General features: G+C 72.3%; 51 protein-coding genes and 1 pseudogene (1 of these 52 running past the window's edge). 17 read left to right on the forward strand and 35 right to left on the reverse strand.

Going from position 1 to position 57,671, the window contains the following annotated elements:
* Window positions 1-111 precede the first annotated feature (111 nt).
* The 4 genes from T398_RS15995 to T398_RS16010 are packed head-to-tail and all read right to left on the reverse strand — an operon-like array spanning window position 112 to window position 4,707.
* Window positions 112-861 (reverse strand): TniQ family protein, encoded by a 750-nt coding sequence (locus T398_RS15995; protein ID WP_496447838.1) that lies wholly within the window; start codon window positions 859-861, stop codon window positions 112-114.
* Window positions 858-1,883 (reverse strand): TniB family NTP-binding protein, encoded by a 1,026-nt coding sequence (locus tag T398_RS16000; protein WP_496447840.1) that lies wholly within the window; start codon window positions 1,881-1,883, stop codon window positions 858-860. The genes T398_RS15995 and T398_RS16000 overlap by 4 nt, the downstream gene beginning before the upstream one ends.
* Window positions 1,877-3,946, reverse strand: a complete 2,070-nt coding sequence (locus T398_RS16005; RefSeq protein WP_496447842.1) for a transposase family protein — start codon at window positions 3,944-3,946, stop codon at window positions 1,877-1,879. The genes T398_RS16000 and T398_RS16005 overlap by 7 nt, the downstream gene beginning before the upstream one ends.
* Entirely contained in the window at window positions 3,943-4,707 is a 765-nt protein-coding gene (locus T398_RS16010) for a TnsA-like heteromeric transposase endonuclease subunit (RefSeq protein ID WP_496447843.1), read from the reverse strand. The genes T398_RS16005 and T398_RS16010 overlap by 4 nt, the downstream gene beginning before the upstream one ends.
* 267 nt (window positions 4,708-4,974) lie before the next feature.
* On the opposite strand from T398_RS16010, the gene T398_RS16015 reads away from it, so the two are divergent.
* Genes T398_RS16015 through T398_RS16035 form a run of 5 tightly spaced genes read left to right on the forward strand, consistent with a single transcriptional unit; the run spans window position 4,975 to window position 8,889 of the window.
* Window positions 4,975-5,892, forward strand: a complete 918-nt coding sequence (locus T398_RS16015) for a hypothetical protein (protein WP_496447845.1) — start codon at window positions 4,975-4,977, stop codon at window positions 5,890-5,892.
* Window positions 5,876-6,847: a TRM11 family SAM-dependent methyltransferase gene (locus tag T398_RS16020; protein WP_496447846.1), complete on the forward strand. Its 972-nt coding sequence runs from the start codon at window positions 5,876-5,878 to the stop codon at window positions 6,845-6,847. Before T398_RS16015 ends, T398_RS16020 begins: the two co-directional genes overlap by 17 nt.
* Window positions 6,844-7,710, forward strand: a complete 867-nt coding sequence (locus T398_RS16025; protein ID WP_496447847.1) for a hypothetical protein — start codon at window positions 6,844-6,846, stop codon at window positions 7,708-7,710. The genes T398_RS16020 and T398_RS16025 overlap by 4 nt, the downstream gene beginning before the upstream one ends.
* Complete coding sequence (locus T398_RS16030) at window positions 7,707-8,258, forward strand: DNA cytosine methyltransferase (protein WP_496447849.1); 552 nt, start codon at window positions 7,707-7,709, stop codon at window positions 8,256-8,258. The genes T398_RS16025 and T398_RS16030 overlap by 4 nt, the downstream gene beginning before the upstream one ends.
* Window positions 8,227-8,889 (forward strand): hypothetical protein, encoded by a 663-nt coding sequence (locus T398_RS16035; protein ID WP_496447850.1) that lies wholly within the window; start codon window positions 8,227-8,229, stop codon window positions 8,887-8,889. Before T398_RS16030 ends, T398_RS16035 begins: the two co-directional genes overlap by 32 nt.
* Window positions 8,890-8,930: 41 nt before the next feature.
* Here the strand turns inward: T398_RS16035 and T398_RS16040 are convergent, their stop codons facing one another.
* A complete protein-coding gene (locus tag T398_RS16040) occupies window positions 8,931-10,256 on the reverse strand; it encodes an NYN domain-containing protein (RefSeq protein ID WP_496447852.1) in 1,326 nt (441 codons plus the stop codon).
* Between the two features lie 155 nt (window positions 10,257-10,411).
* On the opposite strand from T398_RS16040, the gene T398_RS16045 reads away from it, so the two are divergent.
* The 3 genes from T398_RS16045 (at window position 10,412) to T398_RS16055 (ending at window position 12,612) form a co-directional block, all read left to right on the forward strand.
* Window positions 10,412-10,774 (forward strand): hypothetical protein, encoded by a 363-nt coding sequence (locus T398_RS16045; RefSeq protein ID WP_282263782.1) that lies wholly within the window; start codon window positions 10,412-10,414, stop codon window positions 10,772-10,774.
* Complete coding sequence (locus tag T398_RS16050; RefSeq protein ID WP_496447853.1) at window positions 10,771-12,246, forward strand: tyrosine-type recombinase/integrase; 1,476 nt, start codon at window positions 10,771-10,773, stop codon at window positions 12,244-12,246. Before T398_RS16045 ends, T398_RS16050 begins: the two co-directional genes overlap by 4 nt.
* Before the next feature lie 105 nt (window positions 12,247-12,351).
* Window positions 12,352-12,612 (forward strand): hypothetical protein, encoded by a 261-nt coding sequence (locus T398_RS16055; protein WP_496447855.1) that lies wholly within the window; start codon window positions 12,352-12,354, stop codon window positions 12,610-12,612.
* Window positions 12,613-12,750: 138 nt separating this feature from the next.
* Here the strand turns inward: T398_RS16055 and T398_RS16060 are convergent, their stop codons facing one another.
* Genes T398_RS16060 through T398_RS16105 form a run of 10 tightly spaced genes read right to left on the reverse strand, consistent with a single transcriptional unit; the run spans window position 12,751 to window position 22,621 of the window.
* Window positions 12,751-13,542 carry a class I SAM-dependent methyltransferase gene (locus tag T398_RS16060; protein ID WP_496447856.1) on the reverse strand — a complete coding sequence of 264 codons (792 nt, stop codon included), beginning with the start codon at window positions 13,540-13,542 and terminating at the stop codon, window positions 12,751-12,753.
* Window positions 13,539-14,492, reverse strand: coding sequence for a hypothetical protein (locus T398_RS16065; protein ID WP_496447858.1), 954 nt, complete (start codon window positions 14,490-14,492; stop codon window positions 13,539-13,541). Before T398_RS16065 ends, T398_RS16060 begins: the two co-directional genes overlap by 4 nt.
* Window positions 14,489-15,232 (reverse strand): ABC transporter ATP-binding protein, encoded by a 744-nt coding sequence (locus T398_RS16070; protein WP_496447905.1) that lies wholly within the window; start codon window positions 15,230-15,232, stop codon window positions 14,489-14,491. Before T398_RS16070 ends, T398_RS16065 begins: the two co-directional genes overlap by 4 nt.
* Entirely contained in the window at window positions 15,216-16,013 is a 798-nt protein-coding gene (locus T398_RS16075) for an ABC transporter ATP-binding protein (RefSeq protein WP_496447859.1), read from the reverse strand. Before T398_RS16075 ends, T398_RS16070 begins: the two co-directional genes overlap by 17 nt.
* On the reverse strand, window positions 16,010-17,077 hold the full coding sequence (locus T398_RS16080; RefSeq protein ID WP_496447861.1) for a branched-chain amino acid ABC transporter permease: 1,068 nt from the start codon (window positions 17,075-17,077) through the stop codon (window positions 16,010-16,012). The genes T398_RS16075 and T398_RS16080 overlap by 4 nt, the downstream gene beginning before the upstream one ends.
* Entirely contained in the window at window positions 17,074-17,943 is an 870-nt protein-coding gene (locus tag T398_RS16085) for an ABC transporter permease subunit (RefSeq protein WP_393518727.1), read from the reverse strand. Before T398_RS16085 ends, T398_RS16080 begins: the two co-directional genes overlap by 4 nt.
* 29 nt (window positions 17,944-17,972) lie before the next feature.
* Window positions 17,973-19,187 (reverse strand): ABC transporter substrate-binding protein, encoded by a 1,215-nt coding sequence (locus T398_RS16090; protein WP_496447863.1) that lies wholly within the window; start codon window positions 19,185-19,187, stop codon window positions 17,973-17,975.
* Window positions 19,188-19,233: 46 nt separating this feature from the next.
* Complete coding sequence (locus tag T398_RS16095; RefSeq protein WP_496447864.1) at window positions 19,234-19,833, reverse strand: GTP-binding protein; 600 nt, start codon at window positions 19,831-19,833, stop codon at window positions 19,234-19,236.
* Window positions 19,830-20,240 (reverse strand): roadblock/LC7 domain-containing protein, encoded by a 411-nt coding sequence (locus T398_RS16100; protein ID WP_496447865.1) that lies wholly within the window; start codon window positions 20,238-20,240, stop codon window positions 19,830-19,832. The genes T398_RS16095 and T398_RS16100 overlap by 4 nt, the downstream gene beginning before the upstream one ends.
* Window positions 20,237-22,621 carry a sensor histidine kinase gene (locus T398_RS16105; RefSeq protein WP_496447867.1) on the reverse strand — a complete coding sequence of 795 codons (2,385 nt, stop codon included), beginning with the start codon at window positions 22,619-22,621 and terminating at the stop codon, window positions 20,237-20,239. Before T398_RS16105 ends, T398_RS16100 begins: the two co-directional genes overlap by 4 nt.
* Window positions 22,622-23,071: 450 nt before the next feature.
* On the opposite strand from T398_RS16105, the gene T398_RS16110 reads away from it, so the two are divergent.
* A complete protein-coding gene (locus T398_RS16110) occupies window positions 23,072-23,683 on the forward strand; it encodes a hypothetical protein (RefSeq protein WP_357500122.1) in 612 nt (203 codons plus the stop codon).
* On the opposite strand, the gene T398_RS16115 is transcribed toward T398_RS16110, so the two are convergent.
* Window positions 23,673-24,119, reverse strand: a complete 447-nt coding sequence (locus T398_RS16115; RefSeq protein ID WP_047890447.1) for a hypothetical protein — start codon at window positions 24,117-24,119, stop codon at window positions 23,673-23,675. The genes T398_RS16110 and T398_RS16115 overlap by 11 nt on opposite strands.
* A 36-nt stretch (window positions 24,120-24,155) precedes the next feature.
* On the opposite strand from T398_RS16115, the gene T398_RS16120 reads away from it, so the two are divergent.
* Window positions 24,156-24,743: an HD domain-containing protein gene (locus tag T398_RS16120; protein WP_496447869.1), complete on the forward strand. Its 588-nt coding sequence runs from the start codon at window positions 24,156-24,158 to the stop codon at window positions 24,741-24,743.
* Between the two features lie 29 nt (window positions 24,744-24,772).
* Here T398_RS16120 and T398_RS16125 read toward each other — a convergent pair whose 3' ends face one another.
* The 5 genes from T398_RS16125 to T398_RS16145 all read right to left on the reverse strand — a co-directional run bounded on the left by T398_RS16125 (window position 24,773) and on the right by T398_RS16145 (window position 27,317).
* Window positions 24,773-24,976, reverse strand: a complete 204-nt coding sequence (locus T398_RS16125) for a hypothetical protein (RefSeq protein ID WP_496447871.1) — start codon at window positions 24,974-24,976, stop codon at window positions 24,773-24,775.
* A 626-nt stretch (window positions 24,977-25,602) separates the two neighbouring features.
* Window positions 25,603-26,220, reverse strand: coding sequence for a hypothetical protein (locus T398_RS16130; RefSeq protein ID WP_496447872.1), 618 nt, complete (start codon window positions 26,218-26,220; stop codon window positions 25,603-25,605).
* A gap of 34 nt (window positions 26,221-26,254) precedes the next feature.
* Window positions 26,255-26,560 (reverse strand): hypothetical protein, encoded by a 306-nt coding sequence (locus tag T398_RS16135; RefSeq protein WP_496447874.1) that lies wholly within the window; start codon window positions 26,558-26,560, stop codon window positions 26,255-26,257.
* Window positions 26,561-26,598: 38 nt separating this feature from the next.
* Entirely contained in the window at window positions 26,599-27,009 is a 411-nt protein-coding gene (locus tag T398_RS16140; protein ID WP_496447875.1) for a PH domain-containing protein, read from the reverse strand.
* Between the two features lie 68 nt (window positions 27,010-27,077).
* Entirely contained in the window at window positions 27,078-27,317 is a 240-nt protein-coding gene (locus tag T398_RS16145; protein WP_496447876.1) for a hypothetical protein, read from the reverse strand.
* A gap of 1,094 nt (window positions 27,318-28,411) precedes the next feature.
* On the opposite strand from T398_RS16145, the gene T398_RS16150 reads away from it, so the two are divergent.
* Window positions 28,412-28,861, forward strand: a complete 450-nt coding sequence (locus tag T398_RS16150; protein ID WP_358044717.1) for a hypothetical protein — start codon at window positions 28,412-28,414, stop codon at window positions 28,859-28,861.
* A 10-nt stretch (window positions 28,862-28,871) separates the two neighbouring features.
* Here the strand turns inward: T398_RS16150 and T398_RS16155 are convergent, their stop codons facing one another.
* The gene (locus T398_RS16155) at window positions 28,872-29,294 is read right to left on the reverse strand and encodes a cold shock domain-containing protein (RefSeq protein ID WP_496447878.1); all 423 of its coding nucleotides are present in this window, start codon (window positions 29,292-29,294) and stop codon (window positions 28,872-28,874) included.
* 148 nt (window positions 29,295-29,442) lie between these two features.
* On the opposite strand from T398_RS16155, the gene T398_RS16160 reads away from it, so the two are divergent.
* Window positions 29,443-31,443, forward strand: coding sequence for an acyl-CoA dehydrogenase family protein (locus T398_RS16160; protein WP_496447879.1), 2,001 nt, complete (start codon window positions 29,443-29,445; stop codon window positions 31,441-31,443).
* Between the two features lie 231 nt (window positions 31,444-31,674).
* A complete protein-coding gene (locus T398_RS16165) occupies window positions 31,675-32,118 on the forward strand; it encodes an OsmC family protein (RefSeq protein WP_358044729.1) in 444 nt (147 codons plus the stop codon).
* 498 nt (window positions 32,119-32,616) lie between these two features.
* On the opposite strand, the gene T398_RS16170 is transcribed toward T398_RS16165, so the two are convergent.
* The 3 genes and pseudogenes from T398_RS16170 to T398_RS16180 all read right to left on the reverse strand — a co-directional run bounded on the left by T398_RS16170 (window position 32,617) and on the right by T398_RS16180 (window position 36,298).
* Complete coding sequence (locus tag T398_RS16170; protein ID WP_496447881.1) at window positions 32,617-34,572, reverse strand: GTP-binding protein; 1,956 nt, start codon at window positions 34,570-34,572, stop codon at window positions 32,617-32,619.
* Between the two features lie 151 nt (window positions 34,573-34,723).
* A pseudogene (locus T398_RS16175) lies at window positions 34,724-35,032 on the reverse strand (glycosyl hydrolase 53 family protein); the annotation flags it as partial.
* A gap of 75 nt (window positions 35,033-35,107) precedes the next feature.
* The gene (locus T398_RS16180; RefSeq protein WP_496447883.1) at window positions 35,108-36,298 is read right to left on the reverse strand and encodes a cellulose binding domain-containing protein; all 1,191 of its coding nucleotides are present in this window, start codon (window positions 36,296-36,298) and stop codon (window positions 35,108-35,110) included.
* Between the two features lie 294 nt (window positions 36,299-36,592).
* Between T398_RS16180 and T398_RS16185 the strand changes: the two genes are divergently transcribed.
* The gene (locus tag T398_RS16185; RefSeq protein WP_358044737.1) at window positions 36,593-37,306 is read left to right on the forward strand and encodes a 4'-phosphopantetheinyl transferase family protein; all 714 of its coding nucleotides are present in this window, start codon (window positions 36,593-36,595) and stop codon (window positions 37,304-37,306) included.
* Window positions 37,307-37,370: 64 nt separating this feature from the next.
* Here T398_RS16185 and T398_RS16190 read toward each other — a convergent pair whose 3' ends face one another.
* The 3 genes from T398_RS16190 to T398_RS16200 form a co-directional block, all read right to left on the reverse strand.
* The gene (locus tag T398_RS16190) at window positions 37,371-40,175 is read right to left on the reverse strand and encodes a helix-turn-helix transcriptional regulator (protein ID WP_496447885.1); all 2,805 of its coding nucleotides are present in this window, start codon (window positions 40,173-40,175) and stop codon (window positions 37,371-37,373) included.
* 201 nt (window positions 40,176-40,376) lie between these two features.
* Window positions 40,377-42,101 carry a 2-isopropylmalate synthase gene (locus tag T398_RS16195; protein ID WP_358044742.1) on the reverse strand — a complete coding sequence of 575 codons (1,725 nt, stop codon included), beginning with the start codon at window positions 42,099-42,101 and terminating at the stop codon, window positions 40,377-40,379.
* Between the two features lie 30 nt (window positions 42,102-42,131).
* Entirely contained in the window at window positions 42,132-42,470 is a 339-nt protein-coding gene (locus tag T398_RS16200; RefSeq protein ID WP_496447887.1) for a hydroxyisourate hydrolase, read from the reverse strand.
* Window positions 42,471-42,693: 223 nt separating this feature from the next.
* Here T398_RS16200 and T398_RS16205 point away from each other — a divergent pair, with 223 nt between their 5' ends.
* The gene (locus T398_RS16205) at window positions 42,694-42,858 is read left to right on the forward strand and encodes a hypothetical protein (RefSeq protein WP_496447889.1); all 165 of its coding nucleotides are present in this window, start codon (window positions 42,694-42,696) and stop codon (window positions 42,856-42,858) included.
* 82 nt (window positions 42,859-42,940) lie between these two features.
* On the opposite strand, the gene T398_RS16210 is transcribed toward T398_RS16205, so the two are convergent.
* The 5 genes from T398_RS16210 to T398_RS16230 all read right to left on the reverse strand — a co-directional run bounded on the left by T398_RS16210 (window position 42,941) and on the right by T398_RS16230 (window position 51,716).
* The gene (locus T398_RS16210) at window positions 42,941-46,054 is read right to left on the reverse strand and encodes an AfsR/SARP family transcriptional regulator (RefSeq protein ID WP_496447890.1); all 3,114 of its coding nucleotides are present in this window, start codon (window positions 46,052-46,054) and stop codon (window positions 42,941-42,943) included.
* Window positions 46,055-46,410: 356 nt separating this feature from the next.
* Window positions 46,411-48,177, reverse strand: coding sequence for an ATP-binding protein (locus T398_RS16215; RefSeq protein WP_358044752.1), 1,767 nt, complete (start codon window positions 48,175-48,177; stop codon window positions 46,411-46,413).
* A gap of 26 nt (window positions 48,178-48,203) precedes the next feature.
* Window positions 48,204-49,175 carry a beta-ketoacyl-ACP synthase III gene (locus T398_RS16220; protein ID WP_358044754.1) on the reverse strand — a complete coding sequence of 324 codons (972 nt, stop codon included), beginning with the start codon at window positions 49,173-49,175 and terminating at the stop codon, window positions 48,204-48,206.
* A complete protein-coding gene (locus T398_RS16225; RefSeq protein WP_496447893.1) occupies window positions 49,172-50,911 on the reverse strand; it encodes a fatty acyl-AMP ligase in 1,740 nt (579 codons plus the stop codon). Before T398_RS16225 ends, T398_RS16220 begins: the two co-directional genes overlap by 4 nt.
* Before the next feature lie 34 nt (window positions 50,912-50,945).
* Entirely contained in the window at window positions 50,946-51,716 is a 771-nt protein-coding gene (locus T398_RS16230; RefSeq protein WP_496447895.1) for a thioesterase II family protein, read from the reverse strand.
* A 216-nt stretch (window positions 51,717-51,932) separates the two neighbouring features.
* Between T398_RS16230 and T398_RS16235 the strand changes: the two genes are divergently transcribed.
* Window positions 51,933-52,886, forward strand: a complete 954-nt coding sequence (locus tag T398_RS16235; RefSeq protein WP_358044763.1) for an ABC transporter ATP-binding protein — start codon at window positions 51,933-51,935, stop codon at window positions 52,884-52,886.
* A 16-nt stretch (window positions 52,887-52,902) separates the two neighbouring features.
* On the forward strand, window positions 52,903-53,658 hold the full coding sequence (locus tag T398_RS16240; protein WP_496447896.1) for an ABC transporter permease: 756 nt from the start codon (window positions 52,903-52,905) through the stop codon (window positions 53,656-53,658).
* 66 nt (window positions 53,659-53,724) lie between these two features.
* On the opposite strand, the gene T398_RS16245 is transcribed toward T398_RS16240, so the two are convergent.
* Window positions 53,725-55,311 carry an acyl-CoA carboxylase subunit beta gene (locus T398_RS16245; RefSeq protein WP_358044768.1) on the reverse strand — a complete coding sequence of 529 codons (1,587 nt, stop codon included), beginning with the start codon at window positions 55,309-55,311 and terminating at the stop codon, window positions 53,725-53,727.
* Between the two features lie 13 nt (window positions 55,312-55,324).
* A protein-coding gene (locus tag T398_RS16250) for an SDR family NAD(P)-dependent oxidoreductase (RefSeq protein ID WP_496447898.1) crosses the window boundary here: on the reverse strand, window positions 55,325-57,671 show its 3' portion. 8,234 nt of this gene lie beyond the right edge of the window; 2,347 of the gene's 10,581 nt are visible here — the last part of the coding sequence; its start codon lies beyond the right edge, outside the window; it ends in the stop codon at window positions 55,325-55,327.

A 57,671-nucleotide genomic window follows, 5' to 3' on the forward strand; every position in this document is an offset into this window, starting at 1 on the left:
TGTCCGTTCTCAATCAACCTGCTCCGGTCGCAGGGCGCTGACCTGGGCGGATCAGTTTGATTGAGAATACGGGTGGTCGGGTTTTCTCAGTTGATCTGCTCCGCGTTCGCGTTACGGGCTGGTTTTCTCAGCCTTTCTGCTCCTGGGGAGGCCTTCGTTGCGGATCTTGTTGGTGATGTATTGGCAGACCGAGCCGTAGGACAGCTCGGCGCCGTGCTCGTCGACGAGGCGCTCCCAGATCGCCCAGCGGGACAGGGGCGGCTTGTGGGCGAGGAGGTCGTCGATGATGTGGGCGTAGGCGTCGTAGACGCGGTTGCCGCGGGGTGGTGCGCGCCTGAACGCCATCGGGTTCGGGTCGGTGGTGAGGGCGAGCAGGACGGTGTCGGCCTGGACTCTGAACTTGCGGGTGATGGCCCGTAGTGATGGGTTGATCTTCGCCTCTTGGCGGATGGCGTCCAGGAGTTCACGGGCGCCTTGCTGGCCGCGGCGTTTGACCAGGTTGGCGATGCTGCGGGGCCGGCGTGGTGGGCTGTTGGGCTCGGCTTCGGGCTCACGCGGCGCGTCGTCGGATTCGGGGTTGAGTCGGTGGGGTCGGGCTTCGGTTTGCAGGGTGGAGAAGTGGCGGGTCAGGGCGTCGACGGTGCGGCCGGTGACCACGGCGAGTCGTGCGGCGCGTACAGATCCTTGGTAGGTGGGTGGGGCGCAGAGGTATTGGCGTAGGTAGCTGGGTCGTAGGTGGTTGGCGTGGGCGAGGCGGCGGATGTAGGTGCCGACGGTCTCGTCGCGGCGTGGGCGGGGTATGAGCGGCAGTGGTTGCGGCCGGTCGGTGAGCACGTCGCTGCTGGTGTCGGAACTGGTCATCGTCTTTTCCTGCGAGTGGTCTCGGCGGCGATGTCGACTTCGATGGCGTCGAGGCTTGTGCGGGTGACGGCTTCGGTGGTGTCGATGACGGCTTGGACGGCGGCGCTGCGGATCAGCCGTAGGAGGCTGCCGATCATGCCGGCGGTGCGTTGGTGCAGGTAGCGGTCGAGGTGGGCCAAGGTGCCGGGGGTGTGGTGGTGCAGGCGCAGGCTGGTCTCGAGGGCACTGACCAGGGCTGTCCAGTCGGGTCCGAGGGGGAACGGGCCGGTGGGGACCATGCCGAAGCGGCCGGCGATCTGCTCGCCTCGGGTGCCAGTGAGTAGGCCGTCGCGTTCGACGTTGATGCCCGCGTAGGCGAAAGTCGCGGGGATGCGTTCGGCGAAGTACTTGAGGGTGTCGGATACTTCGGCGCCGTTGCGGGTGGTCAGGCTGATGTTGTGGATCTCGTCGACGACGATGAGGCTGGTGCGGGCGTCGATGCAGACGCCGCAGACGGCTTCCATGACCTCGGTGATGTTGGATCTGCGCAGCAGTGGGATGCCGAGGAACCGGGCGAACTCGACGGCGATCATCCGGCCGGTCGCTGCGGGTGGGGCGGTGATGTAGACGACCGGGATGTCACCGCCGTTGTGGGGGTGACGCTGGCGGTGGATGACCTCGAGGGTCTTGGCCATCTGGATGATCGCGGTGGTCTTGCCGGTGCGGGCGGGGCCGGAGACGATCAGCCCGCAGCGTCCGGTCTCCGCGCGCCGGTTGAGGTAGGTCAACCGGCGGCCTTCGAGGGTCACCCGGCGGATGGTGGCGGTGGCGATGACCACGAGCTGGGCGTGGTGGGTGAGCCGGGCTTCGTCGTAGGCGAGGCGCTGGTCGGCGGTGAGGGTGGCCAGTCGGGCGTCGTCGAGCAGGTCGGGAACGTGCGGGGCGGTCTGCACGAACCGTCGCCATCCCGGCAGCGTGGTCAGCTGCAGGTGTTCCGCGTCGGCGTCGGGTTGGGCGGCGGGGGTGTGGGCCGCGGTCACCATCGTTTGGTTGCCTCCAGGTAGGGGTCGAACACGCCCAGCGGGACGACCTCGGCCAGTGCTTCACCGGAGTCGTCGTCGGGTGTGTCGGTGTGGGTGGGGCCGGTCTCGGGCTCCGGGGTGGCCTCCGGTTCGGGGCGTGGCCAGGCCGGTGGGGTGGTGGAGTGGGTGCGGGCGCGGACCCGCCGGTCCCGCTTGGACGCCGAAGCCGTCGGTTCAGGGCCGTGGTTGGCGCGGCGCAGCAGCGCCCGCACCGCCTCGGCAATCTCGGCTTCCGTGGCGTCGGGCAGCTTCGCGCGGACGTGGTCCCAGGCCAGTTCCCCGAATGGCAGCCCATCGCGGCGCAAATGGGTCCAGAACGCGGTGATCCAGCCGCCGGTGCCCGGGTCGCGTACCCAGATCCGGGACACGTCGTAGGGGTCGTGGTGGACCTGCCACAGGTTCTTGTGGGCCTTGTTTCCCGACGGCTGCCGGCGCAGCGGGTTGAGCTGTTCGGCGTCGTAGGTGCGGTGCCGGTGCCTGATGCCGTAGGCGTTGATCGCCTTCCAACAGGTCGGCAGCAGCGCGATGTAGTCCTCACCGGACAACGGGACCGGCAGGTAGCCGGTCGACTCGACCAACGCGGCGTACTTCTCGTTCGGGGTGAACATGCGCCCGGGCGTCGCCGGGTCACGCAGGCCGTCGTGGGGGCGGTTCTGCCAGCACGCCACGATCCACTCGTCGAGCAGCTCCTGCAGTTCCAGCATCGACCACAGCGCTTTGGCCTCCAGACCACGGCCCCGGCGTTCGGTGTTGGAGCCGGCGTAGCCAGACACGAACTGGGCGAACAGCGTCCCGACCGCCGACATCAGCTTCTCGACGTGCGGTTTCTCCGCCGGCGAGCCGGGATGGGTGGGCTGGAAGTTGATCCCCAGGAACGCGCAGGACGAGCGGAAGTTCCGCGACAGGAACACGCTGCCCTGGTCGACCACGATCGTCTCCGCAACGATGACCGGCCGAGCGGCGGCGTGTTCGAGCCGCTCGTCGATCTCGGTCAGCCGCTGGTGCGGCAGCACCGACCTCGACATCGCCAGCGCCTGCGTCCAGCCCGGCCGCATCGGCTCCGGCGTCAGGGTCCGGCCCAGCAGGATGCTGGCGTCGACCGACTTCGTGCTCGGGCGCAGCACCGCCGCGGTCACCGTCCTGGTCGCGACGTCGATCACCCCGGTCAGCTCCACCCGCCCCGGCGTGCCGTCATCCAGCAGGACCAACACGTCCAGCGGTGTGGAGTCCATCTCCATCAGCTCACCCGGAGCGAACACCCGAGGCCGGTGAAACGGCGCCGACGGGGCAGCCGCCACCGAGCGGCGGGTGCGGGCCGAACCGGTCGTGTGCAGGCCGACGGTCAACTTGTCCAGCAGCCGATACGACGTCGCCTTCGACGGCATTCCCACCAGGCCGTGGTGGCGCTCGTCGAGGATCTGCCGCGCCCGCCACAACACGTAACCACCTGTGCGGGTCGAGTCGTCGGTGGCCTCGGCGACCGCCGCCCGCACCGCCTCCACGACCCGCTCATCCACGCGGCCGAACCGCGAGGGCTGCCGCAGCAGCCGATGATCCACCAGCGCCGCGACCCCGCCGGACTCGTAACGCTGCCGCTGCCGCTTCACCGTCGCCCACGTCACGGCGTGTCCGGCCGCCCGCAACTCCGCGGCCTTGGTCTTCTCCCGGCTGGTCACCGTCGTGACCGCGGGGTCGAAGCCAGGCCGGGCCACCGCCCCGGCAGGGGCGTTCGGCGCCAACCCGTGGATGACCTCCACCACGTGCCGCTCCCACCACAACGCCTGCTCGGCCACGTCATCGGGCAGACGGTCCAGCGTCGCCGCGCCCACCGGCGCGGCAACGCCGCGCTGCCCGAGCACCGCGAAATCCGCCTCCGACAACAGGTGCGCCAACCGAACGCCCTCGGTCAAGCCGGCCTCATCGGTCAGCAGCACCAGCGTCCCGGACCAACCCACCACCGTCCGCACGATCCCGGCGGCCCGCACCCGGTCACCCGGACGCAGCCGCGGAAGCCGCCCGCTCACCACGGCGACCTCGACACGTGCACCACCGTCGCCGAGTCCAACAGCGCACCGGCCAGATCCGCCGAAAGGACCTGCCGCCAGAGCAGGTGGAACAGCACCGGCAGCACCAGCAGCCGATCCCCGGCCCGCTCAGCGCCCTCGAACAACGGCGCGGGCCGGTCGAACACCTCCACCAAACGGGCCACAACATCCTCGCGCCGGCCGCAGCGCGGATGCCGATACCGCGACAACCAGCGCACGTTCGCCGCGAACACCGACTCCACGACACCCACCCGACGGAACCGCCACCCCACCGCCGAGCAGGCCGCCGCCGTCACCGCGAACGCCTCCGCGTCACGAGCCTTGATCCGCTCGTCCGGGCGCACATCGATCACCAGCCCGGTGCCGTCCTCGACCCGGACGAAGTAGTCCGGCAGATGCCGGCGCACCCCGTCTCCCGCCGGCCAGGACAGCCAGAACGGCTGCGAAGAGATCCCCACCACCGCCGGATCGAAGTCCAGCAGCATCACATGATCCCGCTCCAACCACGACTCGTAGCCCACATGCGCAGCCATCGTCGATGACCACCAGCGGCCAGGGAAGTTCCGCTGACCCTTGAACATCGCAAACGACCGCGCCGGCGCGACGTCCTCGAACCGCACCGCAGCACAGCGCGTCAGCGGCTCACAGCGCAGCTCACCGCCCTCACCGACGAACTCGATCAAGAAATCGGCCGCGTCGACGACGCCGACAGCGGCGGCGGAATCCGAAGACGATCTCACGAAGCTGACAAACGAGCGTCAGCCCTGTGAGAAACCGCCTGACGGCCATCCACTCACAGGCAGCCGGAGCACCTTGGCTGAGAAAACCTGCCAGTCGGAGCAGAAACATTGAGAAAAGAGCAGGTCAACTGAGAAAGGACAGAGGCCAGCCGAGCGGACAGGAACCGGTTGTCAGACATTCGTGAGATCGCTAGGTGTTCGCCACAGCTCACAAACACCGGTTTGAGGGTGTCAGCGCACCACGGCGCGGCGCGGAGCCGACACCACATGAGCGAGCACACGCCGCAGCACCACAACCCGCAGCACGATCCCACCGTCGACACCGGCCTCCTGGCCGGGGTCGACCCGACACCGACCGACCTGGTCGCCGGCGACCCGCCGGTACCGCTCACCGTCTGGCGCACCGCCCGCACCCCGGGCGACGCCGGACGCAGCATCGGCACCCGGCTGGCCGACCGCCTCATCGCCGCCTACAGCCGCCCCGGCGAGGCGGTCGTCGACCTCACCACCGACCACGCCCTCACCTCCGCCTGCGCGGCCGGGGCCCGCCGGCACCACCCAGCGTGGTTCACCGACGCGTCCAGCCTGATCATCGGCCCGGCCACTCCCGTCCCGCTCGCCAGCGGGATCACCGGCGACGCGGACGAGGAGGAGGACCTGCCGGAGATGGGCGCCTGGTTCGGGGACGACCTCACCGACCCGGACCTGCACCCACCGGCCGACACGGGCGCCGGCCTGCCGTCCGGCGGCTCCCTGCAGCAGGCAACCAGTCTCGTGGTCGCCTGCTGGCCCCTCGACCCCAACGCGGCTACCAACCGGGTCCGGTTGGCGTGGCTGCTGGCCGCCTGCGCCCAGCTGCTGCAGCCGGGCGGCTGCCTGATCCTCGTCGTCACCGTCCCGGCCGGCACCACCGCCGGCCCGGAGGACTTCTCCGGCGTGGTCCAGGCCGCCGCTGGCGTCGGGCTGGGCTACCTGCAGCACCTTGTCGCGGTTACCGCCGACACCGACGGGGACGCGTTCGTCTACCACGTCACCGACGAGGAACTGCTCACCCTCACCACCGCCGTGAGCGACCGGTGGCGGGTGGCGCACCTGCGGGTCCACGCGGACCTGATGGTGTTCAGCCAGGCCCAGCGCCCGGCCCCGCGCCGGAACGGACGCGAGGGCGGTGGTCGCCGTGGCTAGGCACCGCGCACACACCCCCGAACCGTCCCACGAGCAGACCACGACCACTGCCGCCACGAGCCCCGACCCGATCGGACGCCACCGGGCTACTCCCGGCCCGGAGGGCCTGTCGGTGTGGGCGACCGCCCAGTCCACCGGCCCCGTCCAGCGCCGCGGCCGGTACGTCCGTGAGTCGGTGCAGCACCCGGCGCGGATGCTCCCCGCGATCGCCGCGCACGCCGTCACCGCCTACACCAAGCCCGGGGACCTGGTGCTGGACCCGATGTGTGGGATCGGCACCACCCTGGTCGAGGCCATCCACGCCGGCCGCGACGCGATCGGGGTGGAGTACGAGTCACGCTGGTCCGACATCGCCGACGCCAACATCAAGCACGCCCACACCCAGGGCGCGACCGGCCGCGCCGGCGTCATCCGCGGCGACGCCACCCGCATCCTGTCGCTCGTGCCCGGGGCCCTGGCCGGCCAGGTCGCCCTCGTCGTGACGTCGCCGCCGTACGGGCCGACCGTGCACGGCCTCGTCCGGCCCGGCGCCGACGGGGTCGCGAAGTTCGACAACGCCTACAACGACGGCACCGACAAGGGCAATCTCGCCTACCGCGACCTGACCGGGCTCGCCGACGGGTTCGCCCAGATCCTCGCCGGCTGCCACACCCTCCTCAAGCCTGGTGGGGTCGTCGTCGTGACCGCCCGACCGTGGCGCAAGCACGGGGAACTGGTCGACCTTCCGTCGGCTGTCATCGGTGCCGGCGTCCGCGCCGGCCTCACCCCTGTGGATCGGTGCGTGGCGCTGCTCGCCGCCGTCCGCGACGGCGGGCTCGTGGCCCGGCCGTCGTTCTTCCAACTCCAAGCCGTCCGTAAGGCGCGGGCCGCTGGCACCCCGATGCACCTGATCGCACACGAGGACGTCCTCGTGTTTGTCAAGAGCCAGGAGCTGGAAGCCGGGGTGGTGGCGTGACCGCACCTACCCACCGCTACCTGTCGCTGGGTGCCGGTGTGCAGAGCTCCACGCTCCTGCTGTTGGCCGCCCAGGGCAGGATCCCACCGTTCGACGCTGCCGTCTTCGCCGACACGTCGTGGGAGCCGGCCGCCGTCTATCAGCACCTGGACCGGCTGTCCGGGATCGCGGAGCGGGCCGGGATCGAGGTCGTGCGCGTCAGCGTCGGGGACATCCGCGCTGACGCGCTCGACCCGGCCCACCGCTTCGCCAGCATGCCCCTGTTCACCCTCGGGCCGGCCGGCGAGCGGGGCATGGCCCGCCGGCAGTGCACCGCCGAGTACAAGATCAAACCGATCAAGGCGGAGGTACGGCGCCGGCTCGGCTACCCGCACCCGAGGCGGGTGCCGGCCGACGTGTTCGCGGAGATGGCGATCGGGATCAGCCTGGACGAGATCGGCCGGGCACGCGACGCCGACGTCGCCTACATGCGGAACGTCTTCCCACTGCTGGACCTGGGGTGGCGGCGCGACGACTGCCTGCGGTACCTGCGCCGGCACGGTCTCGGGGACACCCCGAAGTCGTCGTGCGTGGGGTGCCCGTTCCACGACGACGGCTTCTGGGCCGCCCTGCGGGAGGACAGCCCGGCCGAGTGGGCGGACGCGGTCGCCTTCGACCGGGCGATCCGCCACGGCTCCGCCCGCGCGAACGCCGCCGGGCAGCCGCTACGCGGCCAGTTCTTCCTGCACCGACAGCGGGTGCCACTCGACGAGGTGGTACTGCGTCCACGCCCGCGGCAGGCGGACTCGCCGAGCTGCGGGCCGTGGCCCTGCCCCCACGACACTCCCGTGCCCGGCGGCGCTGACCGTGGGGAGGTGGCGTGACCATTGCCCACCCAACCTCCCCACGGATCGGATCGCTCTGCACCGGCTACGGCGGCCTCGACATGGCCGTCGAGCTGGTGCTCGGCGGCCACCTCACCTGGTACGCCGAAACCGACCGGCACGCCACCACCGTCCTGGCCCACCACTGGCCCCACGTGCCCAACCTCGGCGACATCCGCACCCTCGACTGGAGCAGCGTCGCACCCGTCGACATCCTCACCGCCGGATTCCCCTGCCAGGACATCAGCAACGCCGGTAAACGCGCCGGCATCACCGGAGAACACTCCAGCCTCTGGACCCACATCGCCACGGCCGTTCGCATACTTCGACCCCGGTTGCTCTTCGTGGAGAACGTCGCCGCGCTCCTGCGACGCGGGTTCGACGTCGTCCACGCCGACCTGGCCCAGATCGGGTACGACATGAGCTGGACATGCCTACGCGCATCCGACATCGGCGCAGCCCACCGCCGGGACAGGCTATTCCTGCTGGCCACACCCACCGTTCGGCTGGGAGGGGGTGCGGACGCTGCCGACACCGTGCGCCCGTGATGGGAAAGGGCCCGGTCACCAGTACGGGCTGCCTGACCTGATCGAGGCGTCCGGCTCCACCCGTGGCCTGCTGCCCACCCCGAGGGCCAGCGACACTGGTACTCCAGGACGGCGAGCGGGGGCCGGGTTCCGGCCCCCGCTGTCGCAGGTCCTGCTGCCCACCCCGCGGGCCACCGATGGAACGAAGGGCTGCCCCGGGCAGCGCGGCTCACACGGCGACCTGACACTGCCTTCGGCGGCTGTGCGGGTACCGGCCCGGACCCTGCCCACCCCGCGCGCGTCCGACGCGCGCGGGGCTGGCCAGCACGGCGACGGCGGTGCGGATCTACGCACCACCGTCGCCGGGCTCGGCCAGCCCGACGCAGGCCGGTGGGGCGTCTACGCCGCCGCTGTGGCCCGCTGGGAGCTGCTGCTCGGCCGGCCCGCGCCGGAACCCACCCAGCCGGGCCAGCACGGCAAGCCCGTCCTGGCGCCGCGGTTCGTGGAATGGCTCATGGGCCTCGACGAGCACTGGGTCACCGACCCCACTCTCGGGCTGCCGCGCACGGCCGCGCTACGGGTCCTCGGTAACGGTGTCGTCCCCCACCAGGCTGCCACCGCGTTGCGGCTCCTGCTGTGCCCCCTGCGGTGAGACGTGCCCGCGTGACCAGCGGTCGCCGTAGGTGGAACACCCTACGAAGAGTTCTCCGCCTGGCCTACCTGCTCGGTGCTGTTCTCAGGTGGTGCGCCCAGCCAGGTGCGGACCGTTGCGATCTCCTCGTCGGAGAACGTGATCTCGGCAGCGTCGGCGCGGTTGAGAACGTTGCCGACGAACGCTGCTGCGATCTCGTCGGCTGTCGGTGGGGGTTGGCGGTGCAGAGGGCAACCGCCGAACGATGTGCCCCGCACGACAAACCCGACGGCGTTGCGGCTGATAGGCAGACCCTGTTCGCGAAGCTGGTCACGGGCCCAGCTGGTGCATTGCGTCCAGTTGAACCGCTGGGATCGGGCGTATTCGGCGAGTGTCCGGTAGATCGCCGGCCACCAGGGTTGCGGCATTCGCGGCAGATCGAGCTGGTGGCCCAGGCGCTCGACGGGATCCGGCAGGGCGACGCGTTGCGGCGTCGCGGTGGCGGTCGTCGGAGCCCGGTGGCGGCGGGTGTCCCAGAGCAGATGCTGCGACATCCGCAGGTTCGGCAACGTCAGGCTCGCCACGGCCCGGGCGAAGCTGCCGAAGCCGAACCAGTTGCTGTCGCTCACCGAAGGACCGAGCTGCGTCCGCAGCCGGGAAGCGAGCGAAGCCATGTTCACTGGCTCGGTCGCTGCGGTGTACTCGTAGGTCACGATCGACCGGAAGGCCTCGTACGCCTCGCTCTGACCAGCGTCAGGGGTGTCACCGTCGGCGGGGTTCACATGCTCGTCGAACCCCTCCTCCACCTCGCTGTCGGCCTCGTCGTCGAGGTCGACCGACTCGCCCTGCACCAGTGCCAGCAGGTGCTGGCTGTCGAGAACCTGGTCGGCGATCGCGGTGAAGGCCTCGGCCGCGTCGGCCGGTGACACGATCATGGTTCGCCGGTCGGAGCGGCGTAGGCGTTGCAGCAGCGGGGTCATGTCGGAGTCGCCGGAAGCGATGACGAACTCCTCATAGCGGGTGTCGGCGGACAGCGCGTCAACGGCGTCGACAACGATCCTGATGTCGGCCGCGTTTTTGGTGCTGCTGTAGCGAGGGCAGTCGATCACATCGAAGCCGGCGCGGACGAACGACGGCCGGAACTTCGAGAAGTACAACCGCGTTTGCTCCCCATCCGGGTCTGCGCGGTACACCCAGCCCGCGGGGTTGAGGTAGCAGCGCAGGACCAACCAGCGTCGTACGCCATCCGTCGTGGCCGTTGTCGCTAGCCGGCGCAGCCATCCCCCCGGATCTTCGGCGAAGTGAACCGCCACGTCCGGGTCCAACTTGTAGAGGCCGCTGAACACGTTGTCGAAGTCGAGGTAGAGCGCCGCCCGAACGTGATCCACGAGCGCAACCTACCAACGCTGAGCAACGGCGCCATCACCCCGCCTTCACGGCAGTACATGTGATGGCGGGGTGATGGCGTGCTGCGAGCGAAGTCCGCACCTGCCCGACCAGACCTCACTCTCCTTTCCCCCTTCGAGACTCGGGAGTTATCGCCGTGACCACGCACGACATCGATCCCACAGAAACGTCCAGCACCCCCGCCAGCGGTGGCGGGGTGTGGACCGAGGAGCGCATCCGCGCGCTCGGCGCGATCACCGACCTGCCCACCGCCGGACGTGTCTTCGGCCTGGGACGCGCCCTGTCCTACGACCTCGCCCGCACCGGCGACTTCCCGGTGCCGGTCCTGCGGGTCGGCGCCCGATACAAGGTGCCCGTCGCCGGGATCCTCACCGCCCTGGGTCTGTCGCCGACGTCCGGCGACTTGACCCTGGGCGGGATGCGAAGCGTCGATCACCAGGACGAAATCAGCAGCATCGACCCGCCGCACACCGGCGGCGACAGGAAGAAGGAACCGTGACCCGCACCCGCAGCCCCGAAGGGGCCCTCACCAAACGCTGCACCTGCACCGACCCCGACACCGGCAAGCGGCTGGGGAGCCGGTGCCCGAGACTGCGCCGGCCGGGCGGCGGCTGGCACCCCACCCACGGGGTGTGGGGCTACCAACTCGAACTGCCCGTCCGACCCGCGCGGCCCCGCCGGCAGCTACGCCGGTCCGGCTTCGACAGCCGCGACACCGCCGCCGCCGAGTTGCGGCACGCCCGCGCGCTGCTCGATGTTGCCGACGGCGACACGCACGTCGCGGCGCAGATCGGAGACCTGCTGCACTCCTGCCAGCCCGGCACCCCGCTGCCCGACCGCGACGCGGTTGCCGCCCGTGTCCGCGCCGGCGTGCCCGCCTCCGTGCCGACCACCACCGGCGAGTACCTGAATGCGTGGCTGGACGGACGGCGGGGACTGGCGGAGAAGACGGTGCGCGGCTACTCCGACCACATCCGCCTCTACCTGATCCCCCACCTCGGTGCCATCCCGATCCAGAGCCTACGGACGGCCCACATCGAGGGCATGTTCACCGCCATCGCGGTCAAGCAGGACGAGATCCGCGCCGCCCGCGCAAGCAACGACCCCGAGATCCGGGCGAACGTGAAGGGCGTCCGGCCGATGGGCGCATCGAGCACACACCGGCTGTACGCCACGGTGCGCAAGGCACTCAACGACGCCGTCGTCCGCGCAAAGCTGATACCCACCAACCCCGCCCTCGGCGTCGAGTTGCCCACCGCGAAACGACCCAAGGCGCGGGTCTGGACCGCCAAGGCGGTCGAGCACTGGCAGTCCACCGGCAGGCGTCCCAGCCCAGTCATGGTGTGGATGCCGCAACAAGCCGGACAGTTCCTCGACCACGCGCAACGCCACGACATCGTCCTCTACGCGATGTTCCTGCTCATCCTGCACCGAGGCCTACGCCGCGGCGAGGCCTGCGGTCTCCGCGACCACGACGTCGACCTCGACGCCGGCTACCTCACCGTCGTAGAACAGATCACCACCGTCGGCTACACCCCCATCGTCCGGCCGGTGAAAAGCGACGCCGGCGACCGGGTCATCCCCCTCGGCCCGAAAACGATCACCGCCCTGCGCTCCTACCTCGACATGCGCCGCCGCTGGCAACAGGTCAACGAAATCGGATGGCCCGACAGCGGCCGATTCTTCGTCCGCCCCGACGGCAAAGCCTGGCACCCCCAGACAATCAGCGACCGCTTCGACCACCTCGTCGCCACCGCAGGCCTGCCACCCGTACGGCTGCATGACCTGCGGCACTGCGCCGCCACCTACCTGCGCCACGGCGGCGCCGACATGAAGGAGGTCCAGGAGACCCTCGGTCACTCCACCATCGGCCTGACCTCCGACACCTACACCACCGTCATCCTCGAACTCGAACGGGGCAGCGCCGACGCCGTCGCCGACCTCATCCCGCGCAGCGGCACGGCCGCATAGCGTGAGAGACGCACGTCCAGTACACCGACGCCCTACGAACTCGCCCGGTTGAGGGGCCTAGGCGGCTTCCTTGCCCGCCACCCCCCGGCCTGACAGCATCTGCGCATGGGCATCTTCGACTCCGTCGCACGCGGCATGGGTAGCCTCCGCCCGCTGACCGACGAGGAACTCGAAGACAAGCACGAAGCGCTACGACAGCGCTACGTGTCCAGCAACAATGTCGGCGAGGCGTCGAACCTCTACAACGAGCTGCACCGCTACGACGAAGAGATGACGCGCCGCGCCAACGAGGCCTACGAGCGCGACAACCCGGACGCGACCACCAGGCGCCGCGAACACGGCTGGTACCTGCCCAATGGCGACTAGCGATCGCCCTGCCGGGCCTCGGCTCCGTCGACCTCGGCCACTGGGGCTGTCTCGCTAACGGAGACCTCTCTGCTGCCAACGCCCTGACACAGAAAGGTGCCGTCAGATCCACACTCCCCGATCGCCCACCTGTCAGGTTCAGCGGGGCTTGCGGCCGGTAGTGGAGGCGAACTGGTAGCCACGCACCAGCACCGCCGGGTCGGCCATCAGCTCGGCGAACCGGTCCAGCTCGTCGTGGGACAGGTCCTCGGCGAGGAGCCGGTCGCGCAGCTGGGTGGCGTTGTCGGCGTACAGGCGGCAGCCGGCACTGCCCCCGGCCCAGGTCTCGGCGACCCAGCGGGTGTGGACCTGCTCGAAGCCGTTGGCGAGCAGGAAGGAGGGAACCTTGTCGCCCCAGTGCAGGCCGACCCCCCGGCCGGCGAGGACGTCGAGGATGGTGTGCACGACGCGGGTGACGAGGTCGTTGTCGCTGTCGGCGGGGGCGTGCGCGGACACGGGCGCGTAGACGATCTCTCCGAGGACGAGGTGCCCGCCGGGGCGCAGCGCGTTGATCATCTGGTGGAGCAGCAGGTGCCGGTTCGGTAGGTGTTCCAGGACGCAGCGGGCGGTGGCGACGTCGATGGTGCCGGGTTCGACCGGCAGCGGCTGGGTGCGCAGGTCGCGTTGGTAGACGTCGAGCACGCCGGTGGGGTTGAGCATGCTGGTGTCGATGTCGACGGCGATGACCTTTCCGGTGCGGCCGACGAGTTCGCACAGGTGCCGGGCGATGGAGCCGGCGCCGGCGCCAACGTCGAGGGCGGTGTGCCCGGGGTTGACTCCCAGGCGGGTCAGGTCGTCGAGAGTGACCGGGTCGAGCATCTCCTGCAGGGGGTGGAGCTGGTGAGGGCTGTTGCGGAACTGGTAGCGCTGCGTGGGTGCGGTGGCCGTCATGGAGTGACTCCTTGGGTCGTCGTAGTGAGGCAGGGCAGGGGCGTTGTCAGCGGCCAGTGCTGTTGCAGCCGCGGGTACAGCGGTAAGGACGGCGTGGCTGGCCGGGGACGGGCGGTGGGTTCCCACCAGCGGCGGGTGGCGTGGCTGTGGGCGAGGTAGACGAGGTAGGTCTGCGCTCGCCAGCCGAAGGGACCCAGGTGGGCGGATTCGTAGGCGAGGACTTCCCCGGTGTCTGGGTGCAGGACGAGCAGGGCGCGTCGGTCGCCGCTGGTGGCGGCGACCGCGATGCCTGGGCGGCCGGAACGGTCGACTACGCGCGGGTAGTAGGTGAGCGAGCTCAGCCCGGCCAGCAGATCGAGGGTGGCGGCGCGGCCGTCCCGGCGAGGGCTGTACCAGGTCGACAGGTACGCCAGGTTCGCCAGCACCTCAGTGGAATCGGCTGGTGAGGGCTCATCGATACGCAGGTCTTCCCGCAGCACGTCGGTGCGGGTGAAGGGGTCGATCAGCCCGACGCTGTAGAGGTCGCCGGGTTGCCACCAGTCGTGGGTGACCGGAACGACGCCGGTGGGGTGCTGGGTGGCGAGCTGGCCGCCGGAGCGGTCGTCGCCGCGCCAGCGGACCACCTCCCGCACCGCCGCCCCGGAGCGGGCGGGGTTGTTCCACTGCCGGTAATGCACGAGGTCATACCGGCCCGCGACGGTGTCGCACGCGCTGGCCCGCAGGCGTGCCGCCAGCGCCAGCAACGGAGCACGCGCCGGCTGCGGGTACGCCACCTGAGTTCCCTGGTAACCGGTGCCTCGACGCGCCGCTGCAAGCATGGGCTGCGGCGCCGCTGAGGTGGGACAGTGCACGGAACTGGGCTGGGCGGGGATCGGTGCTGGCGTCGTCACGGCGGGTATGGCGGTGGCGGCGAGCACTACCAGGGCCGCCATGGTCACGGTGGGGGTCACCGGTGTGCCTGCCCACGGTTGGGCAGAGCGGGTGAGACCAGGGCGAGGTGGTCGCGCAGCGCCTGCTCGGCCTGTCCGTCGCTGGTGGCGATGGGTCCGGTGAGGCGTCCGTCGGCGAGGACGTGGACGGTGTCACTGAGTGCGGCGGCGGCGCGGGCGTGCGGCACGGCGGCGAGGACGGTGACGCCGTGGCGGGGCAGTTCCCGCAGCGCGTGGGTGACGTGTGCGGCCACGGTGGGGGCGAGTCCTTCGGTGGGTTCGTCGCACAGCAGCAGCCGGGGCGCGGTGCGCAGGGCGCGGGCGATCGTGAGCATCTGCTGCTCCCCGCCGGAGAGCTCGTGGCCGCGGTGGCGCAGCCGGGCCGCCAGGGCCGGGAACATCTCCAGCAGTTCATCCACCGCCCAGGCCCGGCTGTCCGGGCGGCGAGCGGTCGGGCGGGCGACGGTGAGGTGCTCGGCAACGGTCAGCGACGGCCACAGCCGTCGTCCCTGCGGGGCGAGGGCGACCCCGGCGCGGGCGGCGCGGACGGGCGTCCAGCCGGTCACGTCGCGGCCGTCGAGCAGGACCCACCCGGTGGTGGGTCGCAGGTGTCCGGCGAGGGTGTGCAGCAGGGTGGTCTTCCCGGCGCCGTTGGGCCCGGCCACGGTGTGCACGGCGACGGCCGCCAGATCGACGGTGATGTGGTGCAGGACGGGGGTGTCGGGGCGGTAGCCGGCGGCGAGGTCACCGATGCGCAGCATCGTCACCCCCGGTGCCGAGGTAGAGGGCGGTGACGGCGGGGTCGGCGCGCACGGTGTCGGTGGGGCCGTCGGTGTGGCGGCGGCCGTGGTGCAGGACGGTGGTCCAGTCGGCAAGGGCGGCGACGACGTCCATGTGGTGCTCGACGAGCACGACCGCCATCCAGCCGGGTAGACGCCCGAGGATGTCGAGCAGGCGGGTGGTGTCGGTGTCGGTGAGGCCGGCGGCAGGCTCGTCGAGTAGCAGCACGCGGGGCTGCCCGGCCAGGGCGACGGCGAGGTCGAGCATGCGGCGGTGCCCGTGCGACAGCGCGGCGGCCGGGTAGTCGGCGTACCCGAGCAGGCCGACGAGGTCGAGGGCTTCCGGAGGCGTGCGTTCGGGTTGGTGGCGGTGGTGCCAGCCGCCCATGCGCACACAGTCCAGCAGGGTCAGGTTCGGGTAGACGCGGGGGTGTTGGAAGGTGCGGCCGATGCCGGCGCGGCCCCGCCAGGCCGGGCCACGCCGGGTGACGACTTGGCCGTTGTAGGTGATGGTGCCGGCCTGAGTGCGGGTGGTGCCGGCCAGGATGTTCAGCAGGGTGGACTTGCCGGCGCCGTTGGGGCCGATGACGGCGTGGCGGTCGCCGGGGGCGACGGTGAACGTGTCCAGGTCGAGGACGGTCAGCTGTCCGTAGGCGTGGCGCAGGCCGGTCGCGACGAGGCCGTTGCCGTGGGCGCGGTCGATGTCACCCGGTTCGCGCTGCGACGGCACGTCGTCGGGGTCGATGCGGTGGACTGTCCTCACGGGGTGCTCCTGGTGACGGGCTGGGCCGGGCCGTCGGGCATGTGAAGAGCGGGACGGCGCCGACCGTGACGAGGAAGGGGCAGGCTGGCCAGTCGCGCGGGAAGAGCGATCAGGCCGCCGGGCAGCAGGTACACCGCGGTGACGAACAGGGCGCCGAGGAGTAGGGGCGCGTGACCGGGCAGCCAGGCACCCACGACGTCGCGCACGGCGAGGACCGCGATGGTGGCGGCGGCGGCACCGGGCAACGAGGTGGCGCCGCCGATGACCACAGCAAGCAGCGCGAGGGCGGCGGTGGTGAAGCCAACATCGGCCGGGGTAATCCACCGGTGGGTGTGGATGAGCAGGGCCCCGCCGATCCCGGCGAGGGCGCCCGCGCCGGTGTGCGCCGTCCACAGGTAGGCGGTGACGTGGTGGCCGCTGGCGCTCGCGCGGACCTCGTTGCCGCGCACGGCCGCCAGCAGCGTCCGCTGGCTGCCGCCGAGCAGTGCCACGGCGGCGGCGGTCGCGGCGATCGCCACGAGCGTGGCGTAGAGCAGCACCGTGCGGTCGGTAGTCAGCGGCGGCAGGCCGGGCAGCAGACGAGGGGCGGGGATCCCAGCGAGCCCGTCGGTGCCGCCGCTGACAGCGCGCCACTGGGCGGCGGTGATCGCGGTCAGTTCCGCGACGGCGAGGCTGAGCATGAGGAACACCGTGGCGCGGTAGCGGACGAGCACCGCGCCGATCGCCCCGGCGGTCAGTGCTCCCGCCCCGGCCGCCGCCAGCAGGTGCAGCGGGGCGAGGTCGGTGCCGGCGAGGGCGAGCCGGGCGGTGGTGTAGGCACCGGCCGCGTACGGGGCGACCTGGCCGAGCGTGGGCAGTCCCGCGTGGCCGGTGACCACCGCGACGCTGACCGCCAGCACCGCCAGCGGCAGCATCCGCGCGGCGGTGGCGTGCAGGTACGGATCCGGTGACACCGCCACCGCGCCCACCACCGCCGCTGCCAGGCCGAGCGCCGACCACGGGTGCGCGCGTCGTGCCAGCGCGCGCACGACCGTCGCCGCCATGTCGTGCCGTGGACCGCTCACGCCGACGCCCCTGTGGGGAGGCTGGTCCGGCGGGCCAGCAGCACCACGGCCATGGCGCCGATCAGCAGGTACGGGGCGACCGCCGGGAACGACGTCACGCCGACGGTCTGCACGACGCCCACGGCGAGGGCGGCGGCGAGCGCACCGGGCACGGAGCCGAGGCCACCGCAGACCACGATGATCAGCGACAGCAGCAGCGCGGTGTCGGCGGTGTGCGGGCCGACGCCGAGGATCGGAGTGGTCAACGCCCCGGCCAGGCCGGCGAGAGCCCCGGCGGCGACCAGGACTGCCGCGTCCACCAGGCGGGGGTTCACCCCGATGCCGGCAACCATCGCCCGGTCGTCAACCGTGGCGCGGATCAGCCGTCCGGCGCGGGTGCGGTGCAGCACCACGTAGCCTCCCGCGACGACAGCGACAGCGACGCCCAGCACGGCGAGCCGGTCGACCGGATACCGGTGCCCGGCAACCCAGACGGTCGCCTCCAACACCTCAGGCAGGCGAGGTCGCAGCGTGTCGGGGCCGTAGGCGGTGGTGAGCAGGTCGGCGCCGATGAGCGCGACACCGAAGGTGAGCAGCGCCTGGTCGAGGTGCCCCCGACCCCGCAGTGCGGCGGTCGCGGCGGCCAGCACCCCGCCGCCGGCGGCTCCCACACCGGCCGCCAATGCGACCGCCGCGGCAAGGCTTGGCCAGGTCCCCGAACTGGTGGCAGCAGCGACGTAGCCTCCGGCGGCGATCAGCGTGCCGTGCGCGAGGTTGAGCACACCCCCGGCGCCGAACGCGACGGTCAACCCCGCGGCGGCAATGGCCAGGAGCAGCCCGTAGGCGACGCCGTCGACGGCGGGTATCAGGTAGGCGTCCACGCGCACCGCACCCCCTTCTCGTGTGCTTGGTCTGGTCAGCTGGCGGGCAGGGTGGTGAGGTCCTGCACCAGGACGTTGGACAGCACTGGGCCGTCGTTACGGACCTCGCGCAGGTACCAGCGCTGCACCGGGCGGTGCTCGGTGGGGTGGAACTGCCAGTCCCCGCGAGGGGAGACGACCCGCCCGACCTTCCCGATCGCGGCGTTGAGCTTCTCCCCGGTCACCTCGCCGTTCACGGCGGTCAGCGCCCGGTCGAGGACGGCGGCGGCGTCGTAGGAGGCCATCGCGAAGGTCGTCGGCTGGCCCGGATGGCCGGCGGCGGACCAGGCGGCGACGAAGTCCTGGTTGGCCTGGTTGGCGAGGGTGGGGCTGTAGTTGAGGACGTTGCGGATGCCGGTGGCCGCCGGTCCCTGCGCGGTGAGCACGGACCCTTCGGTCAGGAAGCCGGCGGCGTAGAGCGGGACGTCGGCAAGGTCGGACTGGGCGTACTGCTTGACGAACGCCACCGCCGCGGCCCCGGCGTAGAAGGCATAGACGGCCTTCGGTTTGGTCTCGGCGGCCTTGTTCAGGTACGGCAGGAAGTTCTCCGTCGCCGGGAACGGCGTGAACAGGGTCTTCCCGTCGGGGTTGGCGAGTTTCCCGCCGAGGCGGGTGAAGGTGTCGGTGAAGCCCCGCAGTTCGTCGCAGCCGCCCTGGTAGTCCGGGCCGATCGCGTACACCTGACCGTCGCCGACCTGCGCCTTGACGTACTCGGCGATGGCGATGCCCGGCTCGTCTGAGTTGTAGGAGGTGTGCCAGGTGTAGGCCAGGTCGCGGGGCTTGCCGCCGACGGGTGCGAACGCTGGCCGGGCGTTCGCGCCGAGCAGGGGCATCTTCCGCTGCGTGGTGAGGGTCTGCACCTTGTCGACCGTCGCGCCGCCGACCAGGCCGGTCAGGGCGACCACCTGGTCGCGTTCGAGGAGCTTCTGCGCGGCGGGGACGGCCGTGGCGGGGCCGTCGCCCTCGTCGGCCACGACCAGGTCGATTTTCCGGCCGCCGAGTTTGCCGTCGTGGGTGTCGAGGTAGAGGCGGAAACCGCGCTGCATGTCCTCGCCGACGGCGGCGTAGGTGCCCGACAGTGAGACCAGCAGCCCCACACGGACCGTGCCGGAGTCGGTGGCGGTGCTGCTGCACGCGGCGCCGGTCAGCAGGAGACCCACAGCGGTCAGGGCGGCGAGCCCACGTCGCAGGCGTGGTCGGGGATCAGACATCGAAGATGCTCCTTCGTCAGGGGTGAGGGGCGGGTTCTGCGGGCGCTCAGGGCTGCGCGACCGCCGAGCGGGGCGTGGTCTGGGTGATGACGTGCTCGATGAGGGCGATGAGCAGCCGGCGGACGCTGTCGCGGTCGCGGGCGTCGATGTCGACGATCGGCACGTCCGCGGCCAGGGCGAGGGCTTCACGGATGGCCGATGCGGGGTAGGAGCGGGCACCGGGGAACTGGTTGACCGCGACGACGTAGGGCAGCCGGACGTGGTCGACGTAGTCGAGGTGCCGGAACGAGTCCTGCAGGCGGCGGGTGTCGACCAGGACCACGGAGCCGGCGGCACCCCGGACGATGGCGTCCCACATGAACCAGAAGCGGTGCTGGCCCGGGGTGCCGTAGACGTAGACGGTGACGCCGTCGACGTCGAGGCGGCCGAAGTCCATCGCCACCGTGGTGGTGGTCTTGGCCGGCATGAGGGTCGTGTCGTCGTCGGCGTTGCCGGCGGACATGCGAGCCTCGGTCGTGACCGGCGCGATGTCGGAGACCGCGCCGACGAGGGTGGTCTTCCCGACGCCGAACGGCCCGGTGAGCACGATCTTCAGGCTCGGCGGCCCGCCGGCGGGTCCCCGGACGGTGAGGGCGGGTGCGGTCATCGCCGGCCGGCCGCCGCGGTGGTGAGTGTGCCGGCGAAGGCGGGGGTGAGCTGGTCGCCGACCTGCTCGGCGAAACGGCCGAGTTCCTCGGTGACGAACGCGAGGTCCGCGTCGCGGGTGGCCAGGGTCAGCAGCGACGCGCCGGTGCTCACCGCCACCAGAATCAGGAACCCGTGCGCCAGCTCGGTCAGGTTGCCCCGCACCCCGCCTGCGGACAGGTCGCGGGCGGCACCGTTGAGTAGGCTGTTCATTCCGGCCGCCACCGCGGCGAGGCGCTCGGCGGCGTCCCGGTTGAGCCCATCGGTCCAGGCCAGCAGCAGCCCGTCGGCCGACACGGCCACGGCCCGGCTGATCCCGGGCACGCGGGCGACGAGGTTGGTGTTCAGCAGATAACTCAGATCGCTCATGACTGGCCCTTCGACTGGGGAAAGCGGCGCTCGAGGCCGCGCTGGTAGGCCCCCGCCGTACGGGCCAGGCCACCCATTGAGCGGACCGGCGCGTCGGCAGCGGGCAGGGGCGGGGGTGTGAACGCGGACATGGGCTGCCGCTTCGGCAGGCCGTTGGCCGTGGTGGCGTCCTGTCCGGGCAGCCCGCGCGCAGGGGTGGAGGGCATGTGCACCGTGGCTCCCTCGACGAACCACGCCGGAGCCGGCAGGTGTCGGGCCGTCTCGTCGTAGGCCGGCGTCGACTCCGACTCAGTCGCCCGACGGGGCACCGGAATCACCGGCAGCGCCTGGGTAGGGCAGTCCGTCACGCTGAGGCTGGACGACCGGCGCCGGGCGGGCAGCGCGGCCGAACCGCCGCGCCGGGCCGGTGCCGCCGTGGGCGCGGGCAGGGTAAGGCTGGACGCGGGCGTGCCGCCGGGAGCACGCCGTCCGGCGATCGGGCCGGCGGGCAGCGCGGCCGGCTCCGGAACACTGATCAGGAGCTTGTCGGCGGGGATCTCGACCTCCGCTACCGTGCCGTGCGGCTGTCCCGGCAGCAGCCGCACGCGCAACCCGTGCGCCGCGGCCAGCAGCGCGACGGTGGCCAGGCCCTGGCGCCGGATGTGCTCCACCTCGATCATCGGCGCGGGCTCGGCCAGCTCGGCGTTGAGCCGAACCAGCAGGTCAGCCTTGATGCCGGGCCCGGTGTCGGTGACCTGGATGATCACCCGGTTGCCCAGCAGATGCCCGGTGACCACCGCGTCGCCGGGGCTGTAGCGAGTCGCGTTGTCCAGCAGCGACGCCAACAGGTGCACCAAGTCGTCGATCATCGGTGGCGGCACCAGCACCCGCTCGTCGATCACCCCGAGCCGCACCCGCCGGTACTCCTGGATCCGGCCCTGCGCCGCCTGCGCCACCGTCACCAACTCCGCCGGCTGCGGATGCACCGCCCCCAACGACCGTCCCGACAGCACCAACAGGCTCTGCGTGGCGTGCAGCAACTGCGCGGCGAGACTGTCCACCGCGAAGAACGTCGCCAGGGTCGCGGCGTCCTTCTCATCACGCTCGGCCATGTCCAACTCGCGCAGCAGCCGATGCGTCATCCCCTGACACCGCCGACCCACCGCCTCCACCGCGCCGGCCGCCACCCGCCGCTGCCGCGCCAGATCCGTCGAGATCCGGTACGTGTTCAACGCCAGCGTGTCGAACGCGGCGGCCACCTCGTCCACCTCGTCCCGCGCCGGATCGGGTGCCAGCGCGGCAGGCGGCGGCGGAACCGACGCCGGGTCGGCAGGATCCGCCGCGTCGACCCGGCGGACCAGGTCCGGCAGGTCCCGCTCCGCGACCCGGGTCACCGCGTCACGGACCCGCCGCAGCCGCCGCGCCAACGCCCGACCCTGCCGCCACGCCAGCACGGCGGCGGCCACGGTCAGCGCCACGGCGACCGCCGACAACACACCCGTGGTCATCCACTGCTGTCGGCGTTGCCGCCCCACCTCGGCGGCGATGTCCGCGTCGACGCGGGTCTGCACCTCGTGCAGCCGGTCGCGCCGCTCACTACTGGCCGCAGCCCACCGGGACGCGTTCACCCGCAACCGCTGACCCACCTCAGTACGGGCGACCTCGTCGTCGAGACGCTGCGCCGCGAGGACCTGCGGCCCGGACAGCGCCTGGTCCAGCCACGACCGCCACCGCGCCGGCGACCGCTGCGACACCGCCAGCAACGCCTCGTCATACCCGGCACGGGTCGCGGCCAGCTCCCGCTGCACCGCTTGCGACACCACGGCACCCTTGTTCGCGACTACCGCTGCCTGTTGGATACCCGCGTACTGCCCGGCCTGCGACAACGCCGCCGCCACCCGCAACTGGTCGGCCACCGCACCGTCCGCACCGCCGACCTGACCCACGGTCTCCCGCACCGCCAGCCCCTGCGCGAGCACCGCCCGATACCGCACCAGCACCGCCGTCAGCGACGCCGACCGCGCCTTGACCTGCTCCCGAAACACCGGAAGCAACCGCAGCTGCTCGTCGAACGGCCCCACCAGCCGACTGACCGAATCCGAAGCATCGAGCTCGCCGCGGCGCTGCCGGTAGGCGTCCACCGCCCGGTCGGATGCCGCGACCTGCTCGAGATAACCGTTGAGGCCACCCGCCGGATCACCGACCAGCCCGCCGGCGACCTGCCGCTCCCGGTCGAGTTCGTGCAGCACCTCACCCACCGCGGCCGACACCGCCACCAGCGACTGCAGGCGGTCGGCGCTGCGCGCCTGACGGCTCGTCGATGCCACACCCCACGAGGCGAAGACCAGAGTCGCCGCCAACGGGATCAGCAGCAGGAGCGCAAGCCTCCGAGCGACAGGCACAGCAGTCCTTCCCACGGTCCGGCGAATTGGCGCGGTCCTCCGCGCTACGGTCTTGCTCTGCAACGGGCCGGGGCATAACCCAGGCATCGTCGGCGACGAGAGTGACTAAAGGCGAAGACCGTCGATGTCGGTAAGGCTCGCCGTGCACGTCTGACAATTCGCCGACAATCCGCCCTTACTCGATGGCGGCCAGCGCGCCTGGGATGGCCGGCGAACATCGCCTACCGACGCGCTGCACCGCGGCTTGACCCGTCGAGGCCGCCCAATGTCCGGGCCGGTCAATGTCGGAGCTTTGTCAGAGGTCAGGGCATCGGGTTATCGACATCCGCGCACGCGGCCGTTAATGGGGCATCACCGTGAGCGCCAGCGGCGCGGACATCGGTGACGGGCGAGCCGGCCGCCGGCTGGTTCGCCTGCCTGTGCCCAACGCTCCCGTAGGAGGGATGTGCCATGGCCCCACGAACCATGCCCGAACCGGCTGAGGTCGGTCGCCGAGCCGCCGAGATCCTCGACCTGATCACACGCCACTCGTCGTCCGAGCGGCTGCGCAGCTCGTCGATGAAGTACTCCAGCTGCTGGGCGACGTTCACTGGGTACCCGGCGATCAGCCGGTGGTCCCTGGAACGGGACGCCGGCCCGCTGCTGACCGAAGCGATGCGGGTCCTCGCGCTCAAGGCCGCGGTGTTCGAGCTGTCCGGCGGCGACGAGGAGGCCGCGGAGCTGCTGGTGCCGGCGCCGGTCGACGAGATGATCCACGCCGTGCTGGCCCAGTTCACCCTGATGTCCCGGATGCAGCGCGACCTCGGGGTCACGTTCCCGCACGCCACGGAGCTGGAGGAGTTCACCTACACCCGCGGCTGCCTGACCGACGCGTACTACGCCGCCGCCGGCTGGGGACCGCAGCCGCTGCGGTACTGGCTGGACTCCGCCGAGGTGACCCGCCGCCTGAACCAGCTCAACGCCCACTACCAGGCCGCGGGCCTGGGACGTGACGGACGCAGCCACGACTTCGACTTCGACCAGCCGGACCCGGCGACCGCGCCCGTCGGGGTCAGCGGTTAGCCAGCTCCACCGACAACACCCGCCGCATGGCCGCCACCACCTGCTTCGGGTCGAATCTCTCGCCGGCGAGGCGCTCGGCGCGGGCGACGGCACCGAAGATCTGCTCCGACGGGGCGTCGCGCAGCACGGCGACGAGCCAGCCTTCCAGATCCACCAGGTCGGCAGGAAGCACCAGGGAGGCAGGCGTCGGCGCCGGTCGTGACGCCTGGTCGGGGACAGGCTCACCGCGTGAGGCGTATCTGCCCGGTGGCAGTCCGACCCGGTACGGGTGCACACACACCGCGATGCCCTCGGCGGTAACTCGCCATCCGATGTCCGGGTTGTAGGCGAACTCGGGTCCGGGCCGGTCGACCACGTCGAATTGGCCCGGCCCGAGCTGCTGGGCGGGACACACCACGCACGTCTGCTCACACCACTGCGGTAGCGGCCCGGACATGGCGCCGATGCTACGGCAACCAGGAGGTATCAGGCCATGACCGTCTTATCCCCTCCCCGGGCCGCCACCGTCGACCGCGCCCTACGCGACGCCCAGCGATGGTGCACCGGACACACCATCGACGACCGCCCCGCCTTGGCCCACGCGGTCCGGGTCGCCGTGACCATCGGCGAACATGTACTACACCCGGACCCTGATCTGATAGCGGCAGCGCTGCTGCACGACATCCCCGACTTCGCGCCCCGCACGCCGGACATCTACCAGGTCCTCGCCGTCGCCTACGGCCCGCAGGTACCGCGGATCATCGCCGCCCTGCACGCCGAGCACCAGGCCCTCGACATGCCGGACCCGCCCATCCGCGTCGACGACCTGCCGGTACTGCTCGCTTCGACCGCCGACAAGATCGTCGCGCTGACATCGCTGCTGCGACGGGCGCATACCAGCGGCGACGTCACCGACTTCCTCCGCAAGCGCCCGGCGCTACTCACGCTGCTGCCGCACTTCCGGGCCTTTCGCCAGGCAGCCCACCCCCGGGTACCGGCCGGAATGTCGGCACGCCTCGACACCGCGCTGGCGCTGCTTGAGAGAGCCGCCACCGGTATTCAGGCGGCGAGCAAACCATGATCGCCATTGGTGCCGCGTTGGCGGACCAGCTACGCCGCGACCTGCTCACCGCCGCTGGCCATCAACAGACCGGTGGGCAGGTCATCCAGGAGTGGGAACTGTCGACGGTGCAGCGGCTGTACCTGAGCGACGGCAGCAGTGTGATCTGCAAGCTCGCCACATCGCCGTTCACCGGTGAAGCCGCCGTGCTGCGGCACCTCAACGAACACGGCGCCGCCGTGCCCCATCTGCACGGCTACACGCTACGGCCGCACGCACTGGGCATGCTGATGGGCGACCTGGGGGACCCCCTCCGTTCAGCAACTATCGCCGAGGCCGCAGCCGCCGCCAGCGCAATCCACGCCATCCCGCCGGTGCCGACGCTGCCCGTGTTCGACCAGCGGACCCTGGCGCGCCTGCCCGAGCAGGCGCTCGCCGCACTCGACGAGCTGCACCGCCAGGGCCGCTTCGTCGACTCCGGCGCGGCCGAGGAACTGCTACGGCGGCTGGTAGCCGTGGCGGGCAGACGCGCCGACGGCGCCGAGCGAGAACCCTTCGGGCTGTGCCACGGCGAGTTCCACCGCAGCTCGCTGCACGTCAGCCGCGCGGGATGCCGTCTCGTCGACTGGGCGAAAGCATTCACCGGACCAGGCCTGCTCGACCTCGCCACCTGGTTCGGCACCCGCAATGCCGCAGACCCCGCTCAACTCACCCGCCTGATCCGCGCCTACGTCGCAGCCGGCGGCAGTCCCGACGCCCACTCGGACCGCGGCGGCCTGCCGGCGGCTCAGTGGGCGCTGGGATGGCACCGCGTGTGGGCAGCCTGGTGGTTTCTGACCACGGCCGCCGCAGGCCACCACCGGCCCCACACCGATGGCTCTCACGCCCAGGTCGTGCACCGCCAACTGCACGCTGCCGCGCAACTGCTCGGCGGTAGTCCCTCGGGATACTCGTCGCCCCAGCGGAACAAGCTCGCGGCCCCGCCTCCGCAGGCGTACTCCCACTCGTCCGGGGTCGGCGGCCGCAGGCCCCGGCGCTCAAGTGCGGCGATCAGCCAGGCGTGGTCGCGTTCCTGGTCGTCGTCGAGATCGGCCTCGTCATCGGATTCAAGAGCGTCGGCGTCCTCGGCGCGGACCGCGAAGAGCCGGGCCGGCAGCGACACCCGACGTGACACGGATGTCGCCGCCGCCACGAAACGGTCCAGCGGCCCGGTCAGGTCGTAGCCCGCAGCGGCCTCGGTGAAGTCGGCGAGTTGCCGAGCGCTGGGCACGAAACGGTCGGCATCATGGCCGAGCCGCACGGTGCCGCCCGGCACCAGGGCGAAGCGGACGCCGTCGCGTTCGAAGAAGGCGACCCGTCCGGTCCGGTTACCGAACACGTGCGGACCGATGCCGGCGAGACGGGTCTCGGTGGCCCGGGCGATGGCGGCGGCGGTGCGGCCGGCGGCATCATCGGAGAGCTCCAGCCAGTCGGACAAGGTGAGATCGGCGTACGACATGCTCGGATCATCCCCTCGGGGCTGGTGACACTCGCTACTGGAAATAGGCACTCGAGGCGAGAAACTTCGTCATCGAGTCGCCGTCCGCGACTCTCCGCACCTCGTGGATGAGGAAATCTCCGCCCGGGCCGTCGACGAACAGTTTGAATGCGTCGCTTCTCCCGGCGATGAAGCGGGAGAGCTGCTCGCCGTACCGTTCACAGTCGGCCCACTCGCGTACCGACACCACAGAACCGGAGCCACCGTCCGAAGCGGTGAGGCCAGCGCTGGACAGCCATTCCCGAAAGAAGCTGTTGATCTCGGTATCGTCACCGATGAACTGGACCATCAGGTCAACCATCGTGGCACCCGTTCCATGAGCGGTCGGCGTCGTGCGGGTCAGCCGGCTTGGTGACGCCCGCCGGCGGCCACGATCGCGGCGGCCGCCTCGTCGGCGCGGGTGTGCCGGCCGGTCCAGGTGGCCAGGTTCGACTTCTGCACCGCCCATGCGACCACGCGCTTCCCCGTCGAGGTCGTGACGGTCAGGCCGCCGTAACCGGGCGCGGCATCGACCACGTCCGCAAGCGCGACGTGCCGTTGGCCGTACGGATTCCGCACGATCAGCTCCGTCCCGGTGAGGATCACCGAGGGGCGCAGCGCGAAGCGCCACCAACCAGCCAGCGCGCCGAGACCGGCGAGCAGACTCACCGTCACGTTGCCCCAGAGGAGCCAGGTGGCGACGACCAGCAGAGGGATGAGGGCGAGCACACCGACCCGCCCGAGCGTGGAGACCCGCCACGTCCGCGACATGGTCTGGGATCGTAGCGTCCTCGGGGAGGCAGCGCTGCCCGCGCCCGGGACGGAGCGGGTCGACCCCGTCACGTCGCCCCGTCGGTCCCGGCCCGGCTGTTCGCGTGGGCCCAGATCCCCTGGATCATCGGCGTCTGGTGGGTGTACGCGGGTTGCTCCTCGAAGAGCAGGCGTTCGAGCTCCGGCGACGGGCCCCGCTCGGCGAGCAGCCAGGCGCGCACCCGCCAACCGCCGGCGCCGAGGAACTCCCGCCGGTCGGCCACCTCGACGAGGTGCTCCCGGTCCAGCAACCGCAGAAGTCCCGGCACGTGATCCAGCCACCCGCTGCGGTCGTAGCCGGCGTCGTCGTCCGCGTCCAGGTTCCGGCCGTACTTGTTGGTCTCTCGCTGGCACCAGTAGGAGGCCGAGTTCCCGGAGGGGTCGACGACGTAGTCGAGGTTCCACCGCCACGCCTGCGTGCAGTCCGAGTCGATGAAGGCCGTCGCGTGGCACGGCCCTCCGTGGCGTTGTAGATCAGCTCACCGGAGTGCCCGACCAGGGAGAGCACCGCATTGTCCGTCTTCCAGCAGAGGTCGCCGGTCTTCTTGGTGTTGTTGGCCGAACCGCCCATGTCCCGCCCGCACCCCTGGTAGCGGCGCTCGATGAACCCGCCGATCGAGGGCTCGAATCCCTCACCGATCCACGTCGGCTGTTTGTTGGAGGCGGCCTGCTGGCCGTCGACGGCCTGCGAGGAGTAAGACAGGCCGATCTGCGGCGCCGGTCCGCCCAACGCCGGGGGCGTGCGCATCGGATACGACCAGGTGAAGGCACCGGTGCTGCCGCCGGCAGCCCAGGTCGCCGACGGGCTCAGCGGGGTCGCCGAGTAGTCGCCGGCCGGACCGGAGGCTCCAGCCGTCGCCGCGACCAGGGACTGCGTCGCGCCGACCGATACCTCGGCCGACACCGACATGGTCGCGAGGTCGTTGCGTGACGGCGGGGGCGTGCCGGCACACTCCTTCCTCCCGGGCGTCGTCAGCGCGCACCCCGGGAGGGACACCAGCCGGAGCCGGCTGGACCAGTCCGCGCCGTAGGCCGTGGCGAACGATCGATAGTCGAGGCTCACCCTGGTCCGGCCGGCGGTGGCGACGCCGTCGGCGCGGCCGAGCCGCAGTACCACGCCGGCCACCCCGGCCTGCGCGGTCGTCTGTCGATCGAGAACCTCGACGCGTACCCGTTGCGGGGCCTGCGACGCACGCGGCGCCGCGGCCACGCGTACCGGCAGCCGCCCCGCCTTGACCGCGGCGGCGCCGGCCGTCGCGAGGTCGGCCACCTCGGCGCCGGTCGTCGGCCATACCGGCGTCGGTGAGAAGGCTCTCCCCCCGACGCCGATCACCCCCAGTCACGTTGGCGACATCTCGTTGGCGTGTCGTCCAGTGCCGGCGACACGTCGCCCATGGCGGACGGCGAGCGTGAGCGCACCGATGAGCGCTTCGAGAGCGAGAGCCGCCGGGTGGACCCGGAGGCGTTCGACGAACTCGTGGCGCGGGTCCGCACCGACGGGCACGCCCTGATCGACACCGTGGTCGGGCAGTGGCGGATGGCCGACGACCGGCGCGGCGAGGTGATCCGCCGGTACCCCTCGGACGCCCACGACGCGCTGGACACCGTACTCAATCTCGCCCGGCTGACGCCCGACGTGGCCAACGGGCTCGCCACCGGCCGGGAGAACGCGGGCGACCTGTGGCGCAGCGCCCGGGATTTCGCGGGGGCCGCCCGGCGGGAGACGGAGCGGGCGCTGGGCCCCGCGGCCGACACCGACGACGGCCGGTTCCTGCTCGACCTGACCGAGTATGTGGTGGAGCGCAACCGCTGACCGACTCGCGTCAGTCCTCCACCCAACCGTGCTGACGCCCCATGGCCACCAGCGCCCGCCGGGCCTGCAGGATCTGCGCACCGGTCATGGTCGGCACGTTCGCCAGCAGCAGCTCGGTGAGCGACGCCTCGAACTGCCCGACCGCCAGCACGTCGCACTCGTCGTCCTGCACCGGCGAGGCGGTGCGGGCCGGCACGGCGTTGCTCGCCCCGGCCAGCGACACCGGCGGCGGGTCCAGCGTCACGCTCGCGACCTTGGGGCCACGATCGGACTGCACGACCTCGTAACTCACCGTCATCCCGGCGGTGACCGCGTGCCGCTTGTCGCCGAAGTCGTTCGCGTGCACGAACACGTCGTCGCCGCCGTGCGCCGGCGCGATGAACCCGTAACCCCTGACGTCGTCGAACCGAACGATCGTGCCTCTTTCCACCACAAACCACCCGCCACTCGCCAGCCGAGCCAAACGCCTGTCCGACAGCCTAGCGAGCGTCGCCGTGACGGTTCTCACCGCGTCACCGAGGCAGGTCAGCGGCGTTGAGCGGGTACGAGCGGTACCCATGACGTCGTCTCCCGAGGTAGCCATGACCAGCATCACCGACCCGGTCGACCCGGCACACCTGCGGGCCGTGCTCGACGGACCGTGGGCCCGGGTCCGCGACGCGCACCGCGCACACCTCGACGAGCGTTTCCTGCCGGTCTACGGCGAGACCGGCGACGAGGCGCGGGAGCGGATCAGCCGCCTGCTCCGCGAACTCCCGGTCGAGCTGGGCATCGGCGGTGGCTTCCCCACCGAGTACGGCGGCGACTCCGACGTCGGCGCCTCGATCGTCGCGATCGAGATGCTGGCCCAGGTCGACCTGTCGCTGATGGTGAAGGCGGGCGTGCAGTGGGGCCTGTTCGGCGGCGCGGTCGCCGCCCTCGGCACCCGCCGGCACCACGACGCCTACCTGCGCGACATCATCGCCGGCGACATCTTCGGCTGCTTCGCGATGACCGAGACCGGCCACGGCTCGGACGTCCAGCAACTGCGCACCACCTGCGTGTACGACCCGCGGACGCAGACGTTCGACCTGCACACCCCGCACGAGGCGGCGCGCAAGGACTACATCGGCAACGCGGCCCGCGACGGCCGGATGGCGGTGGTCTTCGCCCAACTGGTCGTCGACGGGCGGCGGCACGGCGTGCACGCGTGGCTGGTGCCGATCCGCGACGACCAGGGCAACCCGTTGCCCGGCGTGACAATCGGCGACGCCGGCCCGAAGGCCGGCCTGCTCGGAGTGGACAACGGCCGGCTCCGCTTCGACCACGTGACCGTGCCGCGCGACATGCTGCTGGACCGCTACGCCCAGGTCGCGGCCGACGGCACCTACTCCAGCCCGATCGAGAACGACTCCCGGCGCTTCTTCACCATGCTCGGCACCCTGGTCCGTGGCCGGGTGAGCGTGGGCGGCGCCGCCTCGGCGGCCACCAAGGCGGCGCTGACCATCGCGGTGCGCTACGGCGACATCCGCCGCCAGTTCGGCACGCCCGACGCCGAGCGGGAGGTGCTGCTCAACGACTACCTCGCCCACCAGCGCAAGCTGCTGCCCGCGCTGGCCACCACGTACGCGCTGACCTTCGCGCAGGCCGAGCTGGTCACCGCGCTCAGCGAGGTGCAGGGCGGCGACGGCCCGGTCGACGAGCACCGGCAGCGGGAGCTGGAGTCCCGGGCCGCCGGCCTGAAGGCCGCGCAGACCTGGCACGCCACCCGCACCATCCAGATGTGCCGGGAGGCGTGCGGCGGCGCCGGCTACCTGGCCGAGAACCGGCTGCCCGGCCTCAAGGCCGACACCGACGTCTTCACCACGTTCGAGGGCGACAACACGGTGCTGCTGCAACTGGTCGCCAAGGGGCTGCTCACCGGCCACCGCGACGAGTTCGGCTCGCTGGACGGCTGGGGACGCGCCTCCTTCGTCGCCGACCAGGTCCGCGACATGGTGCTCGAACGCACCGCCGCGCGGGCGTTGATCGAGCGGCTGATCAGCGCCGTGCCGGGCCGCGACGAGGAGGTCGCCGTCACCGACCGCGGCTGGCAGCTCAAGGTCTTCGAGGACCGCGAGCGGCACCGCCTCGACGGCGCGGTCCGCCGCCTGCGCAACGGCGCCGCCCGGAAGAAGGACCACCCCTTCGACATCTTCAACGACGTGCAGGACCACGTCCTGGCCGTCGCCGCCGCGCACGTCGACCGGGTGACCCTGGAGGCGTTCGTCGCCGGCATCGAGGACGTCACCGACCCCGCGGCCCGGGCGCTGCTCTCCCGGGTCTGTGACCTCTACGCGCTCAGCGTCATCGAGGCGGACAAGGGTTGGCTGCTGGAGCACGGCCGGCTCACCCCGGTCCGCGCCAAGGCGCTCACCTCGGTGGTGAACGGCCTGCTCAAGGAGCTGCGCCCGCACATGCGGACACTCGTGGACGGCTTCGCCGTCCCGGACGCCTGGCTGCACTGCGCGATCCTGCGCGAGGAGCCCGACCGGCAGGAGACCATGGCCGCCCACGACGTCGCGACCGGACCGGCAGGCACCGTCAGCTCATCGCGAGACTGACGGCCCAGACCACGGCGGGGCAGGCCACGCCGGCCAACGCGGCCCGCAGCGCGCACCCCGTGCCGTACGTGCGACGGCCGGCAAGTTCCCGATCGGTCGCCGCGGGTTCCCGGCTCACCACGAGGTAGCGGCCGGTCCTGGGCAGCGTGAGCGCGGCGAGCCCGCTCTCGCCGTCGAGCGGGCCGCGCGTCCCCTGGATACCGGCCGGCGGGCCTCGGTAGGTTCGCTGTCATGAGTGACGACACCTTCCGTTCGGTGGAGATCGAGCGCACCGGCCTGGCGAGCTACACCGTCCGCAACGCCCGCGGCGGGTCGATCTCCATGGGCTCGGGCCAGGGCGACAGCTTCACGCCCGTGGAGCTGCTGCTGGCCGCCATCGGTGGCTGCACCGCCGTCGACGTCGACCACATCACCACCCGCCGCGCCGAGCCGGACGGCTTCTCCATCGTGGTCAGCGGCGACAAGATCAAGGACGAGTCCGGTGGCAACCGGATGGGCAACCTCCGGGTGGAGTTCACCGTGACCTTCCCGGACGGGCCGGACGGCGACCGGGCGCGCGAGGCGCTGCCTCGATCCCTGCGGCAGTCGCACGACCGGCTCTGCACCGTGTCCCGTACTGTCGAACTCGGCACCCCCGTCACGGTCGTCGACGTCGCCGGCGCCGCGGACGGGTGAGCCTTTCCGGTGAGGTAGTGCCGGCCCGCACCCGTCACCCGGTCCGCCGCCGACCCGCTGCACGATCATCGGCACCGGGTAGGGGGCGTCGGCGAGGTACCGTTCGCCCGCGGCGAACACGCTTCCGTCGGATGTTGAACTGACTCGTGTCACCCTCGACGACCAGCGGCCGGCCGCTGTCGTGGCCGACGAGCACCGCCCGTCCGCCCCCGGTCGCGGCGACGTCCAGCAGTCCCGAGTTCACCGCCGAGGGGCCCAACGGCACGTGCCCGGTCCAGGTGGCGCCGTCGAAGTGGCCAGCGTACGGCTGGCCGCGACCGTGGCGGTGACCAGCGTCGCCGCCGACAGGCCGCGTCGGATCGATGAATTCATGACGGTCTCCCCGAATTGGTGAACGGCCTTCAGCATCACGCCCGGCCACGGTCCGCGCGCGCCGCGCCGGTTTGCCGTAACGGAGCCGTAAGGACGCCGGCGGCCGGCGTGCCACGCCCGACCGGCCTATCGCGGTACCGCCCGGAACCACGCCTCCCGGTCGGCCGGGTCGGGTCCGCGGCGGGGCAGCGTCGGCGGCTGCTCCCCCGCCACCGGCGCGTAGTGGTCGAACGTGGTGGTCAGCACGGCCTCGCCGCCGGTGAGGTCGGGCAGCGCGGCGACCACCTGCGGGATCCGCGCCGACGGCAGAGCGCCGCTCACCTCGAGGTAGCCACCGGCGACCGCCGTGTCGTGGACGATCGCGCCGCACCGGCCGAGCAACGCCAGCACCGCCTCCACCGCGTGCTGCGGCAGGTTGACGTCGAACCGCTCGATCGGTTGGCACACCCGGGTGCCGGCCTCGCGCAACGCCGCCGCCACCACGACCGGGGCCAGGTTGCGGAAGTCCGCCGCCACTGTGGAGATGGACTTGTCGAACTTCTGGTGCGGCCGGCTCTGTCGCGGCCAGTACCGGGACGCGGTCATGGTGACCGTGCAGTCGGTGACCGGCCAGCCGTGCCGGCCGTGCCGGAACGCGGCCCGCACGCCCTCCTCGGTGGCGGCGACGAACGCCGGCGGAAGCCGACCGGGCTCGACCCCGGCGCGGAACTCGACGCCGTGCCCGACCGGCGCGGCCTCGATGCGCAACCCCAATCCGGCGAGGTAGGGATTGCCACGCTCACGCACCCGCTCCTCGGCGCAGCCGGTGCCGGCGACCCGTTCGATACACGCCGTCAGGGTGCCGGAGAACCGCACCCGGACCCCGTAGCGGTCCGCCATCAGGGCGGCGAGCACCTCCTTCTGCACCTCGCCGTGCAGGCGGATCACCGCCTCCGCCCGCTGCTCGTCGAGCCGCAGGTCCACCAGCGGGTCCTCGTCGGCCAGTTCGGCCAGGCCGGCGAACATCGCCAGTCGCTGCTCCGGCTCGACCGGCTCGACGACTGCCTGCCTGGTCGGCGGCGGGAACCGGTAGGCGTGCCGGCGCGGCGGGTCACCGATGTGCTGGCCGATCCGGGCGGACACGCCGCGTACCGCGGCGATCTGCCCGGCGGACACCGACGGGCGCACCAGAACGCCGTCGGGCTCGATGACGCCGATCTGGGTGACGGTCTGGGGGCGGGACCCGGCGAGACGCACCCGGTCGCGGACGCGGAGCCGCCCGGACCACAACCGCAGCCAGACCCGCCGGCCCTGACCGTCGCGGTCGACGGCGAAGACCGTGCCCGCCAGCGGACCGTCCCGCTGCTCGCCCCGGGGCAGCAGGTCGGCGAGGAGGCGGCACAGGTGCCGCACCCCGGCGCCGGTGATCGCCGAGCCGCACGCCACCGGGCTGATCGCGGCCCCGCACACCGCGTTGCGGATCGCGCGCCGGACGTCGCGCACGCGCACCGGCTCGTCGGTCAGCCACCGGGCCGCCACCTCGTCGTCGACCTCCGCCACGGCCTCCACCACCGGTTCGGCGTCGAGGTGCACGGCCCGTACCCGGGCCTGGTGGGTGCCCTGACCGGCGACCGTGGTGAGCACGACCGGGCGCGCCCCGAGCCGCCGGCGGAGCTGGGCGGTCACCCGCTCGACGTCGGCGCCGCGCCGGTCCACCTTGTTGAGGAAGAAGACCGTCGGCACGCCGGTGCGGCGCAGCGCCCGCCAGATGGCGACGGTCTGCGGCTGCACGCCTTCCACGCTCGACACCACCAGCACGGCGGCGTCCAGCACCGCCAGCGACCGCTCGACCTCGGCGATGAAGTCGGGGTGGCCGGGGGTGTCCAGCAGGTTGACGCGCAGGTCACCGATCGTGATCGAGGTGACGGCGGCCCGGATGGTGATGCCGCGCCGCCGTTCCAGATCCATCGAGTCGGTGCGCGTCGTGCCGGCGTCGACGCTGCCCAACCGGGCGACGGCGCCGGCATCGTAGAGCAGGCGTTCGGTCAGGCTGGTCTTTCCGGCGTCAACATGGGCGACGATTCCGAGGTTCAACAACGCCAAGGCAGAACTCCACGGTGGGACGGGTCAGGGTCCGGGGCGTGGAATCTGCTCGCATCGTCACTCCTCCTCGTGGTGCTGCTGGTCGGCTCCAGGTTCACATGCCCGCGGCGGCCGTCGCCACCGATTTCGGCGGCGGGCGGCGACGGGTCAGGGTGTCCAGCGCCCAGTCGAACTCCTGCGCCTGCCCCGACCAGGTGGCGCCGATGCCGTCGCAGGTCGCGTCGCCGAAGGCCTTCGGCTCGCTGTCCGCGTCGTTCCGGGTGAAGGGCTACGCGGTCTCCGCGATCACCACCGGCTTGCCGTAGCGCCCGCGCAGGTCGACGATGTCTCGGTGGAGGTTGGCCAGGCTGCCGTGCCACATGCAGTAGTAGGACAGGGCGGTGACGTCCCACCGCACCCCCTGGGCGCGGATGCCGTCGTAGAACCAGCGGGCGTTGGCGTTGCTGTCGGCGTCCGCGGTGGCGGTCGTGACCGCCGCGACCAGGGGTTTGGGGCGGCGCGAGGGTGTGCTTACGGGACTCCTCATCCGGGTCGCTCAGCCCACGGCGCAGCGGGCGCCGTTCAGCGAGAAGTCGGTCGGCGGCGCGTCGCTGGCGCTCCACCGTCCCTGGACGCCGAACGTCGCGGAGCCGTCGGGCGCGAGGACGCGGTTCCAACCGGCGTCGCGGGCGGTCACGGTGGCGCCGCTCTGGCCGAGCGTGGCGTTCCACCCGGAGGTGACCTGCTGGTCCCCCGGGAAGGCGAAGGTGAGGGTCCAGCCGTCGATCGGCACCGCCCCGGTGTTCTGGACCGTCACGGTGGCCACGAACCCGCCCTGCCACTCGGACTGGTTCCGGTAGGTCACCCGGCAGGTCGAGGGCGGCGGGGGTGTGGGGGTGGACACCGTGGGCAGGGTGACCGTGTCGGAGGCGATCGACACGTTGCCGACCGCGTCCCGGGCCCGCACGTAGTAGAGGTTGCGCAGCGGCGTCGGCGGAGGCAGCGACGCGGTGTAGGTCGTTCCCGGCAGGGTGGCGACGAGCGTCGAGCTGAACCAGCCGTCGAACCGGTAGACGTCGTACCCGAGCACACCGACGTCGTCGGTCGACGGTGACCAGGACAGCGTGGCGGTCGATGCGGTCACCTCGCCCACGGTCAGGTTCCGCGGGGCGCTCGGCGGGGTGGTGTCCGGGCCGGTGTCCGTCACCGGGGTGACCACGGTCAACGCCGGCGTTGCGGTCGAGCGGTGTCCGACGCTGTCGCGGGCGGCCACCCGGAAGGAGAACTGCCGGCCGGGCCCGAGGTAGGTGGTGATCGTGGTGGCGGTGACGTTCCCGACGCTGGCGCTGAAGATGACGTCGCTGAATGCCTGGTAGTACGTGATGTCGTAGCCGACGACGGGGCAGCAGCCGGGCTCGGCGGCCGTCCAGGTGAGGGTGACGGATCCGGTCCGCACCTCGCTGGCGGTCAGGTTCGTGGGCGCGCCCGGCGGGAAGGGCGAGGTGTCCGGCGTGCTGGACGCCGTGCTCGGCGCCGGCGGGGCGGATCCGGTCGGGTCCGCGGTGGACACCGTCGCCGTGCCGGGTGCCGGCGCGAGCGCCGGGTGCGCGGCGGGCGGCGTACTGCCCGCGCCGGCCGCCGGCGCGGCACCCAGGGCGGCTCCGAGCAGCACCGTCACCAGCGCGACGACGGCCGGTGGACCGGGCCGCGGACGGCGGGACAGCGGGAAGGTGGGGACGCCTGTCATATCCCGACCATGCCGCCACTTTATCGATGATCGCCAACGTGTCTCACGCCTCGGTCGGTGGGCGCGACGGCCGGCCGGCGGGGGCCGGGGCGTTGTGCGGCCCCTAGCCGGCGGCACCACTCCCTTAGCCCGGCCCGAGCGGCCCGTGAATGGCACGCGCCGCGTTTCCCGGTGCCATCAGCGTCGATACTGTCGAGGCGTGACACCTGTCAGCACGGCCACGCACCCGGCGCCCCTCGGCGCCGGCCTGGCCTCCGCTGGCCCAGGACCCGTTTCTCCGGCACGGAGGAAGCCATGATCGAGTCCATTCTCCCGGCCGCGGTCACGGCCGTCGACACGTTCGTGGACCCACCGGACGCCACCCTCTTCCGCGACGAGGAGGCCGTCATCCGGATGGCGGTCGACAAGCGCCGCCGCGAGTTCACCACCGCCCGGTGGTGCGCCCGCCAGGCGATGGGTCGGCTGGGCCGACCGCCCGCGCCGATCCTGCCCGGCGCCCGGGGTGAGCCGCAGTGGCCGGAGGGCCTGGTCGGCAGCATCACGCACTGCGCCGGCTATCGCGGCGCGGTGGTCGCCGAGCGCGGGCAGGTCACCACGGTCGGCATCGACGCCGAGCCGGACGAGCCGCTCGCCAACGGCATCCTGGCCGCCATCTCGCTGCCCGAGGAACGTGACCGCATCGCCGTCCTCCAGCACGACCACCCGGCCGTGTCGTGGGACCGGATGTTGTTCAGCGCCAAGGAGTCGGTCTACAAGGCGTGGTTCCCGCTGACCGGCCGGTGGCTCGACTTCGAGGACGCGAAGGTGGTGCTCGACCCGCTCACCGGCACGTTCACCGCCGGCCTCCTGGTGAGCGCGCCGTGGGTGCAGGGGCGGAAGCTGACCGGCTTCTCGGGGCGCTGGCTGGCACGCAACGGGCTCATCGTCACCGCCATCACCGTGCTGGCTCCCGCCGGCGCCCGGATCCAGCCCGCCGGCCGCCGGGTCGCCGCCCGCCGGCCCCGCTGAGCCGCCGCCCCGAACACCACGACGGCCGTGCCCCGAGGGGCCCGGCCGTTGCGGTGCACGAGGCTCAGCCCGCGGCGGAGAAGTCGAGGTTGAGGTTGGCCGGAAGGTCGGTGCGGCGGGTCACGTTCAGCTTGCGGTAGGTCCGGGTGAGGTGCTGCTCGACCGTGCTGATGGTGATGTAGAGCTTCATGGAGATCTCCCGGTTGGTGTACCCCTCCGCCGCGAGGGCCGCGACCCGCTGCTCGGCGTCGCTGAGCAGGGCCGCGCCGGCGGCCGGGTTGAGCGGCTGGGCGAGCGGCTCGGACTCGTCCCAGCCCGCGCCCCGGGTGAGGATCTTCAGCAGTGGCTGTGCCTGCGCCTTGTCGGCCAACGCCCGGGCCCGGCGGGCGATCATGCCGGCGCGGCGGGACTCGCCGAGCACGTGATAGGCCTCGGTGAGGTCGGCCAGGGCGCGGGCCAGCTCGTACTCGTCACCGCCGCCGCTGGCCAGGTCGACGGCCTGGCGCAGAAACATCGGGCGGTGCCGCAGCTCGCTGGTCGCGGCGAGCAGGCGCATCGCCATCCCGTGCACCCGGGGCGAGTCCTTGCCGCACCGGGCGAGTTGCTCGTCGATCAGCTTGCGGGCCGGGCCGGGGCGGCCCATCCGCAGCAGCGCCTCGGCGGCGTCGGTCCGCCACGGGATCAGCCCGGGGACGTCGAGCTTCCACCGGACGGCCAGCTCACCACACTGCTCGAAGTCGCGCAACGCGAACGGAAGCTGACCGATCGCCAGGCTGTAGCGGCCCCGGGCGTGCAGGTAGTGCATGCCGTACCGGGTCTGGAACATCTCCGCGGCGACGGGCTGGTCGAGCTGCTCCCGGACCAGGTCGTCGTCACCCATCGCGGTGGCCGCAGTGATCAACGCCGCGAGCGGGCCGCCGACGGCGACGCCCCAACTGCTCGGCGGCATGCTCTCCAACGCCAGCCGGGCGTGCCGGACCGCGGCGGGCAGCTCGCCCAGGCGCAGCGAGATCTCCGCCCGGATCGCGGCCAGCCGGGCGAGCCGGCTCGGCGCCCGGCGGGCGCCGGCCTCCTCGATGAAGGCGTCGCACCAGGGCACGGCCCGGTCCGCGTGGCCGCTGTAGGTGAGCGCGAACAGGGCGCTCTCCACGGTGTCCAGGCTCATCTCGTCGAGCCGGGAGTTGTGCAGGATGCGCTCGACGCCGGCCGCGAGCGGCTCGGACGGTCCGCGGGTGAGCACGGTGGCCAGCGCGCTGGCGGCCTCCAGGCGATGCCCGGCCGCGACGGTCGGGATCGGCGTGGGGGCGAGCGGCGCCTGCGGGCGCAGCATCGGGAAGAACGACGGGAAGGTGGCGCGCAGCAGCGGCCGGGCGATCGCCAGCTCCGTGAGGGTTTCCTGGTCGTGCTCGTCGGCCGACGCGTTGAGCTGTTCGAAGACCGACCGGGCGTCGGCGAACTGGCCGTTCCAGAGCAGGGCCTTGGTGAGCACCAGCGCGTCGTCGCTGCGCAGGAAGCCGTTCTGCATCGCCGCGGTGAGCTCGGGCAGGTAGCCGGTGGACATGCTCGGGTTGATCCGCCAGCCGGCCCGCATCATGGTCGTCATGATCGTGGCGCGGTGCCGGTCGTCCGCGCACGTCCGCCAGGCGAGCCGGAGGTAGTCGACCGCCGCGTCCACCCGGCCGGCGCGCAGGGCCTGCCGGGCCGCGTCCTCGAGGACCGGCACCACCCAGGGGTCGTCGGCCTGACCGGCGCGCAGCAGGTGCTCGGCGACGACCTGGCTGACGGCGCCCTCGTGGTAGGCGATCTCCGCTGCGCGCCGGTGCAGCGCGATCCGCTCGCCGTCGTCGATCTGGGCCAGCACCACCTCGCGGGCCACCGGGTGCCGGTAGTCGCCCCGGTGCAGCAGGCCGGCCGCGGTCAGCACCCGGATCACCTGGGCGACCTGCGCCGACTCCAGCCCGCTCAGCTTGTCCAGCGAACCGGCGTCCGGCAGGATCGCCAGCGCCTGCGCCACCCGCTGCGTGCGCTCCTCGGTGCGGCGCAGACAGGAGAGCACGGCCTCCGCGTACTGACCGCCCGGCACCGGCTCGTCACCCGGCGCGGCGCCGTCGGCGAGCGCCTGCCGGTGGTCCTCGACCAGGCCGCCGACCAGCAGCGGGTTACCGCCGCTGACCTGGTGCCAGCGGGGGGCGAGCCGCGCCGCGTCGTCCTCGCCCAGTTCCTCGGCCGCCATCTCCCGCACGCCGTCCACGGAGAGCGTGGCGAGCCCGATGTGGGCGCCGTGCGGCGGGCGGGCGAGACCGTCCGCGTCCAGCACCGGAGCACCGGAGCGCCGCTGTCCGGAGTGGCTGAACACCGCCAGCATCGGCGCGAACCGCACCCGGCGGGCCAGGTACGACAGGCAGACCAGCGAGGCGTGGTCGGCCCGGTCCAGGTCGTCGACCACGACAGCCAGCGGATAGCGTCGGGACAGCTCCAGCAGCACGGTGCAGAGCGAGTGCACGATCTGCGGGTCGAGGCGGTGCGTTCCGCCGTCACCCGGGGTGAGGGTCTGCGTGCCCTCGTAGAGGAGGTTCATCGCGCGTCGCCGCTCGTCGTCCACCAGCGGGGCGTCCAGCAGCAGTTGGCTCATCACGCCGAGCGGCAGGTCCTGCTCGGACCGCGACCCGGTGGCGGTGATGGCCAGGCCGTTGAGGTCCACCACCCGGTCGGCGAAGGTGTTCAGCAGCTCGGTCCTGCCGGTGGCCACCGGGCCCGTGACGACGGCGACCCGGCCCTTCCCGGCGACCGCGGCGGCCAGCAGGCCGTCCAGTGTCTCGATCGCCTCGGTACGCTCCACCAAACCCATCTTCTTCACTTCCTTAGTCACGAGAGGCGCCGTGGGCGGCGCGTTCCAGCGGCACCTCGGGAACCCCCGGATGGCGTCCAACCGGCCGCTCTGCGTGGTGGTGACGCTACGGTCGACCCTTGTCGTTCCGTTATTCCCCGACTATCGGAAGGCCGGGACGCCGGTGGACGGCGGCCGGGACGCCGTCCGGGTGGACGGCGACCCGGGAGAGGGTGCGGGCGCTCAGACCGCGCGGGCGAGGCGGGCCGGGCCGGGCGACCGGAGCTGCGGCGCGGGCGGGACCGCCACCCGGTTCAACCGGGCGGCCGCGCACCGGACGGCGGCCGACGCGGCGACCTCCAGATCGGCGTCGACGCCGACGCCCCACCGCACCTGGTCGCCGGCGCGCAGCTCGGCGTAGACGGCGAGCCCGCCGCAGCCGGTGAGCGCGGTGCCGGTGCGGTGCACGGCGTGCACGTCGACACCCCAGGGCAGCAGGCGACCGCGTACCCGCTCGATCTGGTCCGCCCGGGCCGCGCCCACCTCGAAGGCCGCGCCGTCGACGTGCAGATAGGCGGGCACCGCGGCGGGCAGCGGGAGCGGCACGGAGATCAGGGGCCGGGAGACGTACTCGGCTTCGAACAGCGCGGCCACCCGCTCCGGCGCCACCTCGCCGCCGTCGGCGTCGGTGCGCGCCTGCACCAGCGCGGCGAACTCGACCTGCAGGTCGCGGGGCAGGTTGAGGCCGAGCAGCGAGCTGACCACGTAGGCCACCCCGCCCTTGCCCGACTGGCTGTTGATCCGCACGACGCTCTCGTAGGTGCGGCCCACGTCCGCCGGGTCGACCGGCAGGTACGGGATCTCCCAGCGCGCGTCGGCGACCGGTGTCCCGGCCGCGGCGGCAACCCGCTTCTGCTCGTCGAAGCCCTTCTTGATCGCGTCCTGGTGCGACCCGGAGAACGCGGTGTAGACGAGGTCGCCGCCGTACGGGTGACGCGGGTGCACCGGCAGTTCGGTGCAGTGCTCCACGGTGCGCCGCACCCGGTTGAGATCGGCGAAGTCGATGCCCGGGTCGACGCCCTGGCTGAACATGTTGAGCCCGAGGGTGACCAGGTCGACGTTGCCGGCCCGCTCGCCGTTGCCGAACAGGCAGCCCTCGACCCGCTCGGCGCCGGCCAGCATCGCCAGCTCGGCGGTGGCCACACCGGTGCCCCGGTCGTTGTGCGGGTGCACCGACAGGCAGAGGTGCTCGCGGCGGCTCAACCGCCGGCCCATCCACTCGATCTGGTCGGCGAAGACGTTGGGTGTGGTCCGCTCGACGGTGGTCGGGAAGTTCAGGATGATGGGGCGGTCCGCCTCGGGCTGCCAGACGTCCATCACCGCCTCGCACACCTCCAGCGAGAAGTCCAGCTCGGTGTCGTTGAACAGCTCCTGGGAATACTGGAAGCCGAGGTCGCAACCGCTCAGGCTGCGGTCGGCGTACTTCATGAACAGCCGGGTGCCCTGCACCGCGAGTTCCCTGCACTCGGCGCGGTCCATGCCGAACACCACCCGCCGGAACAGCGGGGAGGTGGCGTTGTAGAGGTGCACGGTGGCGCGGCGGGCACCGGCGAGGCTCTCCACCGTCCGGCGGATCAGGTCGTCGCGGGCCGGCACGAGCACCGAGATGGTGACGTCGTCCGGCACCAGGTCCCGCTCGATGAGCGTACGCAGGAAGTCGTGGTCGTCCTGGCTCGCCACCGGGAAGCCGACCTCGATCTCCCGGTACCCCATCTCGGTGAGCAGCCGAAACATGATCAGCTTGCGCTCGGGGTTCATCGGGTTGACAAGTGACTGGTTGCCGTCACGCAGGTCGGTGGAGAGCCACCTCGGGGCCGAGGTGATGCTCCGGCCGGGCCACGCGCGCTCGGCCAGCGGGATCACGGCCGGTGACCGGTACCGCCGCACCGCGCGTCGAAAGGGGTTCACCACGTTCCTCCTCCCTCCGGGCCAGCCCGTTCAACACCGGCTGCCGAAGAACATCGAATAGGAATAGGGTGCGAGCAGGACCTGGATCTGGCAGGTGTCGGACTCGTCCTGCACCCAGAACACGACGGCGACCTCCGGATAGGCGGCGCTGATCCCGAGGCTGGCGAAGTACGAGTCGCTGTCGAAGACGATGCGGTACGCGCCCTGTTCGAGTTCGTCGTCCAGCCAGTCCAGGATCTGGCCGTCACTGTCGGTCTCCGCATGCGAGACGATCCGCCAACTTTCCCCGTTCGGCCGTTCGAGGCGGGCACGGACACCGGCCGCGGAACGTCCGTAGACGGCATCCAAGGCTTGCGCAGAGACACTCATTGACTACTCACCTAATGTTCGGACCCGCGACGCGGGCACCTGTCGCGTCATCATCGGCAGCGCCGCTATCGACCGGCATTCGACACGTTATCGACCGCCGGCGGAGCCGTCGGAACGCTTCTTAAACACATCGATAAGGAGTCGATGGCGGGGCTTCCTAGCGTGGTTTCCATCGAAGCCGCGACCGGCGCAAGTCGGAAGCAAGACCGAGGAGCCGGATTCCATGCGATTTTTCAACATCCGTACCATTGCCCGCATCGTCGTGGCCGCCGTCGCCGGCGCCGGCTTCGCTCTCGGGGCCGTCAACCCGGCCAGCGCGGACGACACAGTCCCGAACGCGCCGGCCTCCACCCCGATCGTCACCACCGGCAACTGGCCCTGGGGCTGACCTTTCCCAACGACCGCCGCGCCGTCGCCGCCCCCGCGGTGACGGCGCTCCCGTCTGCGCACCGGCGGCTGCGCCGCCGGGTCTACGAGGCCTTCGACTCGATGATCGCCGGATCGGAACCGGACGCCGCAGTGTATGCCTCGGTGAGCATGGCCAGCACCCGCGACTCGAAGACCGGTGCCTGGATGCTGCGGAAGAGGCCGAGCGCGCGGTGCAGATGCACCACCGCCTGGGGCGGTTTGCCGCAGGCCAGCGCCAACTCGCCGAGGCTGAACGCGATCCGCGCCTCGACCAGCCGTTCCCCGTTGCTGCTGGCCAGCGACTGGGCGCTGGCCAGCGCGGTGCCCGCCTCGGTGAAGTCGCCGCCGCGCAGGTGCGCCAGACCGAGACCGTGCAGCGCGTACGCCTCACCGATCGGATCGCCGAGGTCGTGCACCGCGGCCAGCGCCTCCCCGAACGCCGCCACCGCCTCGGCCGGCTCCCCGGCCTGCAGGTGCGCGTCGCCGAGACGGTGCAGCACCTGCGCCTCGATCCGCCGGCTGCCGGCCTGGCGGCTGAGCTCCAACGCCTGGGGCAGCATGTCCTTGGCGCTGGCGGCGTCCCCCCGCTCCAGCTCGACCTGCGCCAGGCTGTGCAGCACGTACGCCGCGGCGGCCAGGTCACCGCCGTTGCGCAGCACCGCCAGCGCCCGCTCGTAACGCCGGGCCGCCTCGGCCAGGTTGCCGTCCATCCGTTCCAGGAAGGCGATGTTGCGGCTGACCAGCGCCGCGCCCTGGGCGTCGGGCACGCTCTGGAACAACTCGGCGGCCTCGTCGAGGCTGCGGCGCGCGTCGGCGAACCGCTTCTCGACGATGGCCAGGGAGCCGATCGAATAGAGGATCACCGCCTGGCCGCGCCGGTCGTCGGCCTGCCGGACGGCGGCGAGCGCCACCTGATGGGTGTCCCGCCAGTCGTTGAGATAGACCCGCGACTCGAAGAGCGTGACGGCGGTGACGGCGAGGTCCCAGCACAGCTCGACGGCGCCGATCTTCGCGGCCTGCCGCACCGCGGACACCAGCGACTGGCGCTCGCGCTCGAACCAGTTCAACGGCTCCCGGACCAGCCGGGCGGCGGTGCGCGGCGGCAGTTCCCACCGCGTCGCCTCGCCGTGCACCTGGAGGTTGTCGTTGCCGTGCAGTTGCCGGTGCGCCACCTCGGCGAGGAACAGCAGCGCGCCCAGCACCCGCTCCAGCGCCGCGTTGCGCTCGGCGACCGCCTCCTCGGCGGCCAGGCGCTCCCGGGCGAAGACTCTTATCAGGTCGTGGAAACGGTATTGGCTGTGCAGGCCGCTCTCGGCGCCGGTGATCTCCACGAGTTGGGCGTCGGCGAGGTCGTCGAGCAGGTCCTGCGCGTCGTCGAGTGACCGGTCGAGCAGCGCGGCGCCCATCCAGCCGGAGAAGACCGGGCAGTCCAGGACGGCCAGCAGCCGGAACAGCCGGCGGGCGTCCTCGCTGATGTTGTCGTAGGTCATCGAGATGCTGGCCCGGATGCCCATCGCACCGTGTTTGAGCTCGTCGAGGCGGCGCGACTCGTTCTCCAGGCGGCCGGCGAGCTGCTCCAGCGTCCAGTGCGGGCGGGCCGACAGCCGGGCGCCCGCGATCCGCAGCGCGAGCGGCAGCTGCCCGCACAGCTCGGCCAGGTCGGCGGCGGCCTCGGCCTCGGCGTGCACCCGGCAGTCGCCGGCGATGCGCGACAGCAGCTCGATGGAGTGCCGGGAGCCGAAGACGTCGATGTCCACGTGGGTGGCGCCGGGCAGGCCGCCGAGCCGGCTGCGGCTGGTGATGATGACGGCGGTCCGCGGGTTGCCGGGCAGCAACGGCAGGACCTGGCTCTCGCTGCCGACGTTGTCCAACACGACCAGGACCCGGCGGTCGGAGAGCAGGCCCCGGTACATTTCGGCGCGCTCCTCCAGCCCGTCCGGCAGGACGCCGCCGGGCACGCCGAGGGTGCGCAGGAACCGCTCCAGGATCTGCATCGGGCTGACCAGGCGCGACGCCCGGCCGTGCAGGTCGGCGAAGAGCTGCCCGTCCGGATATCTCGCGGCCAGCCGGTGCGAGACGTGCACCCCCAGGGTGGTCTTCCCGATGCCCGGCTTTCCCGCGATGACGACGACCGGCACCGCGAGGTGCCGCGGATTCTCCACCGACAGCGCCAGCCGCGCCTCGATGTCGTTGACCTGCTGCGCCCGGCCGGTGAAGTCGGCGATGTCGGTGGGCAGCATGCACGGGGTCGCCACGGTCAGCGCGGGCGCCGTCGGCGGATCGTCCTCGGGAGCGAGGATCGGGAAGACGGGGGCGTCGGTGACCGGCGACGGGCCGGCGACCTCGATCGGCACGACGACCGGCACGGTGTTGTCGGCGGGCGGCTCCGCGACCACGAGCACCGGCGGCCCGTCCGCGTCGGGGTGGACGACCAGGCCCGCCTCCGAGGTGTGGATCGACCGCTCCAACCGCCGCAACCACTCGCTCGGCTCCAGGCCCAGCTCGTCGATCAGGGTCTGCCGGGCCAGGCGGTAGGAGTCGAGCGCCTCCGCCTGCCGCCCGGAGCGGTAGAGCGCCAGCATGAGCTGCCCCCGCAGGCGCTCGCGCAACGGATGGGCCAGCACCAGGCCGGTGAGCTCGGCGACGACGTCCCGGTGCCGGCCCAGGTCCAGTTCCAGCTCGATGCAGTCCTCGATGACGGTCAACCGGTGCTCGGCGAACCGGTCGGCGGCCGAGCGCAGCACCTGGCTGTCGATGCCTTCCAGGGCCGCGCCGCGCCAGAGCCGCAGCGCCTCCCGGTAGCGGGTGACCGCCTCGTCGCGGTGGCCCGCGCCGGTCGCCTGGCGGGCCTCGGCGAGCAGGCGCTCGTATTTATCAAGATCGATGTGACTGCCGGTCGGGTCGAGCACGTAACCCTGGTTGCGGGTGATGATGGTGTCGGCCCGGCCGGAGGACGCGAGCAGACGGCGCAGCGCGGAGACGCAGATCTGCACCTGGACGCGGGCGCTGTTCGGCAGTTGCTCCCCGTAGATCGCGGTCATCAGGCGGCCCACCGGGACCACGCGCCCCGCTTCCAGCACCAGGCTGGCCAGCACGATCTGCTGGCGGTGGCCGCCGAGGTCGAGGGGACGGCCGTCGACCAGCACCTCGAGCGGGCCGAGCACGCGGTAGTCCACGTGCGCCCCCTACGCCCCGAGGAGTGCGGGGCAGGCCACGGCGCGGACGTCCGTCACCTTTCGTTCACCCCGCGATCGCCCGCCGGTGGAGTCGTAGACCATTAAACGGTTCCACCACTTCGTCCACATTGTTCTAGCCCCCACGTGTCTCCACCGAGACTACGAAAGCATTCCTGCCCGTGCCAGCCGGCCCGACGATCGCCACCCTTCGGGCCGCCACAAATGGCCGTTCTCCCGATAGTCGCACCGATCGATGTCTTTGATGCGTCGATTCGGCCCGACTCTTTCGTCCACTCCCTCCACTTTGCTGCGACGGAAGGGATTTTTGCCCATTCGTGGATTTGCCGGGTGGGCGGTCAGACGAGCAGGCAGAGCGTCGCGCCGGCCGTGAGGGTCTGGCCGATCGCGACCGCCAGACCGGTCACGACACCCGCCTTGTGGGCGTGCAACGGCTGCTCCATCTTCATCGCCTCGACGACCGCGACGAGGTCACCCGTGGCCACCGTGTCACCCTCCGTGACCGCCAGCTTCACCACGGTGCCCTGCATCGGGCTGGTCAACGTGTCCCCGTCGGCCCCGGTCGGCTGGCTCCGGCCGCCGCCGGCCCGCCGACGCGGTCGGACGGCCGGCGCGGCGGCGCCGGCCGGCGCGGGTGCCGCCGCGAGACCGGCGAAGCCGGCGGGCAGCGTGACCCGGTGCCGCCGGCCGTCGATCTCGACGACCAGGCTCGGGCGCTCCGGCGCGGGCCCACCCGTCCCGCCGCCGACGAACGGCGGTACGTCGTCGCGCCACTCGGACTCGATCCAGCGGGTGTGCACCCGGAACGGCTCGTCGGTGAACGCGGGATCGCGGACCACCGCGCGGTGGAACGGCAGCACCGTCGCCAACCCGTCCACCGCCACCTCGTCCAGCACCCGACGGGCACGTTCGAGCGCCTCGGCCCGGGTCTCACCGGTGACGATCACCTTGGCCAGCAGCGAGTCGAAGTTCCCGCCGACGACGCTGCCCGACTCGACACCGGCGTCCACCCGCACGCCCGGCCCGTCCGGCCACGTCACCGCCGAGACCACGCCCGGCGCCGGCAGGAAGCCGCGGCCCGGGTCCTCACCGTTGATTCGGAACTCGATCGCGTGGCCGTGCGCCGGCGGGTCGGCGTCGAACCGCAACCGCTCACCGTCGGCGATCCGGAACTGCTCGCGGACCAGATCGATGCCGCTGGTCTCCTCGCTGACCGGGTGCTCCACCTGGAGCCGGGTGTTCACCTCCAGGAACGAGATCGTGCCGTCGGTTCCGACCAGGTATTCCACGGTGCCGGCGCCGTGATAGCCGGCCGCCCGGCAGATCGCCTTGGCCGAGGAGTGGATCCGGTCGCGCTGGGCGGCGGTCAGGAACGGCGCCGGCGCCTCCTCGACCAGCTTCTGGTGCCGGCGCTGCAGCGAGCAGTCGCGGGTGCCGACCACGACGACGGCGCCGTGCTGATCCGCCAGCACCTGCGCCTCCACGTGACGCGGACGGTCCAGGTAGCGTTCGGCGAAGCACTCCCCCCGGCCGAACGCCGCGACCGCCTCCCGGGTCGCCGACTCGAACAGCTCCGGGATCTCGGCCACGGTCCGGGCGACCTTCAACCCGCGCCCGCCGCCGCCGAAGGCGGCCTTGATGGCGACCGGCAGGCCGACGCGCTCCGCGAACGCCACGATCTCGGCCGCGTCCCGCGCCGGCTCGGCGGTTCCCGGCACCAGCGGAGCGCCCACCCGCTGCGCGATGTGCCGCGCGGACACCTTGTCGCCGAGCACCCGGATCGCCGACGGCGACGGACCGATCCAGGTCAGGCCGGCGTCGACGACCGCCTGGGCGAAGTCGGCGTTCTCCGACAGGAAGCCGTACCCGGGGTGGACCGCGTCCGCGCCCGACCTCGCCGCGACGGCGAGCAGCTTGTCGACCCGCAGGTACGAGTCGGCCGCGGTGTCGCCGTCGAGCGCGTACGCCTCGTCGGCCAGCCGGACGTGCCGGGCGTCGCGGTCGCTGTCGGCGTAGACGGCGACGCTGCGCAGGCCCGCGTCGCGGCAGGCGCGGACGACCCGCATCGCTATCTCGCCGCGATTGGCGATGAGGACCTTGTGCACGTGGGTCAGCTCCTTCCACCCGGCCCTCAGGGCAGCCGGGCCACCAGCGAGGCATGGGTCAGACCGGCGCCGAACCCGGACAGGAGCGCCAGGCCGCCGGGCGGCACCCGGCCGGCGCTGATCAGCGCCTCCATGGCGAGCGGGATCGACGCGGCGGAGGTGTTGCCGGAGTGCGCCACGTCGCGCGAGACCACCACGCTCGCGGGCAGGCCCAGCGAACCGGCGATCCGGTCGATGATCCGCACGTTGGCCTGGTGCGGCACGAAGGCCGCCAGGTCGTCGACGGTCAGGCCGGCGGCCCGCACCGCCTCGCCGGCGACCGGCGCCACCTCGGAGATCGCCCACCGGAAGACCTCCGGCCCGGCCATCCGCATCACCGGCCAGAAGCCCGGATCGTCGCGCGTCCCGGCCCACGAACCCTCGTGCCCGATGACACCGCTACGGGCGCCGTCCGCGCCCCAGACCACCTGGTGGATGTCGCGGGCGGCGGACGACTCGACGACCACCGCGCCGGCGCCGTCGGCGAACAGGAACGCGGTCGACCGGTCCTTCGGGTCGATGATGTCGGTCATCCGCTCCGAGCCGACGACCAGCACCCGGCCGGCCGAACCGCTGCGGACGAGCCCGTCGGCCACCGCCAGCGCCGAGCAGAACCCGGCGCACGCCGCGCCGAGGTCGAAGGCGGTCGCCCGACGCGCGCCGAGCAGGTGCGCCACCTGCGGGCCGGCGGCCGGCGACTGGTAGAGGTAGGACATCGTCGCAACGATGACGACGTCGATGCTCTCCGCGGCGACGCCGGCGTGACGCAGGGCGCCGTCGGCGGCCTGCGCCGCCATGCTGACCACGGTCTCCTGCGGGCCGGCGAACCGGCGGCTGACGATGCCCGAACGTTGCCGGATCCACTCGTCGGTCGAGTCGATCGGACCGCAGATCTCGTCGTTGTGGACGACCCGGGCCGGGCGGTAGGCGCCCACGCCGCGGATCCGGCTGCCGGTCACGAGCCGGAGCCGATCCGGGCCAGTGTGCCGTCGAGGTAGGCGGCCCGGCAGGCTCGCCGCTGCACCTTGCCGCTCGTGGTCCGGGGCAGCGTGCCGCGCCGGATCAGCACGACCTCGGCGACCGGGATGCCGTGGCGCGACTCCACCGTCGTCCGGACCGCCTCGGTGAGCGGCCCGGCCGGGGTGTCCCGCAGGACCCGGCCGTTCACCTCCACCACCAGCACCAGGTCGTCGGTGGAGTCGCCGTCGACGGCGAAGGCGGCCGAGCACGACGGTTGCAACCCGGGGGCGCAGCTCTCGGTGGTCTGCTCCAGGTCCTGCGGATAGTAGTTGCGGCCGAACCGGATGATGACGTCCTTGAGCCGCCCGGCGACGAACAGCTCACCGTCGCAGACGAAGCCGAGGTCCCCCGTGCGCAGGTAGCGCAGGGCCGGGTCGCCGTCGGCGAGCGTCGCCTCGAACGTCGCCGCGGTCTCGGCCGGGCGCTGCCAGTAGCCCTGGGCCACGCAGGGACCGGACAGCCAGATCTCGCCGATGGTCTCGTCCGGGCAGCGGGTGCGGCCGGCCGGGTCGACGATCGTCACCTCGGTCAGCCCGTCGGCCGGCCCGCAACTCACCACCGCTGTCGCGTCCGGGTCGGCCGGGTCGACGCCCACGACCTTCCGGTCGGCCAGGGCCGCGGCGGAGAGCCACCGCGCCCGGGGTGGGTCGGTCGACCGGCTGCCCGAGACCTTCAACGTGTTCTCGGCCAGGCCGTATCCGGGGCTGATCGAACGCCGCTGGAGCCCGTACGGCGCGAACGCCGCGGCGAACCGCTCCACCGTGTCCCACCGCACCGGCTCCGACCCGCTGATCGTCGCCCGCAGGCAGGACAGGTCGAGGTCGCTCGGGGCGCCGGCAGCCGCCCGGGCGCACAGCTCGTAGGCCAGGTTCGGCGCGGCGGTGTGCGTGCCGCGCAGCTCCGCGATCGCCTCCAGCCAGCCCAGCGGGCGGCGGACGAAGTCGTCCGGCGTCATCAGGTGCGCCGGCGCCCCGGACCACAGCGGCATCACGATGCCGAACAGCAGCCCCATGTCGTGGAACAGCGGGAGCCAGGAGACCACCCGGCCGCCGTCGGTCACCGGCCAGCGCCGGGCCAGGTCCTCGGCGTTCGCGCAGAAGTTCCGGTGGCTGACCACGACGCCCTTGGGCATGCCCGTCGAGCCGGAGGTGTACTGCAACATCGCCACGTCGTCGGGCACGACGATCCGCGGCGAGAAGGCCGACGCAATCTCGTCCGCGACGGTGTCGGTGCACAGCCAGGACAGCCCGGACAACTCCGGCGCATCCGGAAACTGCGTCAGGAGCTGCTCCCGGACGGCCGCCGTGGTGAGGATCGTGGTCGCCCCCGCGTCGTCCGCGACCGCGCGCACCCGCAGCAGGCCGCTGCGCCGGTTGGGCACCTTCACCGGGGCCGCGCGCACCCGGGCCAGTTGGGCGCCCAGCAGCGCCCGGGGGAACTCGAGACCGGACGGATAGAGCATCACCGCCGTACGCCCGCCGAGGTCCTCCTCGACCATGGCGGCCGCCCGGGCCCGCGCGGCGATCTCCAGATCGCCGTAGGTCAGCTCGTCGTCGCGCCGGCGGCCGGTGGGCCGGACCATCGAGTACGCCACCGTGTCCGGCGTCTCCGCCGCCCGCCTGGCCAGCATGGTGGTCAGGTCGGGCGACGTGGTCGTCGTGATCGTGTCGGTCATGCTGATTCCTCTTCCGCTGCGCGGTGGTGCCGGGTCAGGCGGTGCGCGAACCGGCCCGCACGCCGTCGAGCTGCGTCCGGATGATGGTGAGCACCGCGGCCTGGTGCCGGTTGAGGAAGAAGTGGCCGCCGGGAAAGGTGTGCAGGTCGAACGGCCCGGTGGTGTGGTCCTGCCAGGACCGCACCTCGTCGACCGTCGCCTTGCTGTCGCTCTCGCCGGTGAACGCCGTGATCGGCGCCGACAGCGGCGGGCCGGGCAGGTAGCGGTACGTCTCCGCGGCGGTGTAGTCGGCGCGGATGGCCGGCAGGATCATCCGCAGCACCTCGTCGTCGCCGAGCAGCCCGCCCTCGGTTCCGCTGAGCCGGCGCACGTCGGCGATGAGGCCACGGTCGTCGAGCTGGTGCACCCGCTCGTCCCGGATCCGCGACGGCGCCCGCCGCCCGGAGGCGAACACCCACGCCGGCCTCACCCCGTCCTGCTGTTCCAGCAGGCGCGCCACCTCGAACGCGAGGCTCGCGCCCATGCTGTGCCCGAACAGCGCCAACGGCCGGTCGGTGCGGGGGCGCAGCACCGCGTGCACCCGCCGGGCCAGCTCGGGCAGGTCCCGCACCAGCGGCTCGTGCCGGCGGTCCTGCCGGCCGGGGTACTGGATCGCCAGCACCTCGACCTCGGGCGCCAGGGCCCGCGACACCGGGAAGTAGTAGCTCGCCGAGCCGCCGGCGTGCGGCAGGCACACGAGCTGCACGCTGCCGGGAGCGGCCGGGTGGTACTGGCGGATCCACAGGCCCGCGTCGTCGTCGGTCATGCTGGTCGCCCCTCGTCTCGGCTGAGCTCCGTCGGGCGGAACCCTCGATGTGAGACGAGGATCCTCACGCGCCGACAGCGGACGCAAGAGATCCGGAAGGGCCCGCCCGCAGTCTCGGGTCAGTAGGGGGCGGCCTACGGGTTACCGCGCCGCGCATCCGCCCCGAGCATGGACAGGCGTGGCGCATCCGTGCCTTGCCACCGCTTGGGAGTAGACATGATCGAGGTCAACGAACTGCGCAAGTCGTACCGGATCCGCTTCGGGCGGAAGACCATCGACGTCCCCGCCGTGCGTGGCGTCACCTTCGACGTCCAGAAAGGACAGGTGCTCGGCCTGCTCGGCTCGAACGGCGCGGGCAAGACCACGACCATCCGGATGCTCACCACCCTCATCCGGCCGGACAGCGGTCACGCCGTCATCGCCGACGCCGACCTCGCCACCGAGGCGGCCGAGGTGCGACGCCGCATCGGGTACGTGTCGCAGGGCGGGTGCACCGCGGACAACTCGACCGCCCGGGAGGAGCTCGTCCTGCAGGCCCGCATGTTCGGCATCGGCAAGGCCGAGGCCCGCGAGCGGGCCGCGCGGGCACTGGACACCTTCAAGCTCACCGAGTACGCCGACCGGCGGTGCAAGACCTACTCGGGCGGCCAGCGACGTCGGGTGGACATCGCCATGGGCCTGATCAACGAGCCGAAGGTGCTGTTCCTGGACGAGCCGACGGCGGGCCTCGACCCGGCCGGCCGGGCCGACATCCGCGACGAGATCGAGCGTCTGCGCGCCGACGGCATGACCGTGCTCGTCACCACCCACTACCTCGAAGAGGCCGACGCCCTGTGCGACCGGGTGGCGATCGTCGAGAAGGGGCAGGTCGTCGCGGAGGGCACCCCGGACGAGCTGAAGCGTCAGGTCGCCGGCGACGTGGTCACGCTCGGCCTCAACGGCAGCACGCCGGACGCCGAGAAGGTCATGACCGCCGCCGCCTACGTGACCCGGCTCGAATCCACCGACGACGGCCTGCGCCTGTTCGTCGACTCCGGCAACCGCGTGCTGCCGAAGATCCTGCACGACCTCGACGACGCCGGCATCGTGCCCGACACGATCGAGGTGCACCGGCCCTCGCTCGACGACGTGTTCCTGGCCAAAGCCGGCCGCTCGCTCACCGCAGCCTGAAAGGGGGCCTGCCGCCATGAACGTCGCCCGCGGCACCTGGCTGGTGTTCCACCGCCAGATCAGCCAGATCATCCGCAGCCCGATCTGGATCTTCCTCAGCATCCTGGATCCGCTGGTCTACCTGTTCCTGTTCGCGCCGCTGCTCCAGCGGGCCCTGAACGCGCCGACGTCCGGGGCGGCGTACACCACGTTCGTGCCCGGACTGCTGGTGCTGCTGGCCATCTTCGGCGGCATGTTCGCCGGCTTCAACATGCTCGTCGAGCTGCGCGCCGGCATGATCGAGCGGGCCCGGGTGACGCCGATGAGCACGGTGGCGCTCCTGCTCGGCCGGTCCCTCAAGGACGTCGCCAACCTGCTGTTCCAGGCCGCCATCGTGACGCTCACCGCGATGCTGTTCGGCCTGACGGTACGCCTGCCGGAACTGCTGCTCGGGTTCCTGCTGGTCGGCATGATCGCGCTCGGCATGTCGGCGCTGTCCAACGGGGCGGCGCTGAAGCTGAAGACCGAGGGCATCCTCAGCCCGCTGATCAACACGGTGGGGCACCCGCTGCTGATGCTCTCCGGCATCCTGCTGCCGCTGGCGCTGGCGCCGGTGTGGCTGCAGAACGTGGCCAACCTCAACGTGTTCTCGTGGGTCGTCCGGGGCATGCGCGAGCTGTTCGCCGGGCACCCCGAGGCGCCGGTGGTCTGGCAGAGCTTCGCCGTGCTGACGGTCCTGACCACGCTGTCGGTCTACTGGGCGTCGCGCCAGTTCGCCCGCAGCATCCGGTAGTCGACGGAGCCCGCGAAGAGGCCGCCACGCCGACGGGCGTGGCGGCCTCTTCGGCGTGGCCGGTGCTCAGAGCGGGATGTTGCCGTGCCGCTTCGCGGGCAGTTCGGCCCGCTTGTGCCGCAGCGCGCGCAGCGCGCGGGCCACCTCCAGGCGGGTCTGCGACGGGCGGATCACCCGGTCGACGTAGCCCCGCTCCGCGGCGATGTACGGCGAGTCGAACAACTGCCGGTACTCCTCGGTGTACTTGGCCAGCAGGCGTTCGCGGTCGGCGCCCTCGGCGCCGGTCAGCGCCTTGCGGTAGAGCATCAGCACCGCCCCGCCGGCGCCCATCACCGCGATCTTCGCGGTCGGCCAGGCGAGGTTGATGTCGGCGCCCAGGTGCTTCGACCCCATCACCGCGTACCCACCGCCGTACGCCTTGCCCACGACCACGGTCACCAGCGGAACGGTGGCCTCGGAGTACGCGTAGAGCAGCTTGGCGCCGTGCCGGATGATGCCCATCCGCTCCTGCTGGATGCCGGGCAGGTAGCCCGGCACGTCGACCAGGGTCAGGATCGGGATCCGGAACGCGTCGCACATCCGCACGAACCGGGCCGCCTTGTCCGACGCGTCCAGGTCGATCGCGCCGGCCAGGTGGCCGGGATGATTGGCGACCACGCCGACCGAGCGCCCCTCGACCGAGGCGAGCGCGCAGATGATGTTCGGCGCGAACGACTCCTGGAACGGCAGCAGCGAATCCTCGTCGACGACCCGCTCGATCAGCTCGACCATGTCGTAGCCGCGGTTCGCCGTGTCCGGCATGATGCCGTCGAGGTGCCGGTCGCGTTCGGTGACCTCCGGCGCGCCGGTGTGCGCGAACACCGGCGGCTCCGCACGGTTGTTGCTGGGCAGGTAGCCGAGGAGGTCACGGACCCAGGCGATCGCGGCCGGCTCGTCGTCGGCCACGTGGTGCACGTTGCCGGCGACCTCGCTGTTGGTCTCCGCGCCGCCCAGCTCGTCGCGCGTGGTGCGCTCCCCCAGCACCGCGGCGACCACCTCCGGCCCGGTCACGAACATGTACGAGGTGTCGCGCACCATCACCGTGACGTCGGTCATCGCCGGCGAGTAGACCGCGCCGCCGGCGCACGGACCCATGATGAGCGAGATCTGCGGGATCACGCCGGAGGCGAGCACGTTGCGGCGCCCGATCTCGGCGTAGTGCGCCAGCGAGAGCACCCCCTCCTGGATCCGGGCGCCGCCGGAGTCGTTGATGCCGACGACCGGGCAGCCGATCTTCATGGCCAGGTCCATCAGCTTCATGACCTTGCCGCCGCACGCCTCGCCCATGCTGCCGCCCAGGATCGTGAAGTCCTGGGAGAACGCGCAGACCTGCCGGCCGTCGACGGTCCCGTAACCGGTGATCACCCCGTCCCCGTCCGGCCGGTCGTCGGTCATGCCGTAGTCGGTGCACCGGTGCCGGACGAACTCGTCGAGTTCCACGAACGAACCGCTGTCGAAGAGCAGGTCGAGCCGCTCGCGCGCGGTGAGCTTGCCCTTCTCGTGCTGCTTGTGCCGGGCCCGCTCCTCGGCCGTCTCCACCACCTGCCGGTGCCGCGCGTCCAGGGCGGCGAGGCGCTCGGCGGTCGTCGGTTCCGCGGCTGTCTGCTCAGGCATCAGGAGGGTCCTCTCAGGACGTTCCGAGTTCGCTGTCGATGAGGGCGAAGATGTCGTCCGCGGTGGCCGACTCCAGGTCGTCGTCGTCGCCGGCGGCGGCCGGCACGCCGGCGCCCTCGTCGCCGGCGTCGCGCACCCGGTCCAGCAGCACCTCCAGCCGCATCCGCAGTCGGGAGCGCTCGTTGGAGTCCAGCCCGGCGACCTCGCCCAGCGCCGTCTCCACGTCGTCCAGGCTGCGCCGCAGCACCGCCTCCGGGCTGCCCCGGTCCGGCAGCAGCAGCGCCCGGACCCGGGTGGCCAGGGCCAGCGGGGTCGGGTGGTCGAAGATCAGGGTCGCCGGCAGGCGCACGCCGGTCTCGGCGGTGAGCCGGTTGCGCAGCTCGACCGCGGTCAGCGAGTCGAAGCCGAGGTCCTTGAACGCCCGCTCCGCGCCGACCGCGTCCGTGGTGGGATGACCGAGCACGGCCGCGGCGTGCGCGACGACCAACTCCAGCAGGAACGCGTCCTGCTCGGCCGGGGACCGCGCGGCCAGCCGCTCGGCCAGCGGGACCGCCCCGGCGACCGCGGCCGGGGCCGCCCGGCGCACGGCCGGCCGCACCAGCCGGCGCAGCAGCGGGGGCACCTCGTCGCCGAAGCCGGAGCGGTCCAGCGCGGACAGCACCAGGTGCGCGCCGGGCAGGCCCATCGCCGCGTCGAACAACGCCAGGCCTCGCTCGGCGTCCAGCGCGGCGCCGGCCCGGGTGGCCCGGTCCAGGTGCGCGCCGTCGAGGTGCGCGGCCATCCCGCTCGCCCCCGACCACAGCCCCCACCCGAGCGACACCGCCGGCAGGCCCAACCCGCGCCGGTACGCGGCCAGCGCGTCGAGGTAGCTGTTGGCCGCCGCGTAGTTCGCCTGCCCGGGCGAGCCGAACGTCGCCGCGACCGACGAGTAGAGCACGAACATCGCCAGGTCGTGGTCGGCGGTCAGCTCGTGCAGGTGCCGCGCGGCGTCGGCCTTGGGCCGGAACACGGTGCCGATCCGGTCGCCGGTCAGCGCGGCGACCGTCCCGTCGTCCAGCACGCCGGCGCAGTGCACCACACCGGTCAGCCGGCGGCCGTCGAGCAGCGCGGCGAGCGCGTCGCGGTCGGCCACGTCGCAGGCGACCACGTCGACGGTGGCGCCGGCGTCGCGCAGCCGCGCGGTCAGCTCCGCCGCGCCCGGTGCCTGAGGGCCCTGGCGACTGGTCAGGAGCAGGTGACGGACCCCGTACGCGGCCACCAGGTGCTCGGCCAGCAGAGCGCCGAGTTGCCCGGTGCCGCCGGTCACCAGCACGGTGCCGGCCGGGTCCAGCGACGCGGGCACGGTGAAGACGTTCTTGCCGACGTGCCGGGCCCGGCTGATGTGCCGGAACGCGGCCGGCGCGTCCCGGACGTCCCAGGCGGTGATCGGCAGCATCCGCAGCCGGCCCTGGTCGAACAGGCGCAGCACCTCGCGCAGCAGCTCGCCGATGCGTGGGGCGCCGGCCTCGAACAGGTCGAAGGCGTCGTAGCGGACGCCGGGATGGCGGTCGGCCACCTCCAGCGGGTCGCGCTTGTCGGTCTTGCCCATGTCCAGCAGCCGGCCGCCCGGGGCCAGCAGGCGCAGCGAGGCGTCGGTGAACTCGCCGGTCAGCGAGTGGAGCACCAGGTCCACGCCGCGACCGCCGGTCACCGCCCGGAACGCGTCGGCGAAGTCGAGGGTGCGCGAGGAGGCCAGGTGGTCGTCGGCCACGCCGAGGGAACGGAGCGTGTCCCACTTGGCCGGGCTCGCGGTGGCGAACACCTCGACCCCCCACAGCCGGGCCAGCTCCACCGCGGCCATCCCGACCCCACCGGCGGCGGCGTGCACCAGCAGGGTCTCCCCCGCCCGCAGGCCGCCCCGGTCGCGCAGGCCGTACCAGGCGGTCAGGTAGACCGTCGTGACCGACGCCGCCTCGGCGAAGCTCCAGCCGGCCGGGATCCGCGCCACCAGCGCGCGTTCGGCCACCACGACCGGGCCGAACGCGCCGCCGATCGCGCCGAAGACCCGGTCGCCGGGCGCCAGGTCGTCGACGTCCGCGCCGACCTCGGTGACCACGCCGGCCGCCTCGGTGCCCATCCCCTGCTGGTCGGTCAGGCCGAGCGAGATGGCGACGTCGCGGAAGTTGACGCCGGCCGCCCGTACCGCGATCCGGACCTGGCCGGGCGCCAGCGGCGCCGAGGCCGCCGGGGACGGGCGCAGCTCCAGACCGTCCAGGGTGCCGGTCGCGCCGGCCTCCAGCCGCCACGGCCCGGCGGCCGGCGGCACCAACGCGGCGGGCAGCGCCCGGCTCAGGCGCGGCACGAGCACCCCGCCGGCGCGG

The organism is Salinispora goodfellowii (assembly GCF_059570675.1).

Excerpts from the sequence above, each read along its gene's own strand:
- T398_RS15995 (WP_496447838.1), bottom strand. The coding sequence starts at position 861 with ATGACCAGTTCCGACACCAGCAGCGACGTGCTCACCGACCGGCCGCAA.
- T398_RS16000 (WP_496447840.1), bottom strand. The coding sequence starts at position 1,883 with ATGGTGACCGCGGCCCACACCCCCGCCGCCCAACCCGACGCCGACGCG.
- T398_RS16015 (WP_496447845.1), top strand. The coding sequence starts at position 4,975 with ATGAGCGAGCACACGCCGCAGCACCACAACCCGCAGCACGATCCCACC.
- T398_RS16055 (WP_496447855.1), top strand. The coding sequence starts at position 12,352 with ATGGGCATCTTCGACTCCGTCGCACGCGGCATGGGTAGCCTCCGCCCG.
- T398_RS16060 (WP_496447856.1), bottom strand. The coding sequence starts at position 13,542 with ATGACGGCCACCGCACCCACGCAGCGCTACCAGTTCCGCAACAGCCCT.
- T398_RS16070 (WP_496447905.1), bottom strand. The coding sequence starts at position 15,232 with ATGCTGCGCATCGGTGACCTCGCCGCCGGCTACCGCCCCGACACCCCC.
- T398_RS16090 (WP_496447863.1), bottom strand. The coding sequence starts at position 19,187 with ATGTCTGATCCCCGACCACGCCTGCGACGTGGGCTCGCCGCCCTGACC.
- T398_RS16095 (WP_496447864.1), bottom strand. The coding sequence starts at position 19,833 with ATGACCGCACCCGCCCTCACCGTCCGGGGACCCGCCGGCGGGCCGCCG.
- T398_RS16100 (WP_496447865.1), bottom strand. The coding sequence starts at position 20,240 with ATGAGCGATCTGAGTTATCTGCTGAACACCAACCTCGTCGCCCGCGTG.
- T398_RS16110 (WP_357500122.1), top strand. The coding sequence starts at position 23,072 with ATGGCCCCACGAACCATGCCCGAACCGGCTGAGGTCGGTCGCCGAGCC.
- T398_RS16115 (WP_047890447.1), bottom strand. The coding sequence starts at position 24,119 with ATGTCCGGGCCGCTACCGCAGTGGTGTGAGCAGACGTGCGTGGTGTGT.
- T398_RS16120 (WP_496447869.1), top strand. The coding sequence starts at position 24,156 with ATGACCGTCTTATCCCCTCCCCGGGCCGCCACCGTCGACCGCGCCCTA.
- T398_RS16130 (WP_496447872.1), bottom strand. The coding sequence starts at position 26,220 with ATGTCGTACGCCGATCTCACCTTGTCCGACTGGCTGGAGCTCTCCGAT.
- T398_RS16135 (WP_496447874.1), bottom strand. The coding sequence starts at position 26,560 with ATGGTTGACCTGATGGTCCAGTTCATCGGTGACGATACCGAGATCAAC.
- T398_RS16140 (WP_496447875.1), bottom strand. The coding sequence starts at position 27,009 with ATGTCGCGGACGTGGCGGGTCTCCACGCTCGGGCGGGTCGGTGTGCTC.
- T398_RS16160 (WP_496447879.1), top strand. The coding sequence starts at position 29,443 with ATGACCAGCATCACCGACCCGGTCGACCCGGCACACCTGCGGGCCGTG.
- T398_RS16165 (WP_358044729.1), top strand. The coding sequence starts at position 31,675 with ATGAGTGACGACACCTTCCGTTCGGTGGAGATCGAGCGCACCGGCCTG.
- T398_RS16180 (WP_496447883.1), bottom strand. The coding sequence starts at position 36,298 with ATGACAGGCGTCCCCACCTTCCCGCTGTCCCGCCGTCCGCGGCCCGGT.
- T398_RS16185 (WP_358044737.1), top strand. The coding sequence starts at position 36,593 with ATGATCGAGTCCATTCTCCCGGCCGCGGTCACGGCCGTCGACACGTTC.
- T398_RS16200 (WP_496447887.1), bottom strand. The coding sequence starts at position 42,470 with ATGAGTGTCTCTGCGCAAGCCTTGGATGCCGTCTACGGACGTTCCGCG.
- T398_RS16205 (WP_496447889.1), top strand. The coding sequence starts at position 42,694 with ATGCGATTTTTCAACATCCGTACCATTGCCCGCATCGTCGTGGCCGCC.
- T398_RS16225 (WP_496447893.1), bottom strand. The coding sequence starts at position 50,911 with ATGACCGACACGATCACGACGACCACGTCGCCCGACCTGACCACCATG.
- T398_RS16230 (WP_496447895.1), bottom strand. The coding sequence starts at position 51,716 with ATGACCGACGACGACGCGGGCCTGTGGATCCGCCAGTACCACCCGGCC.
- T398_RS16235 (WP_358044763.1), top strand. The coding sequence starts at position 51,933 with ATGATCGAGGTCAACGAACTGCGCAAGTCGTACCGGATCCGCTTCGGG.
- T398_RS16240 (WP_496447896.1), top strand. The coding sequence starts at position 52,903 with ATGAACGTCGCCCGCGGCACCTGGCTGGTGTTCCACCGCCAGATCAGC.
- T398_RS16245 (WP_358044768.1), bottom strand. The coding sequence starts at position 55,311 with ATGCCTGAGCAGACAGCCGCGGAACCGACGACCGCCGAGCGCCTCGCC.